Below are 57,671 nucleotides of genomic sequence, written 5' to 3' on the forward strand. Positions count from 1 at the left end.
TCCGGTTGAGGTTTGGATTAATAGTGCGATTCAAGTTTGGATTAATCGTCCGGTTGAGGTTTGGATTAATAGTGCGATTCAAGTTTGGATTAATCGTCCGGTTGAGGTTTGGATTAATAGTGCGATTCAAGTTTGGATTAATCGTCCGGTTGAGGTTTGGATTAATAGTGCGATTGATTATGGGGTTGCGACTTCGAGATACAAATGGGGTATTAGAAGTTAGAAGTCCTTTAGCTTCAAAAATAATAGCGTCATTGATGTAGTAATTACCGACTTGGCTTCTTGTAAATCTGACAGCGCCATCAGTAATATTTAGCGCACGAGTTAAGAATGTGACAAAATTATCTGTTGTCTTGATTACACTGACGCGAATGATTTCCGTTAACTCCGTGTTGTTTAGGGTAAGCTGCAAATGTTTTATCCAATAATCTACAGCCTCTCTTTGTCCCATATTATCTAACCATGGTGCGCTAATTACCACCGACCACTTTGAAATATCCTGAACGTCCTTCCAAAGCATAAACAAACTAATGGGACCTTTTTGTCTCTCGATTTGCTTTATTAGGTTTTTCAATTTATCTACCATCGTTTCTTTATCCATGAAAAAAATCCAAACTTCCCAACTTCTAAAGCAACTAGCAATTCTTCCACGTCCTTTTTACCGTATTCACCTAATGTGTATCTTCGCTCAGGTTTCCATTTTGTAAGAAGTGACCAATTCTCAAATAGTTTTTTGTTTCGTCGATTTGCAAGGCTAATACTGTTTTGTAAACCAGACAGGAGTAATAATCTATCAAAATCATGCGAAGAAAATATCTGTTTCTCTTTACCATCATCGGGATATTCCTTAACCTTGAGATTTTTACAAATTCTTGCTTTCAGTGCAGTCTCTACAACATAACCACAAATATAAGCAGCGCCGTCGTAAAGGCGACTTTTCTTCAGCGCCTTAGCTTCCTTCAGCCGTGTTTCAGCAATAAGTTTTAGATCGTCGTACTTTATCATCTATCTTTTCTTGTACCAACCATGTTTAGACACAAAATCACATTCTTGAAATTTTTCTTTGAAGGGAAAACATACATGCCATATAACGGGCCGCGCCTGATGCGACGTGCCCGGAGCCACGCTCTGCGGGGTGACGGGCATGTCCGCATAGGCGCTGTTGTGCGATGTCGCGACTAGCGACGAGCGCAAACAGCGACGGCAGGAGCGGCCCGTTGTGGCGAGGAGCGAAGCGATTTCGCCACAACGTTTGCGGATATGAGAAGTTGCTGCGGAGTGGAGGCGGTATCATTATACGCCCCGCCGGAACGGAGCAGCAATTTGGACGGAGGGGAATGTGATTTTTTGACGATTACCCCCACTATTGACATTATAGTTTAATTGCGGTATTATTGAACATCCTTATTTGGAGTTGTTCCAAGTAAGTGAACACGGAGGGACCAATGAACAGGTTTCAGAAGCTCATGCTCGCCGTTGCGGCTTTGCCCTGCGCGATCACACTCATCTTGTTGGTTGCCACCCCTATCCTGTACCAGCCGTTCTACAATGCCGGATACGAGGCCGCAAACCTGGAGCGGAGCACCGCTCATACCTACCAAGGCGCCATCGACATGAACGCCTCGCATACGCCGCCGTCGCTCGCTACCGGGATCGATCCGGCTACCTGCCCCTTCTGCGCCCACGACTGGCGCGAACGGAGTAAGCTCGCCAACTACGGTGAGCATCCACATTGCGCAAGCTAGTCGCCTTCGGGGGGCAGCCAAGACCTGGTTCGTGGAAACCCATCTCAGGGAATCCATCGCCAGGTCTTTTAACATTTTCAAAAATCACATTCCCCGGAGTCTCATATCCGCTGTTATATGATGTGGCGAATACCTTCAGCCATGTCATATAACGTTTGCGTATCATCTGCTGTGCCGCGGCAGCGCATGGCAGATATACGCTGTTAGCTGATCGTATTCTTTTTCTTTTGTTCTCTAGCAAGAGAACGTGTGTAAAAAATCTTTCAAATTTCTTTTTCCGTTTTTGGGCGACGGGCAGAGGGGAATAAAAGGGGTGAATGCCCGGCGACCAAAACACTCATTGAGATTCAGATAAAACCCTAATCATGTGTCCAAGAAGTTTGTACGTTTTTACTTTGATTGATTCTTGTGTTCCCCAGCCTGCTCTGTAGGTCAAAACATGGTTTGCTAATTGGTTTTGTAATTTACCATTAATATAATTATCAAGACACATTGTTTTTGTCGTTGGTAGACCCGGGTAAACATCAAGCCCACAGTATACCTCATTACTTAGCATTCGTTCTGTTAATGCTGATTGATCCAGAGCATTGCCGTCGCTTGTGTTAATAAAGTATGAACCAGTCTTAATTATTTGGATTTTGTCTCTCGATAGCAGATTTTTCGCCTTGTGAGCCTTTACATTCAAGGAAATAATATCTGAGTTCTTTATAAGATCATCTAAATCAAGATGCTCATATTTGTTGTTTTTGTCTGTCCCACTATAACAAACCTTCATCCCCCAAATAGCCGCAATTCTAGCGACATTATTGCCAATTCTTCCTAGCCCGATAACACCAAGAATCTTATTTTTCAACGTTTCGTTAAAATGGGATAATGATTGAAGGTCTATTGCAAGCCCCTTTTTTATTACTTTTATCTTATCAAGGGTTATGGTATCAATTTTCTTTGAATCAAATATGACTATATCGTTGAGGGATAAGAGTTTATAAAATCCAGCAAAATGCGAATCCATATTCTTATAGACAGCAACATTCACACCAAATCCGTTCTGTAGAACTTCTATAAGGTGATTTAAATTTTTTTCAGGAGCGAAAAAGCCAATATTCTTGCCCTCTAGTAATTTTGGAGGTACCACATCATCTAGTGATTTTCCAGTAAAATCTCCGTAGTGTTTAAGAGACCGGCCGATTTTGTGGAACTGATGAGAGAATTTTCCTTTCCTGGTATTTTTTTCATTGATATATGTCTTTCTGTAGTGTCGAAAAAGTTCTAACAAGACGCCGATCGTATAGTCTTCCTCTGTTTTTGCTTTTTGGTCTGTTTTCTTGTTTCGTTCAATTAATTCTAACAACATATTTAATTCTAGCTCTGCTACAGCATCGGTTCCATAATCATCAACAGAAGCAGTATAAATACCTTTTTCGTGAGCTTTAGTAACGTTGAGTCTGTGTTCGTACTCATGAGTCCAGGTAATAATCGCCTTGGGTTTTATTTTTTCCAAGACTACATCTGGAATTGCAGTCCAACATGTAATAACACAATCAGCGTCTCCAATTCTATTTAATAAATTTTGGGCGGGGATATTGTCGCGCAATCCTTCTTCGACGTAACAATATGCAGTTTTTAGCTTTTCATGAATTTCTGGCGTTATACCATCAAAACTTTCAGGAAGAGAGGATGGCCAAATAATAATCGTTGCATCTTCAGGCATTCTGTAATTTTCAGGCAATTCCCAGTTTTTCTCTTTTTGGTTGTACTCCAAAGGTACCCTTTCAATTTTGGGGTTTTTTACTAATTCTTTGAGAATAGCTTCATGCTCAGGATAGAAAATGACAGTATCCAACACGACAACTTTGTTGAATTTATTTTTTAGTGGATTGTTCACAAGCGAGTAATTATTAACGAATCTTATCATATTTCCCCTCTCCTTAATGAAAAAGAAATTTGAAAGATTTTTTACACACTCCGGGCAGCAGCCCGGAAAAAGAAAAGGAATATGTCAGCTAACGGGCCGCGCCTGATGCGACGTGTCCGGAGCCACGCTCTGCGGGGTGACGGGCATGTCCGCATAGGCGCTGTTGTGCGATGTCGCGACTAGCGACGAGCAGAACAGCGACGGCAGGAGCGGCCCGTTGTGGCGAGGAGCGAAGCGATTTCGCCACAACTAGGTCTTATACGAACTGAAAGTATAATATGCCCCAATTATTGCATATTTTTACTAATAATGCTAGTTTATGGGTGACGGGAAATCTTACCCGTTATTTTATTGTATGACTATGCAAATTCAGCTCGAACAAACGGAAAAAGAGTTAAAAATGCGCAACTTTAGCCCCAAAACGATAACGATCTACTTGTGTGGGCTAAGGAGATATTTTGAATACAAGGTAGTGGATATTAGAGCTTATGATGAAAACAGCATAAAAAGCTTTCTCGCGCATCTGGCCAGCCGGGGGTCGTCTCCCCAGACCAGGAATACGTTTCTAAGTGCGATAAAGTTCTACTACCGGGATGTTATGAAAACCACCCCCAGGTTTGAGATACGATCGGCGAAGAAAAACCGGTACCTGCCGGTCGTCCTCTCTCGATCGGAGATTGATGTTATATTGAACTCAACATCAAACACTAAACACCGTCTGCTTTTGGCTCTGGCCTATGGAGCCGGCCTGCGGGTCAGTGAGGTGGTCGCGTTGCGGATTTACGACATTGATCTCAATGAACTGACGATCCATATTAAGCAAGCCAAGGGCAACAAGGATCGGATCAGTGTATGTCCTAGTACGCTGGTGGCGGGTATGCGCGAGCTTATAGCCGATCGGGACGGCTCCGAATATGTTTTTAGAAGTGAACAGGGTGGCGGATTAACTACCAGGACAGCGCAAAAGACTTTTGATCACGCTCTAGAGAAATCAGGCGTAAGTAAGCCGGCAACGTTTCACAGTCTGCGGCATAGTTTCGCTACCCACCTGTTGGAAAACGGAGTGGACACGCGTTATGTCCAAGAATTACTCGGGCACCAAAACATTCGAACCACCCAGCTATATACCCAAGTGACTAATCCGATGTTGAAAAAAATCAAAAGCCCGCTCGGTTAACGAGCGGTCGGACACTATCTCTAAATCCCACAACGAGCTATTTGATTACGGTGTTAATGTAATTTGTATCGAGTCGCTTTCCTCGCTGGTGTCGTCGTTCAGTGTCGCCACTAAGTATAACCGGTAAGATCCGGCCGCGGCCGCGGTTGGCCAGGTGGTGGAAAATGTTCCATTGGTTACGACGATGCCGGATTGAATTAAAACCGCCTCGCTACCCGACTGCTGGGCGTAGAGTTTTAATTCTTTGATACCCTTAGGGCTGGCCGCGCTGCCGGAAATAGTTAGGGGGAAGCCACTAACCGAAACCGATTGATTGTTAGTCGGCGTTGAAAAAGAGTAGCTGGAACTATCGCTCGACAGCAGCAGATTGATAGTGGCCGTCTGATCGGTGACGGTGCCGTTTTTGTCCTTGACCGACGCGCGGATGGTGTAGAAGCCGTTCGGCTTGCCGCTAATGTCGTAATTATATGTGTAGGGCGCGGCGGTCAGGCTGGTGATCTGGGTATCGTCAATGAATATGGTGACGGTATCAACCGATACATCGGCGCCGATTTGAACCGTGATGGTGAGCGGCGAGGTAGTAACTCGGGCATTGTTGGCCGGTGCGGTCAGGGTGACGCCCAGGGGTTGCGGTGTGCCGCCTTTACGCAGGTCGCAACTTTCGTACGGCAGCGCGTGCTGGGCGGTAATATAGTCGGGTTGGCCGTTCGCCCACGCTTGCACGCCGGCTTCCCAGGTTTGAAACTGCGGATCGGCCGCCGGGTTCTTTGGCACGTCGCCGCGCGGTTTGTCCTTATCGACATAGTACAAAATTGTATGCGCTTCCTTGAATGTCCGGGTGGCAATATAATCCGCCGGATACTGCTTGAGACATGAATCAGGAACAATGCGCTTGGTGATTTTGTCGACTTTGTAAGTGGTCACCTGGTCGATCTGTCCGCCCAGCATGGTTTTTTTGATCGGATCGGCAGTAGGCGTTTTGAAAGTCTCGGCGATGGTGCCCTTGAGAACCCGTTCCATATATCCGTGCCAGATCGGGGCCGCTACTACCGAACCGTCGGCACCCTTCTTCATGACGGTGTTGTCGTTATTGCCTGCCCACACGCCCGTCACGATCGATGGCGTATAGCCCAGTGTCCAGGCGTCGCGATAGTCGTTAGTGGTGCCGGTTTTGGCGGCCACTTGCCGATCGGACAGGGTGAGCGAATTGCGACCGCCGAAGATAAATGACCGCGCCGCATTGTCAGACAACACGCTATTTAATTTACGCCCGGATTGTTCGTCGTATACCTGGTTTTCCTCGGGTTTGAATTGCTCGAGCATCTTGCCGTCTTTATCTTCTACGCTCAACACGGCCGTCATCGGGTGGCGCACGCCTTCGCGGGCGAATGTGGCATAGGCGCCAACGTGATCCAGCAGTTTCACTTCACCGCCGCCCAGCACCAGAGACAAGCCGTAGCGCTCGCGGTCATTCAGGGTGGTGTAGCCCAGCTGGTGCGCCATGTCCAGGGTATTGTTAATGCCAGCCAGATAGAGCGTCTTCACGGCGGGTATATTCAACGATCCAGCCAGCGCCTGGCGCATAGAAACCGGGCCGTGCTCCTTGCCGTCATAGTTGCTGGGGATATAAGCCGGATCGCCGCCGAAATTAGTTTTGACGTCAAACAACATAGTCTCGGGGGTATATCCGCGGGTAAAGGCAGTTAGGTAGGCCACCGGTTTAAAAGATGAACCGGGCTGGCGGTCGCGGATCGCCACATTCACATTGCCATCGTTGGCGGTGTCAAAATAATCAGCCGAACCGACCATGGCCAGTATCTGCCCGGTCTTGGTATCGGCCGAAACCAGGGCTGCGTTGGAGCCGCCGTATTTTTTGACCTTGTCCATGCCCTTGGTGATTTCTTCCTCGGCCACCTTCTGTTTGTCGATGTCTAGGGTGGTGATTACCTTGAGGCCGCCCTGTTCGACCATTTTTTCACCATACTTCTGGGTCAATAATTCTTTCACGTACATGACAAAGTGTGGCGCCGCGATCGAAGCCTGCTGGGTTCGAAACGTAATAGGGGCATTCTTGGCCTCAGCGGCTTGGTCCTGGGTGATGTAACCCAGCTCGGCCATTTGGTCAAGGATGTACTTTTGTCGGCCTATCAATTCATCAACGTGGCTGCCGTAAGGTGAATAGTAAGTAGGCGATTGCGGCAGGGCGGCCAGGACGGCTGATTCAGCCAGCGTTAGATCTCTGGCGTTTTTCCCGAAATAGGTCTGCGCGGCCGATTCGACGCCATACGCCACTGAGCCGTAAGGTATCTCATTGAAATACATTTTCAATATCTGATCTTTGGAAAACCGTTTTTCAATCTGGTAAGCCAGCACCACCTCTTTGATTTTTCGAGTATAACTTTTTTCCGATGTCAGAATCGCATTTTTAATAAATTGCTGGGTGATGGTCGAGCCGCCCTGCGACTTCTTGCCCGAGAATACGTCTCTGACAACCGACCGAATAATGCCGGTCCAGCTGATCCCGCCGTGCTTGTAAAAGTTTCGGTCCTCGGTGGTGATGGTGGCGTTCTTAAGATTATCCGGTATGTCTTCTAGGTTTATTTGGGTTCTTTTTTCATCGCCATGTATTTCGTATAGCACGGTCTGGCCGGTGCGATCGTAGATGCGTGTGCTTTGGGCGAGGTTGCGGGTCAGCAACTTGTCCGGATTGGGTAGATCGCGGCTGTACCACGCAAAGGCACCGACCGCCCCGATTAATCCGATGCCAATTAGTATTACGGCTACGACCAATAACCGCCGCAGCCAGCGTCGGCGGGTGGATTTGGGTTTGGGCGTACTCGATTCCGAAGCCGGACGTTCGGCCGGGCTGGAATGGTGGCGCCAGGACATGGCGTAGCGATGGCTAAGCTGGGGAATGGGCATGTTCGATTAGGGCGGAAAAGTTAAACAGAAAACTCACCGGCTACTTTGTCATTATACCAAATGTCGATTATAATGAAAATATGACGAAACCCAAAGACTCAGTAATTAGAGACCTGCTAAGCCGGGGCGTGGAGAACGTGATCGACGCCACCAGCCTGCGTTACAAACTCCAGTCCGGCCGCCCATTGCGTATTAAGCACGGTGTTGATCCAACCACCAAAGATCTGCACTTGGGTTACGGGGTGGTTTACCAGAAGCTGCGAGCTTTTCAAGAGCTGGGCCACACAGTGATTTTTCTGGTCGGTGATTTTACCGGTCGTTTTGGCGATCCGACCGACAAGGTACAAACCCGGCTATTGCGCGGTCAGGCTGACGTCGAAGTGGCGGCCCAGAGCTACATCAAGCAGATCGGGCGGGTGCTGGATATGTCGAAGACGGAAATCCGCCGCAACTCAGAATGGTATGACAAGATGTCGGCCGAAGAACTATTAAGACTGCAGTCAAAGTTCACCGTCGCTCGATTACTGGAGCGGGATATGTTTCAGCGCCGGATTAAAGAAAATAAGGAAATTGGCTATCACGAACCGGTCTACCCGATTTTGCAGGCCTATGATTCGGTTATGCTCCAATCTGACGTCACGGTAATCGGCACCGACCAGACTTTTAACGAATTACAGGCGCGAACGTTACAGCGGGATGCCGGCCAGGAACCCCAGGATATTATCGCCATGAAGCTGTTGGTCGGTACCGACGGGCATCGGAAAATGAGTCAGAGTTTGGGAAATTATATCGGATTAACCGAGGCGCCGGCCGAAATGTACGGCAAGGTGATGTCGATACCGGACGAGATTATCCCGCACTATTTTGAATTGGCCACCCGGATGCCATTGTCAAAAATTGAACTGATAAAAAAACAGCTCAAGGCCGGTGTCAACCCGCGCGACCTCAAAGCCAAGCTGGCGTCTGAAATTGTGGCGCTATACTATGACGCCAAAGCGGCCAAAGAAGCCGCGCTTGAATTTGACCACGTGTTCAAAGATCGACAAGCACCAACCGAAGTGCCGGCCATTACTGTGAAAGTTAAGAAGATATCCCTACCCGATTTGCTCGTCCAAGCCAAGACGGCCGCCAGCAAAGGCGAAGCGCGGCGCCTGCTGAAACAGCGCGGCGTGAAAGCTGATGGTGTAGTATTAACCGATTGGAAAAACCCCTGGCCGGTGAAGACGGGCACGGTGTTCCAGGTCGGCAAGCGGCGGTTTTTCAAGATTGGGTAGAGTAATAAGATAAACGTAGGCGAGGATGATCATCCTCGCCTACGTTGTATAATGTGGGTGTAATTATTTTCGTCGTTTCCTCGGCAATGCCCGATAGAACTTGGCCGCTTCTTCGGGTGGGACAGTGTTGACGATCAGGCGTGAGCCAAGTTCCAGGCCGGCCCAGGTATCTCGGCGCGGACAAACCCGCAGATAGAGGTGTTCGTATTTGTAATGTACCACTTGGTGCAGGTAAAAGTTGTAGGGAATATTGATGTCGTTCAGCCGTCCGAGGATTCGTTTGAGAGTATGCGCCATTGAGTGCAGTTCGGGCTTGGTTAGGCTGGTGATATTATCGACATGTCGGCGCGGGAAAACCCACGCTTCGTAATTATAACTAGAGGCGTAGGGTGTAAAAGCAGCTGTTAATGTGTCGCTGCTAATCCAGCGCGGACCTTTCATCTCCGATTTGATCAGATTGCAATAATAACAAACGCCGCGCCGGATTTCGTATTCCTCGGCTCGTTTGAGCTTGCCTAGGACGTGGGGCGGCAGAAACTCGGTGGCAAAAATCTGGGAATGAGCATGATCAATCGAGGCGCCGGCTTTACCGCCATTGTTTTTGAATACCAGGATATAGTTTATCCGCTTGTCTTTTTCCAGGACACGAACACGCTGGGCGAAGACGCCCAGGATGCCGGTGATGCGATCCACATCCAATTCGGCTAACTCGACGTCATGTTCCGGAGTCTCAATCACGACTTCCTGGCGGCCGTACACGGCCGGGTTATCAGTCGACACAATCGGGTACTTGTTGGGCAGCACCTTTATTTGCCAAGGTTTACGGCCAACCGTGACCAGTGCCTTTTGAGCGTCAATAGCCTCGGGACAGAAGGGGCAGTCTTTTTTATGAACTACGTGCGGAACGGCCGGATTGAAATTGTGCGGACGCTTGGAACGGCCCGGCGCGATAATGACCGTCTGATTATGAATGTAATTTACTCTTATTTCTGATTTTTGTTCTTTGAGCATGCTGTTACTGTACTAGTTTTCGATAGAGCTGTAAATATTCTTCCGCCGCCTTATGCCACGAGGAGTCGAAGCGCATGGCCATAATTTGCAAGTGCCGCCAGGCTGCCGGATCGTGGTGGTATAAGGTAATAGCCCGACTCACGGCAACTTCTAACGCCGCTGGCGTGTACTCGGCAAAGACGTACCCGTTGCCAGCTGATTTTGATTCCTGGCGATCGGTAACGGTGTCTTTCAGGCCGCCGGTAGCCCGGACAATTGGTATGGTACCGTAGCGCATAGCGATCAGCTGGCCTAAACCGCAGGGCTCAAACCGGGACGGCATTAAAAAGAAATCGCTGCTGGCGTAGATTTCCTGAGCCAGCTTAGCGTTGAAACCGATCGTGACCGAAGCAGACTGGGGGAAGTTTTTAGCCAGTTCGCGCAACATGGTTTCGTATTTTTCCCCGCCCTGTCCCAACGCGACAAATTGAGCGCCGGCAGCCAGGTGTTTGGGCAACACCTCTGCGATCAATTCAATGCCTTTTTGGTCGGTCAGTCTGGTAACCAAACCGAACAAAGGCGCCGTAGGATTAATCGCCAAGCCGCAGGACTTTTGCAGCGCTTGTTTGTTGACTGCCTTATCGTCCAGCGATTCGACCGTAAAGTTTTTTACAATCTCCGGATCAGTGGCCGAATTGAATCTTATTTGGTCAACGCCGTTGACGATGCCGGACAGTTCGTGGCGGCGCTTACGTAAATCGTCTTCCAGCCCGCAGCCGTATTCCGGGGTTAATATTTCTTTGGCGTAGGTGCGGCTGACCGTATTGATCAGTTGGCCGTTGATAATGCCTTGTTGCATGATGTTGACTTTGTCCGGTCTAACTTTGAATGTGGGCAGCTGATCTTCAGTAAGGCCTAACCAATTCAGTACTTCGCTCTTGATCCAGACGCCCTGATTGGCAATATTGTGGATGGTATATAGCGAAGGTGTGGTTGAGTCCGGGTTATCAATCGACATAAACGAGGGCAACATGGCGGTTTGCCAGTCCTGACAATGAATCACGTCGGGCTGCCAATTCAGCGCTTTGAATACCCGCGGAACCGAACGAACAAAGAACAGGAAGCGCTGAAACTCAACAAAACGGCTGGCAAAAGCCGAACGTTCAAAATATATATCCCCATGGCTGAGATACGCCCCATTTTCAATTAGGTATATCGGCACGTCAGTTCCGGGTATGGGCATCTCGTATACCGATACGGCCTCATCCGATTCACCTAGCGGTACGGTTATTTTTTGGGCGATTAATTTGACAGGATATTTGGCGCGATCGATGGTTTGATAGAAGGGAAGAATAACACGAATATCAACACCTAATTCTTTTAATGCCGGCGGCAATGCTCCGGTCACGTCGGCCAAACCACCGACCTTGGCGATCGGGGTGAGTTCTGAGGCGACGAAGGCAACCGAGATAGATTTAGTCATGAAATCTATTTAACAAGTTTATTAAATTGGCCGTCCAACACCAAGCTTATCGCCCGGCGATAAAACGCAATGGCCTGACGTTTGACCCGGCGCTCAGCCGGGATAGTGGTCCGGTTGAAATAATCCAAATTGTGAATACACTGCAGGACGATCTCAACTTTGAAGAGCTCTTCGAATTGCTTGGGATAGGGTGTGGCCTTGAGAAACGCCCTCCATAAAGCTTTTTGCCACTTCGGGTGCATAAAAGCCCGGTGCCAAATAACCGATACATCATGCGCCGGCGTGCCGCAATCGACATTCTCCCAATCGATCATATAGAAGTCGCTCGAGCCACGTCGAAAGAAATGACTGGCGTAGGGTTCGTAATGCGTGATTACGGTTTGGTTATTGTCGAATACCTTATGATAGGATTTGAGAAAATTTATCACGCGTTCGGCGGCGTCAGCGGTTCCAATTAGACCCGGCACCTTCCGCCAGCCGATTAACTCCAGGTTGGTCTTGAGAGTGTGTTTGGCGTAAAGCGGACGCAGTTTTGGCGGCAGACGGCGCGATAACTGCTGCAATCCTCCAAAGAACTTGACGATCCAAGCGATCGAATGGGGCGCGAAGAACTCCGGTTTGAAAATGAAGTTGCTGTGTTGGATGTTTTGGGTTTGTCCATCCAAAAATTCGCGGATGTACCAAGTGCGCCCGGTTGATTGGGAAAACAGCACGCCGGGTGTTGATTCGGCGAAAAACCTATCTTGCATGGAATGGAAATAATTTAGTGTGATAATCTCGCGCCGCAAGCCGGCATTGGTGCGCGGGTCGACCCGATCGGTGAACAGGCAGATCTTGAATACTACCACCCGGCCTTGATATCGACAGCGGGCGACATAAAAACGCGGGCCATTGCGCTCGACGCTGGCAACTTCCAATTTATAACGTTTGATGACGCGACGGATTTCCACACGGGCGGCTAGAATCCGAGCTTTTTTCAGTGCGGTAAACATGAGCAATTAACAAATATCAATTAATAAACGGGAAGCTGAGGGCGCCAAGAAACGGACTTTGGGTGGCGCAACCCCTTAATAAGTAACTGTATTATAACGTAAAATATGGTTTTTGTGAATGTGCCACTTGATATATTAGACAACGCAGCTGTTGGAGCGGTAAATGTTGTTTTCGCAAGAAACCCGCTCCCGCCTTCCTCTCACATAAAGTAAGGTTTGGCATGCCCCGTCGTTGAAAAAAGGGTGAAGACATGGGCCGTCTTTGCACAAAAACCCGCGCTGGTTTCATTGCGAAACCGGTTTTTCTTTTGTGAATCAACGTGGGCGAGGATGACCATCCTCGCCCACGGTTATTTGTGTAATGACGTGTGATAGATTAATGCTTCTTCGTCAGAATCGCTTTCTTCTCATTCAACTCGGTGACGCGATCGCGGATCTGGGCGGCACGTTCGTACTCCCGGCTCTTGGCGGCCTGGAGCATTTGCCGAGTCAGGTTGCCGACAATGGTTTCAAATTCTTTCAAAGGGATGTAGGGCATCTCGGCCGTGATGCGCTGGGTGACGTCTTCGTCGGCCTGTTTGGCCAGATTCTCCACCATGCCAGTGCGCTGCCATTCAAACGCGGTGAATACAATCGTTTGATAGAGCGATTCGGCTTTGGCGTAAGTAGATTTGGATAATCCGGGGACAAGTTTGATGGTGTCGCGCAATTCTTTGGCGCCCGCCTCCATCATTTCAATGCTCCACCAGGGTGAGGCCGACGCCCACCAGTACTGGTCGCTGTGCAGCGAGCGATCGAGGGCGGTGCGGGCTTTAGCATAAGCCTTTGACGCCGGTTTTAGGTTGTTAACCGATTTGATGGCCAGATAGGTTAGTTGCCACTGAGCGCGGTGAATCGGATTGCCGGCGTCATCCCAGCGCGAGTAAGGCGTGTTTCGTTCGATATCTTTATGCATTAAGGCCCAGCTGGAAGCGCGCGGCGTTATACTGGCCCTTTTGCTGAATAGTCCGGGCAATTCAGAGAGCTGAACGCTTTGAATCTCGGGCGCTTTATAGAGATCAAATAACAGCTGTTCCAAGCCCGGGCGATGATGACCGAAGGTCTCACCATCCATGGCAGTCACCATGTAATTTTTGGTTTTCAGGCGCGGTCCCAGCAAGTCAACCAGCATCCGCCCGGAAAAAACACTGATACCGACTTGAGCGGACAAGATCCGGAAGCTGATATCCCGTTCGCGGAAAAAGAAGAAAAGATCAGGGTCGCCCTTGAGACTATATATTGTATCGCGATTGATATCTTTATGATTTGGGTGCGCCAGCTCATCGACAATCATCCATCGGTAACCAAGTTTTTTTGCCACCCGAGTTAGCTTGGACGCATAACCCATTTCGGTAGGAAAAAGCCCCACCGGGTTATACGATTTTCCAAAATATTTCCGGTTGGTCAGATGATTGAGCTTGATCTGCCGAATTATTTCACTCTCGGGCAGTAGCGGCAGAAAGGCGTGATACTTGGCGGTATCGGTAAACTCAATTTGCCCCCTTTCGGATAGCTTGCGCAAGCCCAACACTACGTCGAAACAGCCGTCCCGCTTTAATAACTCAACCAGCACGGCGTTGATGTTCAAGGTCAGTTTGGCCTTAGGATTTTTTAATAATCCAGCCACGATTTTACGGTAGCTTTCATTGGCGATTTTTTTCACCCAAAAAGGCTTTTGGGTGGGCGGTTGATAGATGTGAAGAAAATTGGCCCAATACATAGTTTAAGTCACCTTTTGTCCGCCGAAGTATCGCGCGTACGGCTCGACGGCGAGATAGTTTTGGTGGCGCTCGCGGGCAATCCCGGATCGCTGCCAATCACGGACAATATTAATAATGTGTATAGTTAAGCGTTGAACTTCAAGGTACTGCGCGCGCGTCAGGTGTCCCGATTGAGCAAGTCTTGAAGCAAGATTGGCCGAGGTACGAGCGGCGCGAATAACTATATGCGTATCCCACCAGGGGGACGCTGATGCCCACCAGTACTGATCTGAGGCTAACACTTCGTCCAGGCGCTGTCGATGGGCATTCGTCAACCGGGGTGAGTTACCAGCCTTCAGCAGCAACTTAGTAATCCGCCACTGGTTTAGCTGGATTGGGTTGGATGGATCCCGCCACAAGAAGTAGGGTTGATGGTCGCGCAGTTCTGATTCTCGGGCTGCCCAGTTGGACGGCCGGAGACTAATCGCATTTTGGACTGGTTTATTTTTCAGCCAATCGCTGATCGCCATTGTCTCGACTCTCGAATCGCTGACCAGCTGATGCCAAGTTTTGAGCAAAGTGGGATTGTGATGTCCCAGATTTTCGCCATCGCAGGCGGTGGTCAATACCCGGCGGGTACGGGGGTCATCATCACGCCGTTGCCAGAAGGCGCGCGCGTCTTTAAGCTCGGTCATGAAGAACAGGTCGCTCAACCAGCGATTACGGAATATGGCCGTTAACTTTGAGCCAGCAATTCGATAGGGGCGCGCGGGATCAACTCGTCCAATTGGACCGGCCGTAATCTCGTCGAGTATTGTCCAGGTATATCCCAGACGCGCGACCAGCCGAGCAACCGATTGGCTATAGGCCATTTCTGGAAAATAGAATCCGCGCGGTTGATACAAATCGCCGAATACTTTTTGATTGGCGACCGTATTTAATTTTATTTGGCGTCTGGCTTCGGTGATTGGAATCAGGGGCAGGATCGGGTGGTATATGGCCGAGCCGGTCAGTTCGATTTGGCCGCGCCGTAGCAAGAGGCGTACGTTTGAAATGATTTCGCGTTCACCTAAGCGATCCAATTGCTCCGTCAACGCACCCGACAGGTTTAGTGTCAAACGAATGGCGGGATGAGATTTCAAATAGCGGAAAAAAGGCCGGTAAGACTGGTGGGCGACCAATCGAACAACCACTGGGCGCCACCGGGGCGGCTGATATAGATGAAAGAAGTTTAGCCAGCGTAGTTTGGGCATTATTTACTTTCCCGGGAATGCCGCCAGGCCAGCTTATATAGTTCGACGTATTTCTGGGCGGGGATTTCCCACGAATAACTTTGTTGCATTCCGGCCACCACCAATTTTTGCCAGGCGTCGTGATATTTGAAACTCTCAGTGGCACGGGTGATCGCTACCAGCAGGTCGCGTGAATCGTAGCGATGAAACACGAAACCATTGCCCTGCTGGGTGCGCGGATCATAATCAAACACCGTATCGGCCAATCCGCCGACCGAGCGGACAATTGGCACCGAGCCATAGCGCAAACTGATCAATTGCGTTAAACCGCAGGGCTCAAATCTTGACGGCATCAAAAACATATCTGAACCGGCATAAATCTGACTGGCTTTGGTGGTATCAAACTGCAAATGAACTGCAACCTTTTTTGGATATTCTTTGGCTATCTTGCGCCAAAAGCTTTCGTACTTCTTGGCGCCGTCTCCCACCAGAACAATCTGTAAGTTTTGGCGCAGCAGCGGTTCGATGATGTCCATGATCAGGTCAAAGCCTTTCTGCTCGGTCACGCGACCCACGCTGCCAATCATCGGCACTTCCAAAGTTTCCGGTAAGCCCATGAGTTTCTGTAGAAATAACTTATTCTTGCCCTTTCGGCTCAGATTATTAAAGTCGTAGTTGCGGTGCAATCCAGGATCGGTAGCAGGATTGAAATCAAAATAATCAATCCCGTTAACAATTCCGAATACCCGATCCTTGCGGCCTTCGAGTATTTTGTGTAAATCCTGGCCGAATTCCTTAGTTAGGATTTCCTGAGCGTATTTTTCCGATACGGTGTTAATTATATCGGCATACATAATTCCTCGTTTGGCGAAATTGATATTCTCCAGCGCCTCCTTGTCGGAAAACTTTGGCAGTCGTGAATGGCCAAAATCTTTTTTATCTGGCGGCACGTCCCACCAATTTTTACCCATCTGGAAAGTGAGATTGTGGATAGTGTATAGGCTGGCAATGTCGTGATAAAATTCGTTATCAGCGAAGCGCTTTTTTAAAAAGTACGGAATCAACCCAGTATGCCACTCGTGACAGTGGACAATATCGGGTTTGAATTGGATGATGGTTAAAAGCTTGAGGGCGGCCAGGCTGAAAAACAAAAACCGTTTGTTGTCGTACTTTGAGCCGTATATTTCTTTCCGGCTGCCAAAGTAGTGATAATGATCAACGAAATATATCGGCAGGCCGGGCATTAGTTCGCCCACCCAAAAATTCACTTTTCGGACAGTGGCGTCGTCAACCTGGATCGACACATCTTCGGCGATTTTTTTCAGGTGGTATTTTTCAATATCTACTGTGCCATAGAGTGGCATAATAGCAATCACGTCGTGCCCCAGTCGTTTCAACGCCTTAGGCAGGGAACGGGTCACGTCGGCCTGGCCGCCGACTTTGGCAAATGGGGCGACTTCCGCCGAAATGGAGGCAATTTTTAATTGTTTTGGTGTCGAGGCCATATGAGATCGATGTAATGTGAGATGATTATTTAGAATTTTTGATTTGTGGTCGCATTGATCCGAGGGCGGCACAGTAGGCACACGCTAAGCCGTCGGCGGCGTCATCTGGTTTGGGTGCGCGATTGAGTCGGAATATCAGCCGCAGCGCTTTTTGTACTTGCGGTTTAGAAGCCTGGCCATAACCGGTTAGAATTGATTTGATTTGAAGCGGAGTCAGTTCGGTGGTGGGCAGCTTGGCTTCGGCCAAGGTAAGGGTGATAACGCCGATGGCCTGACCAACACCGAAAGCGGTCGTAACATTCTTGAAAAAATACAATCGTTCGATGCCTACTTGGTCGGGACGGAATTTCTTGATTAGTTGCCGCAGTTCTTGTCGGATGGTAATCAGTCTTTGGGGAAAAGTTTCTCGGGTAGTCGTGGTGATAACACCGGCGGCATGAAACTGGATCGTATTGCCAGTTTTCTTGACCACGCCGTAGCCTAAGCGTGCAAAACCTGGGTCAAGTCCTAGAATAATCATACGTTGGCGTTGGTATAGATTGCGTCGATGTCCGATAAATCGTCGAGCTCACCCATCAAACTGAGCAGTTTGGCTTGGTCGGCTTCTGACAAAACCACTGGGGTAGTGGGGATGGGCCGAATTTCGGCTGTGCTAAGCTTGATACCACTCGAGGTAATGGCGTCGCGTACGGTTGTGAAGTTGTGATGATTTACAAATGCCTCAAATCCCAAATCGGTGGGTTCAATATCATCGGTTCCGGCTTCGATTAAAGCCAACTCAATGTCTTCGGGGCTGCGACCGATGTTTTCACTGCCCAGTATTTCAAAATATCCGCGTGTTTCAAACTGCCAGCGCACCGTATTGGGCGTACCCAGGCGGCCGCCGTGTTTGGCTAGAGTGGACCTGATTTCACTGGCGGCGCGGTTTTTATTGTCAGTCAGCGCTTCGATAATCAACGTACTACCAGCTGGGCCAAAACCCTCGTAGGTCACCGATTCAATCATAGCGCCGCCTAACTCGCCGGCGCCGCGCTTGATTGCCCGCTCGACGTTATCATTGGGCATGTTGGCTTCGCGCGCCTTATCAATGGCCAGACGCAAACGCACATTCATATCCGGATTTTTACCGCCCTCTCTGACTGCGACTACAATGGCGTTACTTAATTTTGTGAAAACGCCACTCCGTTTTTGATCAGCAGCGCCTTTCTGTCTTTTAATCTGTGACCACTTGGAGTGACCGGACATAGTGCGTGTTGAGATGTAGTGACAGCATTAATTAGCAGTGGAATTATAACAGAAATATTTATCACGGTCAATTTGCCAAACGCGCAAATAGTCGCTATTATTTAAGGATGAAACACATACTCAATTCAACAACAGCCATGCGTCAACTAGATCGTGATCGCATGATTGACTCAATCGTTCAGTTTGATCAACAGTGCCGTCAAGCATGGCAGGAAGTAAAAAAAATAGCCTGGCCGATTGCGCTAACCAACTGTGATAACATTGTGTTGAATGGCATGGGCGGGTCGGGTTTAGCGGCACACGTTATTCAATCGCTTTTTCGCGATCAGCTTAGCGTACCATTTGATGTCGTGCATGGATACGAGCTTCCCAAAACGGTAAACGCCAGGACGCTTTATATTGTCGTCAGTTATTCCGGCAATACCGAAGAGCCGCTGGCCACTATTCCTTTGGCACAAAAGAAAAAGGCACGCGTGCTGGTCATCGCATCTGGCGGTAAACTGGCCGCGACAGCCCGACGGCAAAAAATTCCAGCCTATATATTTTCAGAAAGATACAATCCTTGCGGTCAGCCGAGAATGGGTTTGGGCTATAACCTCACGGCGTTACTGGCCATCTTAGGCCGATTGGGATATATTCATGTCTCCGATCGAGAATTTGATCAATCATTGCGTACGCTGGAACGACTCAATCGCCAATTTGGCATAGACCAGCCGGTCGCCAGCAACTCAGCAAAAAAGGCGGCCCAGGAATTATCCGGTCGGATACCGATCATAGTCGGATCCGAGTTTCTTGAGGGCAATGCGCATATTATGTCCAATCAAATCAACGAAAACGGCAAGAACTTTGCCACTTATTTTGTCATTCCAGAATTGAATCACCATTTGCTGGAGGGCTTGGAAAATCCAACTAGCCGGGTTAAGGGTCTGCGCTTCTTTTTTCTCGAATCCCGTCTGTACGATGAACGCAACCGCCGCCGCATCGCGATAACGAAAAAGATCATAAAACGCCTGGGCGGATACGTGTCTTCATACCGGCTGACCGGCCCCAGCCGTTTATCTCAAGTCCTGGAATCAGTTCGGTACGGTTCATACACGAGCTACTATTTGGCCATATTGAACGGACTGAACCCATCGCCGATACCTTGGGTGGATTACTTTAAGAAACGTTTGGCTAAGCCGTAATCAGCCATGATGATTCCGTTGATTCGCAAACCTGCCACCACCAGGCGCCTGCTACTGATCGGATACGCTGCGTTAATCTTGCTATTCTGGGTGATGAGTTATCGCAGCCTGAGGTTCGATTTAATTTTTCTGATACTACTTGGCGCAGCGGCGATGATGCAGCGCGGCCGGTCATTCATAAAAGATTGGTTGCCGATTTTAATGATTCTGTTGGCGTATGAGGCTACGCGTGGCATGGTGGACGATTTGGGGTGGAGGGTACACATTACTGACCTGATCAACACAGAGCGATGGTTGTTCGGCACGATACCAACCGTTGATTTGCAGAGACTGTGGTACACGGCTGGCATTTATCATTGGTACGATTATGTTTTTGCCCTATTCTACGGATCATTTTATTTTATCCCGTTCGTCGCCGGATTTATACTATGGATAAAACAACGCAGCCACTTTCGTTTCTTTGCCAACGGGTTAGCTTTATTAACATTAGCCGGATTTGTAACCTATGCGCTATTTCCAGCTATGCCTCCCTGGATGGCCAGCGAACAGGGATATATCAGCGGGGTAACAAAGATTCTAGTCGGCTTAACTCAGTACGCTTTCAAAGTGCATTTACCGTCGCTGTATATGATGATTGGGGCTAACCAGGTAGCCGCCATGCCTTCGCTGCATTCCGCCTGGCCGTGGTACACGTTTCTTTGTCTGACGTATTTCTATCGCTGGAAAGCAGTCTGGTTTATCGTGGTGCCGACAACAATCTGGTTGGGCGTGGTATACTTAGGCGAGCATTATATTATCGATGTTATTGCCGGCGTAGTCTACGCCACGATCGCCTTTCTCATCGTTTATGCCCTCAGGAAACATATTCTTGATACCACGCCACCGAAAAATTATGATACGCCCGCCATCTCATCGTAGCCTTGTTTTTGTCGCCGCCGGCCTGGTTTGCTTCGGCTTCTTTTTTTTGATGCAGTATAATCCAACCTTCGCCGACCCGGATTCTTTTTATCACACCAAAATGGCTTTGCTGATGAAAGATCGGGGTATCATATATAACTTTCCGTGGCTGGGCAATTATACAATTTTAGGGCATGCCTATACGGATCAGCACTTGCTTTACCACGCATTCTTGATACCGTTCGTGGCCTGGCTGCATCCGGTGGTGGGGGTAAAATTAGCCACCGCCATATTAGCCACCGCCGCTATCATGACATTTGTTTGGGTGCTCCAGCGCTGGCGAGCCCGATTTGCCTACGTATTCGGTTTTCTGCTGATGATTATACCGCCATTGATCTTTCGACTCGATTTACCCAAGGCACCGGCCGTATCGATAATATTTTTATTGCTCGGCACCTATTTAGTAGTGGCCGATCGATGGCGTGCCATGTTCGTGTTGGCCTGGCTGTACGTCTGGGCTTATGGCGGCTTCTCGCTGGTAGCCGTGATTAGCGGGCTCTATGTGGCGGTGAACGTCGTTGGTGCATTAATTACCTGGCTGAAATATCGGGTGCGTCACCGGCGGGGATGGTGGCCGGCTATTTGGCGTCAAAAAAGCTGGCTAGTCTTCTTCAGCGCGCTAGCCGGGATTGGAGCCGGATTGGTAACCAGCCCGTATTTCCCAAAAAACCTGGAGTTCTATCGTTATCAATTGTTTGAGATTGGCGTAAAAAACTACCACCAATTGATAGGGGTTGGCGGAGAATGGTATCCATACGAGATCTGGGATCTGCTTTCGGCAACCGTTTTTGCCATCATTCCGGCGGTGCTGGCTCTGGCCGTATTTGTGATCAATCGGAAGGAGCGCCAGCGGCGCCATATACTGCTTCTGCTGTTGATGTTGTTCTTTTTGGCGCTAACGTTGAAATCGCGCCGGTACGTGGAGTATTTTGTGCCGTTCACAATGCTCTTTGCCGCGACGGTGCTGGGACAATGGCTGCAGCGCGTTCAATGGCGCCGATACTGGCACTCTTTTACCCGGTTATATTTTCGCAAACAGATTCTGGTTACGCTGGTATCAATTTACTTTTTAGTCACTGTGCCAACAATTATTATCCAGGGCGTCTTGAATGAACGCACCCAGCTAGCCGAAGGCACGTCCTACACCCAGTTCGCTGCCGCGGGCGCTTGGCTAGCCCAGCATTCCAATCAGGGCGATATTGTGCTCCACAGCGACTGGGACGAATTTCCAGCACTATTCTATCACGATGATGTAAATAATTATATCAATGGACTGGATTCTACGTTTATGTATCTATATGACAAGGATCTGCATAAAAAATGGGTCGACATTACAATGGGCAACCAGATTCCGGGCTTGCGTAGCGTGGTAATGAATGAATTCAAGGCACGCTACGTTTTTGCCACGCTGGATCACACCGCCATGCGCCGGAACATGGAGTCAGTCGGCTTTCCGCTGGTGTATGAAGATTCCGAGGCGGCCGTCTATGAGGTGAAATAATCTATGATGACATAAAAACAACCCCCCGAAGAGGGCTGTTTTTATATTGACTCGAGTCGATACTAGTTGGTAGCGGCCGTGTTGACGCCTTGGCCAATGAAGTACACGATCGCAGCGGCCAACAGAATGATAATCAAACCGATAATCGCGGCTGAAATAATCTGCTTGGCTTTGCTGATCCGCTCTTCGTTACCAGCGGCTGTTAACCACATGAAACCACCGTAGATTATCATGATTACCGCGATCAAACCGAGGAAAGTCAACGCCCAGCCGATAATGCTGGTGATGCTGGACTTCAGATCCTTGGTCGGAAGAGTGGTGCCGTTAACGTCGTTGGTATTGAAAGTTACCGCCAGCGCGTTGGACGGGGCGAAAACGAGAAACAGCAGGGCGAGAAGACCGATTGAAGTAAATGCCTTTGTAAGCTTTTGCATTGTTTCACCCCCTTTCGTAAAGGTTTTTATGTTCATCTTGTTACAGACTGAATTCATTATACTCAATTGCGCTCACGTTTGTCAAAGTTGAGCCGGCCTATGTGTTAGTGGCCGTGTTAACACCACCAAGCACAAACTGAACAATCGCGAATGCTAAGATAACTATAATCAAACCAATTATGGCCGCGGTGATGATTCCCTTGGCCTTGCTGATTTGTTCGTCATTGCCAGCCGCCGTCATCCATAAGAATCCGGCATAAACGACCAAGATTACACCAATCACGCCCAAGAAACCCAAAATCCATTTGATAACAGCCAGTACGGTTGGTTTTAGGCCCTTGCTGGGAAGGCCCGCGTCGGTGGCTACGTCGTTGGATAAGCCATAGTCACTGGCGGCGATTTGAACGGGTGACGAGGGGCTCACGCTGGCGGCCTGGGCGGCGTGCGGGGCAATGGTTAGCATGCCAATGCCGGTAAGCGCCACTACGGTCATTGTGCAGCAGAGAAGAATACGACGTAATGAAATCATTGTGATCATTTATTAATGGATTATTTAAATGCGGAAGTGACGAATCTAAGAATCGATAAGCTTAATATGACGATCACCATGCCGATAATCGCATAGATGATTGTATCGCGGGCTTTTTGAAGCCGCTCTGAATTACCAGCTGAATAGATATATTGAAAGCCGCCATAGACTACCATCACCAGCGCAATGATACCCAGCACGCCGACCAAATACTTTATAACCAGGATAATGACATCTTCAATCCTCATGTCGGGGTTGCCGTTACCTAGTGGATTATTGAGAACGCCACTGCCTGTGGCGGGCGTGGCTGCCAAAGTTGGAATGGCAACGGCCAACAGGCAGAGCATTAACAGTAGCGAAAGCAGACGTAGTTTCTTCATGTTAGTAGAGTATTAAAATGCACTAGAATCACAATTGATCGCGCTGAGATGGGTGTGATTGAATTCATCGGCCAAATATGAACGGAAATTCCAACAGGGTCCGCCGCTGTCCGCCGCGGCCTTGATCGCGTTGAAAAGGTCAGATTCAGTGTAAGGGGCTTTGACATTAAAATCAATTCCCATTGCACCGGTAGTGCCGTTGTGCCCGCCATAGTGGCAGGAATAGGGCATATGAGCGCATTTGGGGGTGCACGGGTTACTTTCATCACCCCGAGTGTAGTTGCATAGCGCGTTGCTCTCCGAATCGTTGCCGACTTCGTAGGTGTAAATCTGACTCATGTCGATCATGTCGTTGTCGACATTAGCCAGGATGCACGTTTTTAACTGGGCTACTTCTGGCGAATCGCCTGCCGGTACTTTGGGATTGCCATATCTCGAATCACTGGCTAAGGTGGCTGGATCGCAATTCCCAGTTCCAAATCCGGTGGGAGGAGTCGACGTGGGGGGATTCATATCGTCCAGCGCTTTGAGCTCGAACCACTTGGCGCCAAACACAGTATTCGAGCCGGTGAATACGTAATAGACGGTGTTCATAATCGCCCAAGCGGCGATGACGATAACGAGCCCGATGACGGCGTTGATCATCTTCGAGCGTCCCGAGGTCACTTTTTCAGAGCTGCCACCCGAGGTGATCCAATCAAACCCACCGGCCACGAAGTACAAGAGCGCCAGCAATCCTACCAGGCTCATGAGCAGCTGGGCGATATTTATAAACATGATAATAAAATCATTGACCGAACAGTCGCCAGTACAGGCGCAGGCGGGCAATATCCGGCCGGTGTTACAGCTGGCCGCTTGTACGGGCAATGCCACGACGCCCAGCCAGAGCAGGGAAATTATACCGGCGATGATAGTTCTGCGTCGGCTGATCATTTCTTTAGGTTCTCGTTTTGATTGATAGTCTTTTCCGCGGCGCTGACGGCCTGCTCGGCCGTGGCCCGATTATTCGTGACATCCTCAATCATGTTCTTGAAGACTTCCTCAACCTTGGCGTAGTCGCGGCCGTGATACCATGACGTGCTATCCAGCGCCTGATCGGTAAACACCTTGATGGCCTCGTCTTGTTCGGATTGCAGCAGGATTACTTCGCGCAGCGCCGATGGCCGCATCACCTGGTTCAGATAACCAACTACCTGTTCTTTCTTGGTCGCATAGGTAATGAAGTCCCAGGCCCAATCGCTGTTATCAGATTTGGTATAGACAGATTCTACCCAGTAGTTGGCAAAATTAACGCTCTGATCCAGACTAACCTGTGGCAGCGGTGCGATATCAAAATCGAGGGTCGGCGCCGCGGTTTTAATTAAGGGCGCCTGGTAGGAATAACCGATGAAGTAGGCCAATTGACCCTGGATAAACGCCTCATAGGCGTCTGGCAGATCGGTATTCCACGAATAAGCCTGCTTGGCCGGATTGGCAAAATCAGTAAAAAACTGCAAAGCGTGCGGTCCGGGTTTAAAATTACTTTCCGTGTCAGTCTTGGCAGACGCGGCAAAGTTAGCCTGAAAGGTGGCGCTTTTATCGCCCTGGTTCATGGTGGCTCCATCCTGCATCATCAGCGTGGACAGTATGTCGACATAACGCGGTACATTGTCGGCCGCTCCCAGCGCAATCGCCGACTGAACAAGCTCGCCCGAGGAACTCTCTTTGACCAGCTTGGGAACCTGGTTAAGTAATTCGCGCCAGGTGGCCGGAGGCAAGGGAATCCCAGCCTTGTTAAGAATACCCCGATTGTAATATAACGCTAAGCTGTCGATCGCCAGCGGCAACCCATAGACGCGTTCTTTGGCGTCGGCATCGTTGAATACCACGTCTTCATAGACGGTCGGCACAAACTTAGACTTAATATCGTTGATGGAATATGTCTTAGTCTTTTCGTTGACGTATGACGTTTCTTCTTTGACGCCCAGCACCTTCTTGGTGACGCGTCGAGGAATGGTTAACGATTCGGGCAGCGGTTTCATGAAATCTCTGAATTCGCCCACCTGGTAGTTTGGTATTGAGAAGATGTCTGGACCCTCACCGCGCGACCAGGCGGATAGCAGTTCATCCCGGAATTCTTCAAAACGCAGCTTCTTGTACTCAATGGTCACATTGGGATGGGTGGCTTGGTAGCCGCTGATTATCTGGCTGAAAGTATCTTCTTCATCAAAAACCCGCCAGATCTTCAGAGTGATCGGTTTGGCGGTAACGGGCGGCTTGGAAGTACAGCTTGCTCCGGTTAGAACAACCGCCAGCAAGAGTAGTGATATGATGGAAAACCGAACGCGCAAAGATTTGAACAACTGTATAATCATACGATAGTTCTTAAATATTTCCTCAGTGCTGGCCCCAGGTTGGGGTGCCGTAAGCCATCGTAGATATTAGCCTGTAGCCAACCCAGTTTTGAACCCAGGTCGTAGACCTTGCCCGAAAATTCGCAGGCGAATACGGAACGCTTCTTGTTGAGTACTGAAACGGCATCAGGCAACCAAATTTCGCCTCCTTTGCCGCGCCGAGTTCGCCGTAAAACCGGGAAGATGTCGGATGTCAGTACGTAACCCTTGAGTGAGGCCAGGTTTGACGGTGCTTTGTCGAGCGATGGCTTCTCAATGATGCCCAGCACCTCGTGGACATTACCCTTGATGTGCTTGTTTTTGATAATGCCGTATTTTGTAATATCCTGGCGCGGTACGGCCAAGACGCCCATGACCGGTGATTGGTATTCTTGGTATACTTCCACCATCTGAGCGATGCAATTTTTCTTGGAAATTATGTAATCATCGGGCCAAAGTACCACAAAAGGTTCATTACCGATGACATTCTCGGCGCACAAAACAGCATGGCCGTTACCTAGAGCCTGTTTTTGCCGAATATACACAAAATTTGCCAGCTCGGAGACTTCAATAATCTCGGCTAGCTCCTTGGACTTTTTGGCTTGGCGGAGGCGAAGCTCTAGGTCAGTGTTGCGATCAAAGTGGTCTTCGATTGCCCGCTTGCTTTGTCCGGTGATTAGAATGATGTCGGTGATGCCAGCCTTGACCGCTTCTTCGACGGAAATCTGCACGGCTGGTTTATCTATGACCGGCAACATTTCTTTCGGCTGTGCCTTTGTCGCCGGTAAAAAACGCGTGCCATACCCAGCCACGGGAATAATGGCTTTGGTAACTTTGGCAAAAGTGTGGTTTGTTTTCATATGTTTGTGCATAAACCATACCACAAAAGACACGAAAAGTAAACCAACAAACGTTCATAGTACAACAAAAAGCGAGGACCAGAGTCCCCGCATTTTGTGTTACGTAGGATTTGGGTCTATTTTATACCGCAGCCGAGGTTAATCGTTCGCCGGCTGTTACCCAATTGATGGCTTTGAAGAAGGCGGTGATATAGTCGGCTCGCTTGATGCCGTAGTCCAGCATGAAAGCGTGCTCAAATACGTCCAGAATCAGAATCGGAACACAACCGGCCAGGTGGTTGGCGTTATGCTCGTTGATCCAGACGTTTATCAGGCGGTCATTGGCTTGGTCGTAGTACAGGACCGCCCAGCCGATGCCGCGCAAGGCCGCGATACCTTTGAATTCTTTGGTCCAATTCTCAAAGGATCCGAAGCTCTGGTTGATCATCTGGGCTAGGGTTGATTCGCCGGACAATTGTGTGGGTGATTTGGTGAGATTGCCAAAATACAATTCATGCAAGCGCATGCCATTCCACTCCCAACCCAGTCGACGGCTGATCTCGGCAAATTCTGGCGTGACAACTTTATCGGCTTTGACCAGTTCGCTGGTCAGGTCGATCAGTTTGTTGGTGTTGGTGACATAACCCTGGTACAGAGTGAAATGATTGCGCAGCATGTCGTCACTGAAGCCGCCCAGGCCGATTAAGTGATCAAATGATTTAGGTTCGTAAGTCATATGTGAGTGATTAGTTAAATCTTGCCAACTAAGTCCATGCCGGGTCGGAGAGTTTTGGCGCCCGGCCGCCACTTGGCCGGACAAACTTCGCCGCCGTGTTCACGCACGAATTGAGCCGCTTGGACTTTACGGAGCAATTCTTCGCCACTGCGGCCAATGTCGTTGTGATGGACTTCGTACGCTTTGATCAAGCCATCGGGGTCGATCACAAAGCTGGCACGCAACGCCATGCCGGCATCCTCAAGATAACATCCCAACGCTCGAGCTAGTTTGGCAGCTGGGTCAGCCAACATGGGAAAGGTGATTTTCTTGATCGCGGGTGATTGATCGTGCCAGGCTTTGTGGGTGTAGACCGTGTCGCAACTAACGCTCATTACTTCGGCGCCGATCTCCTGAAACATGGGATAAAGTATGGCGGCCTCTTCCAACTCTGTCGGGCAGATGAATGTGAAATCGGCCGGGTAGAATATTAAAGCGAGCCATTTGCCTTTGTAGTCGGCCAAACGGACAAGCTTTTCTTTCTCCTCGTGATAAGCTTTTAATTCGATATCGGGCAATGTCAGCCCAATTAAGGGGGTTGGAAAGTTGTTTGGTGTGGGTTCGTTCATATGGTTAAGACGATTTATTAGTGCTTAATATCAAAATCTACCAATAACTGAAAAGTATATCAACAAAACCGACAACGGTCAATTGAAGAAATGTAAAATTGATAATTCCCACCTACGCGCAGACGCTTCGGTGGGCGGGCAAAATGCAAAATGTAGGAAGATTCTTAGACAGAAGCCGATCAAATCGGGGATTGAAAAACATACTGTTCCTTAGCCCCCATTTTGATATTGACAGAAAGCTGATCATTTGCTAATATGCGGAATCGTGTCACTGGTGCGTCGGCTCTCTTCAATAAAGGAAAGCAGTACGATGCCGAACATGGATCCGATCATGATCGAGGTTTGCCCAAGGAGCTCCGGTGGTTATCATGCCAGCCTCCGGGGTGATCGTAACCGCTGGGGTGGGGGAACCACCATTGAACAAGCGGTAGTCGGGCTGGTGAGCGTTTTCCCGGAAATGGTTGGTACGGCGCCGGGCCAGGTTACTGCCGTCATGGTCGCGAGACGACCCAGGCTAACACTGAGGAACCCGTTCAACGCAATGGGAGAACCGAAACCGGAAAGCATGTTTCTACCCTGCGAACTTCGATAGTACGAGACTGGTTCGGGTGTTTTGTCACGCTGGGAGTATGACCAGCACAGGCACGAAGCCAATGGAGGGCGGTATGTCAGTAAGTCTGGTTCTGAAGTCGTACTGTCCGGGGGAGTGTATTCCCTGCACCTGTAGTCTGATGGCTTGGTTGAGGATTCGGGTCCCGGCGCTTACCGGCGTGCCCGATGTCACTATTGCCTGCCAGAGGCGGTCATCGCCCGACGACGGCATAACAGCCGTATTCACAGGCATGGGCACAGCGAACGATCGGCGTCGTATCGCTGACGAACTGAACAGGGAGCTCACCACCTGTTTTGTTGGGCAGGCAGTGTACATCTGCTTCTGCGAATGAAACAGGCATGTCTACACAGACAAGTTGGCTACGATAGGCTCGCGAGCGGTAACGCCCGGGAGCCCTTTTTTATTCTGTCATTGCGACCCCGCTGTTCGCGAACGGCGGGGTTGGCAATCCCCTTATCCGCTGGTACTAACCGGGTGATTGCTTCGTCGCTCGCTTTGCTCGCTCCTCGCAATGACATGAAGGGAAAAGGGGCTCGCAATGACGAATCATTAAAGTTTATCAACGATACTTATAACCTCGTTGGCTGATTTGACGTTCATTAATTTCACTCGTAATGCTTTCGCCTCGGGCCACCCGGACACGTATGCCTTGTAGTGTTTTTTCATAATGTCAAAATGTTTATTCTCGCCAAACATTTTTTCGAATAGGCGGGTATGCTCCAACAAAGCCTTTAGCTTCTCTTTGGGCGTAATAGATTCCGGTGGCCGCTCGGCATCAAAAAACCACGGATTACCAAACGCTCCCCGTCCCACCATAATCCCATCGGCGCCGGTTTGTTTAGCTAACTCTTGGCCTTGTGCCAGGCTGGCCACGTCGCCGTTGCCAATGATTAAAGTTTTTGATTTAATTGCGTCACGTAATTCGATGGCGCGCTTGATTCGATCCCAATGCGCCGGACCTTTGGACATTTCTTTTCTAGTGCGCGCGTGGATTGTAATCGCGGCCAAATCGACATCGAGTAATACCGGCAGCCATTCATCCAAAATGTCATTCGAATAACCCAGGCGTGTTTTTACCGACACGGGCAGGGTACCGGCGCCGCGAATTGTTTCGGCGATAATACGTTGGGCCAGCTTAGGGTCTTTCATTAGTTTGGCGCCGGCGTTTTGTCTTTCTACGGCGCGATCGGGACAACCCATGTTGATATCGATACCATCGAATTTCCACTCTTGAGCCATTTGGGCGCAGCGATAAAAATTGTCCGGCTTAGAACCAAAAAGCTGCAGCACCAACGGCCGTTCGTTCTCGGTATATTTAAGATCAACCTTCAATCGTTCGAGCCCCTCGGAGCACAACCCATCGCAGGAAATAAACTCGGTGAAAAAAACGTCCGGCGGCCCATACTTCGCGAACATCCGGCGAAAGGCCGAGTCGGTCACATTGGCCATTGGCGCCAGGATGAAGAACGGTTTACGCAGTTTTCTCCAAAAGCCTGATTTCATGTGTTTTTTAACCTATGTTGTTTCATTGGTAAATTGACTCTAACATGATTTTCTGATACAACCAAGGCAGGTTATCATGGGAATCACAAAAGGAGGCCGCGGATGTCAGTTCGACGGTTGTCGCGTTCATTAGAGGAGGGCCACACCTATTCGGGGGCGGCATTTGCCGAGCAACTTGAGGTGTTTATCGACAGACTACAGGATAGCGCTGTATTTCAAAAAGCGGTACTCCGCGAGGCGCATGAGGCGTTGCTTCACGTGCGTGACGCCATTATTGGCCGACCTCCGGTTGATGCGGCCAAAAGCGCAGCCTACTATGCGATGTTTGCCAGGATGTATCGCCGGGTCGTGAGTTCTGGCCATTCGCGAGAGCAGATGAACTACTGGTTCTTACTGGCCGAGGGGTTCGTGGAAAGACTGTCCCGAGCCGCCCGGTACTCATTCTCTGGTTTAGATGTTGAACTACTCGGAAATCTCGCCAAAATGTTCCGGCTCATTGCCGAAGAGGGCGAACACCGAGCATACAGCAGGGGCATGTCTGACGACGATGACGAATAGTTCCCATCTCGTTTCGTTGGACGCTCACCACCACCTTGATCAAGGGGTGGTTTTCTTATAGCCAAGTTGCCCCATCGAAGGCGGGCAAACGTTTGCCCGCCTACGTTTGGTGTGATTATTCAAAGTTAATACCCTTGATAGTATACAGCGGCAATACGGCGCATTTTACCCGCGAGGGTGAAAGATCGACGGCCAGTTTTTTTAGTAATACGGCGGTCTTCATGGCTTGAGCCTGTTTTAAGGTCTTGCCTTTTATCATATTGGAGAGAATTGATGACGCGGCTTGGGAGATGGCACAGCCCGAGCCTTCCCAACGGACATCGGTAATTATATTCTTGGAATTTAATTTTACGTAAAACCTGACTTCATCGCCGCAGGAAACATTTTGCCCGGGAAATATTTTCGTAGGATGAGTCAACTTACCCTTGTTACTGGGCGTAGTGGCGTGACGATAAACTAGCGTGTTGTAAAGGTCGGCCATTGTTTGATGATCTCGGTTAATGCGGACGCCAGCGCGTCAACTTCGATTTTAGAATTATAAACCGACAGACCGATCCGGGCGGTAGCCGGCACGTTTAGTTTTTGATGCAACGGTTGGGCGCAATGATGCCCGGCGCGCACGCAAAAGCCGCGCTCATCCAGCCAGCTGGCCAGGTCGTGGGCATGCAGTCCGGTAATGGTAAATGCAATCACGCCTCCGCGCTCGCTAGGTGATGGTCCGTAGATCTTCAAGCCCGGTATTTGTGAAAGTTTTTTGTAAGCATATGCGGTTAGGTCTTTCTCGTGCCGGATTAACGCCGGCCAGCCGAGTTTCTGAAGATAAGCTACGGCGGCTCCCAGGCCAGCTACCTGAGCCAGGGGCGGCGTACCGGCTTCCAGCAGGCCCGGCATGGGCTTGAAATCACTATGCTGCCAATCAACCCGGCTGATCATATCTCCGCCGGTCTGGTAGGGTTGTAATTCATCCCAGTGCTCGGGTGCGACATAGGCGACGCCGATACCGGTGGGGCCGTACATTTTGTGTCCTGAGAAGACCAAGAAGTCCGGCTTAAGTTTTTTGATATCAATTGGTAAATGGGCGATACTTTGGGCGGCGTCGACGACCACGACCACGCCAATTTTTTGCGCCGCACGAATAATATTTTCAATTGGGTTAATCGTACCAAGTACATTTGATACATGAGTCAACGAAAGCAGTTTTACGCCGGCCAGTGTTTTTGTTAGATTGGTTAAAACCAATTTACCAGCCGCATCGATCGGCCAGTAGCGCAGAATTAGACTTTTTTCCTTGGCTAGTTGTTGCCACGGCACGATATTGGCGTGGTGTTCCATCTCGGTCACTAGAATCACGTCACCGCGCTTGAGATTTGGCCTTGCCCAAGCCTGGGTGATCAGGTTAATTCCTTCGGTGGTGCCTTTTGTGAAAACTATCGATCGTGCATCGGACGCGTTTAGAAATTCGGCTACCTGGCTACGCACGCGCTCATAGGCCACGGTCGCTTCTTCGGCCAGGGCGTAGACGCCCCTGTGAATGTTGGCGTTGGTGGTTTCGTACCAGTTGGTTTCGGCGTCGATAACCGATCGCGGTCTTTGGCTGGTGGCTACGGAATCAAAGTAAATAAACGGCCGGTGGCGCGCCGCCATGGATTTAAATATTGGGAAATCCTGTTTGATGTTTTTTGGTATCATTTAGGTGGCTAGATAACGGTCGAATAATCGTTTAATGTTTTCATTGGGAGCGTGCCGGACAACCTGATGGACAAACGCTTTGATCAGAAGCCGGTCGGCTTGTGGGCTCGACAATCCGCGAGTGGTCAGGTAAAAGCGTTCCAACTCTGATAGGCGTCCGACGGTAGCCCCATGATAGGCTTTTACGTCATGATTGAGGATTTCAAGATTGGGTACGGTTTTGATGCGGCTCTGCTCTGATAATAATAGCGCATTCTGAAATAAAACTGAATTCGTGCCCCGTCCTTTCGGTCCAATTCGCACTTTTCCATCAACTGATGTGTCCGAATGATCACGCCCCAAGCCAGCCCAGTGAATAGCGCCGCGGCCTCGTTGTTTTTGGTGGTCATTAGTCAAACACATTGAAACATTGGCAGTTTGTCGGGCATCAATAATTGTGTTTATCTCACCGGTAGCGTTCCATCCGATATGCCGGATGGTTTGGTTGATCACGTGCCGATGATTTAACCGTCCGTACCAATTTAGCGATGCTCGGCCGTGCGTATCTACCAACGTCAAAGTATTTAAATCAAACGATTGATTGTTTATGCTCTCACCAAAGTAATCAGCTTGAGCTCCTTTTTGACAAAGAATAACCGTGGAGCTTCCGGCCGGTACTTTGCCGGAATATATAAGATGCTCAATAATCGTTAAGTGGGCTCGTGGGCTCGCGATAAAATACAACGTCGGCCAGCTGGCTAATAATTTGTTAGTGAATTCAATGGTTAGCTTAGTGTTGCAGGGTACGATCGTGGCAAAACGGTTAGGCTGGCTTAAACCCGACGTCTTGTCCAAAATAGCGCGCAACGTGGCGGGTAATTTGGCGTATGGTAAAATTGGCGCTTTAAAAGCGCTTTGAATGGCATTGATAGACAGTTTTGTGGGATGGTGAGACTTGGTTAGGGTCATCCGATTGAGTCCTTCATTTCCATGGCGATCAGGCGGTTAAGCTCGATGGCATATTCCAGCGGCAGTTCTTTGGCAAAGACTTCCATGAATCCCACCACCACCATACGCTCGGCCGCGGCGCGGGAAAGGCCGCGCGATTGCAGGTAGTAAAGCTGTTCATCGCTAATTTTTGATACCGACGCTTCGTGTTCAACTATCGTCCGGTCGTTTTCAATATCCATCGTTGGATAGGTGTCCGATCGCGAAAGTTCGTCAACCAGAAGGGCGTCACAGCGCACATTCACCCGGCAGTTGGCGGCCCAGGGTACAACTCTTACCAGCCCGCGGTAAGAAGCGCGGCCGCCGTCCTTGGATATGGATTTGGAAACAATTTTCGATGATGTGTCGGATGCCAGATGCCAGACCTTGGCGCCGGTATCCTGGTGCTGACCCTTACCGGCGAACGCTACCGACAGCACGTCGGCACGGGCACCGCGGCCCTTGAGCAATACGGCCGGATACTTCATGGTCACCTTTGACCCCAGATTACCATCGACCCACTCGACCAGCGCGTTTTCATGTGCTACCGCTCGCTTAGTCACCAGATTATAAACATTCGAGGACCAGTTTTGAATGGTGGTGTAACGGATTTTTGCCCGGGGCAGGGCGATTATTTCCACCACGGCGGCGTGCAAAGAGTCTTTGGAATAGGTCGGGGCGGTACAGCCCTCGATGTAGTGAACCGAGGCATCTTCGTCAACAATAATTAATGTGCGCTCAAACTGGCCCATCGATGGCGCGTTGATGCGGAAATAGGCCTGGAGCGGCAGATCGACTTTCACGCCCTTGGGCACATAGATGAACGACCCGCCCGACCAAACCGCCGTATTGAGCGCGGCAAATTCATTATCGCGGGTGGGAATCACCGAACCAAAATATTTCTGCACCAATTCCGGGTGCTTCAACGGCGCTTCCGACATATCGCAGAAGACTACGCCCAGTTTAGTCCATTGCTCTTTAAGATTATGATAAATCACCTCCGATTCGTATTGCGCGCCGACACCGGCCAGGAACTTACGCTCGGCTTTGGGAATGCCCAGCTTTTCAAAAGTATTTTTTATATAAGCCGGTACGTCTTTCCAGGTGGTGGTAGGTTGGTTGGATGGTTTCCAGTAATAGGTAATGTCATCGAAATCAATATCAGATAAATCGGCTCCCCAAGTCGGCATTGGTTTCGAAGCGAATACCTTCAGCGCTTCCAGCCGCTTGGCTAGCAGCCAGGCCGGTTCTTTCTTATGGGCCGAGATCGATTTAACCACACTCGCGTTGAGCCCCTTGGGAGTGCGAAAAGAGTATTTCAGCGGGTCGTGAAAGGTTGACTGTGAAGTATTAAAATTAATCGCTCGACTCATTGGTTATTTCTTTTCCAACAACCAGGCATAGCCTTGGCGGTCTAGTTTATGAAGCAAGCCTTGCGCCCCCGAAACCGCAATCGCACCATCGGACATAACATGAACCGCGTCCGGTTTTAAGGCATGCAGAAGTTTTTGATAATGGGTAATTACCAGAACTACTCGCTGGGGAGCCTTAAGCTTTTTTACGGTCTGGGCGACCAGCTTGAGGGCGTCAATATCCAGTCCCGAATCGGTTTCGTCCAGTATAATCAGTTTGGGTTGAAGCATGAGCAGCTGAACCAATTCGGCCTTCTTTTTTTCACCACCCGAGAAGCCCTCATTGATTGAACGCTCCAGAAACTTCGGTGCTAACTTTAATTCACGCAATGCGTTACGCAGTCGCTGGTCAAATTTTTTCGAGCTAGCCTTTTCCCCGGTGACAGCCTGATACGCCGTCCAGAGAAATTCGCGGTAACCCACGCCCGAAATTTCGATTGGGTATTGGAACGCCAAAAACACACCTAGCCGGGCACGTTCGGAAGCGGAAAGCTTCAAAATATTTACGCCTTGCCACATGACCCGCCCACTTTTCACCTGATAACCCGGGTGACCCATCAGGATGTTAGCCAGCGTTGACTTGCCCGAACCATTCGGACCCATCAAAGCGGTAATGGTGCCCGGTTTGGCGAGCAGATTCAAATCATGAAGAATAATCTTGCCTTTGGGGCCGGCGGTCAGCCGATCGATATGCAATGTGAACTTTGATATTTTGGACATGTTAGGTTAATAATTTAGCTAATGAAATACCGGCCATAGTTTGATCCAACGCGGTTTGAACCTTGGACCAGGCTTTTTTAGACGGACAATGGTTTGATAACGCGCAAGCTCGGCCTTGATTATGGGTGGCACAGTCGATCAGTTGAAGGCGTCCCTCTATCAGTGAAACTATGGCTTTCAACGAAACTAATTTTGGATTCTTAACCATAACATAACCGCCATTGCGACCGCGGCGGCTTTTTATCCAACCGGCTTTTTTGAATGGTAGAATCAATTGCTCAAGATACTTGAGTGAGATGTTTTCGTGACGGCTGATTTCAGACAGTGTTACCGATTGTTGGGTGGAGTATGATTTGGCCAGCCAGAGCGCCAGGCGCAGGGCGTAGTGCTCTTTGGCCGAAATGGCACCGAAATATGGCATCGATTTATAATCCTAGTAAGATAGTAGGATTATACGATAATAAGATTGTTGCGTCAATAGTCATCCCCCCTTTTATTTAAAGGGCGCCAGATGGTTTGTGATAACCGTTTCTATCATATCTCGTTATTGCGACCCCGCTGTTCACGAACGGCGGGGTCGCAATGACGGGTACTATAATGTGTGGGCGATTAAGAGCATAAAACAAGTTTTCTCAATGGGTGGTTTACGGAAGAAAAATCAACTATAGCAATTATTGTACGACTTCAAACATTAGCATTATAATAACGGCACATTATTAAATATCATTATATGAAGCACATCGCCAATTTCTTCTATGAACTAGGTATGCTGAAACGTCAATTACACGTGGGGCCCACGTTGGCTGGTGCGCTGCCGGTGGAATTAGACAGCTTAAGCGATCACACGGCGCGCGCGGCATTGATTGGGTATATATTGGCCGATCTGGAAGGAGTCAATCCGGAAAAGGTAGCGTGTATGCTCTTAGTGCATGATGTCCCGGAAGTTAGGATTGGTGATCAGCACAAAGTGGCGGCTGGATATCTCAATACCGACGCGGCCGAACAGGCGGCGTTCGAAGAACAGTTGGAGTTATTGCCTGATGCGGTCGCGGCCAGCTGGAAAAAGTATCAAGCGGAATTTAACCAACGCGATACCAAAGAAGGAACAGTGGCCAAAGATGCCGATTGGCTGGAGACGGCCATTACCGCTCGTGAATTGGTCGGGCGCGGTTATTCGGCTATGCAAAACTGGATAGACAATGTGCGCTCCGCGCTGGAAACAGCTAGCGCTAAAAAGATCCTCGAGGAAATAGAAAAAACAGAACCGACCGACTGGTGGAAAGATCTCAAGAAGATGACGTATACAAAACTGGGATAATAGTATCCCTCTGCATATTCAAATGGCTTAATGAGGCGCCGTGCTTGACACGGTCGTTTAAGTTTAGTATACTCATTAATACAATATTTCTTAGGAAATCCATGAACAACTGCCAACTATTTCATTCTCTGTGGACGACCCCTGTGCGTGATGCGCGGATTGGGTCGATTCTGGTTGCACTTGATATGCAGCCGGAGTCCCGGACGGCAGAATTGAGCATGGAAGAGTCGTTGGCGAATACACTTTTGTAACAATAGACACACTTCTCCTATGTTGAGTTCTGCCGAGATCCGGCAGAGCTTTTTTGGTTCGCGGCCAGGTTTGAGTCAATGAGGAATTGACCGTACACCGACCGCAGGGTTCATTGAAAACATAGGAGGAACACCGTGCTCAGATCGCATTGGCGCAAACTCAAGACTACTGTCGAGCCGCTGGTCGTCAGCGGCCGCCGCCTGATCGTACCCACCTGCCTGTTGATTGCGGCGGTCCAGGCCATGCAGTTTGCCGGCCCGTATCTGTTCAAGTACGTGATCGACGGGTTAGCCACCGGCGTTGCCGGCCGGCCGGTTCGGCTAATCTGGATCTCGTTCGGGGTCTGGATGCTGCTGGGAGTGGTCAAGAAGTACCGCGATGAACATATCTTCACCTACCTGTTGCTGCTCCAGAAACACCTGCCGCTCCAGGCGGCCGCCAAATTGGTGTCGCTGCCGCTGGGGTACCACGAGCAAAACAACACTGGCAGTACGATCAACAAGATCCGCCGCGGAGCCGACATGTTCGAGTACCTCAATGGCACGTTCTTGTTCGAATTTCTGCCGACGGTTATTCAGACAGTCGCCACGTTCGTTATCTTGTTGGTGCTCAACTGGCGGATCGCTCTGCTCTTCTCGGCGGTCATACCGCCGTACGCGGTTGTGACATACTGGCTGAACCGGCGGGTGCAGCCATTGCGCCGCAGCCGGTTCGATGGCTACGAAGTGAGCGCTTCCACGCTGACGCAGACGATCATGAATGTGGGCACGGTGCAGTCGTACGCCCAAGAAGAAGCGGAGGTGCGGCGGTTGACCGACATCCAACATAGTATCTTTACCACGGAACTGCAGGAGTGGCGGACTGTCATTCGGGTGAATTTGCTGCGCGACCTGATCATTAATCTGGGCAGGCTGGCTGTCCTGTTGGTCAGCACGACGTTCATCATGCGGCATGAAATCAGCTTGGGCAGCCTGGTGTTGTTTCTGTCGCTGTCGGAGCAGGCGTACTTTTCGCTGTTCCGGCTGTCGCGCATCTTCGACATCTCGGCTGAGGGAGCGGAGGCGATTACCCGGCTATCCACTCTGGTGAAGGAGCGGCCGGCTATTGTCTCGCCGCCCGACGCTGTACCGGTAACGCGGCTGAATGGAGGCATACACTTCGAACATGTCACATTCGCCTATACGGCTAACGGCGATGAGGCGCTAAATGACATCTCATTTGCCGTCCAGCCGGGCGAAACAGTGGCATTGGTCGGGACGAGTGGTAGCGGTAAGACAACGATCGTCAAGCTGTTGTACCGGCATTATGACGTGACCGGAGGGCGGGTGGCTATCGACGGACAGGACGTGCGCCAATTGCCGCTGTCGGAGGTCAGAGGGCAAATGGCAATCGTACCGCAGGAAGTCGATCTCTTCGACCGGACGATTCGTGACAACATCGCGTTTGCCCATCCGGGTGCGACTGATGAGCAAGTCATTCAGGCGGCCAAGCTGGCGCACGCGCATGAGTTTATTGTCCGGCTGCCTGATGGCTACAACACGCTGGTGGGAGAGCGCGGTTATCGCTTATCCGGCGGCCAACGCCAGCGGGTGGGCATTGCGCGGGCGATCCTGACTGATCCGCGGATCCTGATCTTCGACGAGGCGACCAGCCAGCTGGACAGCCAGTCCGAGCGGCTGATCCAAACGGCGCTGGACCACCTCCGGCGCGGCCGCACCACCATCCTCATCGCCCACCGGCTGAGCACGATCCAGCGGGCCGACCGGATCCTGGTCTTCGACCGGGGCCGGCTGATCGAACAGGGCGATCACGCTCGTCTGGTCTCCCGCAACGGCCTGTATGCCAGTCTGCATCGGCTGCAAGTGGAGGGAGCAGTCGTGTGATGTTCGTAAGGCGTTTCCGAATTCGGGGACGCCTTTATCTATATCGACAAACTTACCCGATTACAGTTATAATTATTAAAGACGCCTTTTGATTTCTAACCACTAACTTTGTGAGCGACTATACCATCCTGCCACTATCACAGCTGACGCCACACGATCGGCCGGTGGCTGCGGCTATCCAGGCTGAATTGGAACGGCAGCGCCATGGGCTGGAAATGATCCCATCCGAAAACTTCCCATCGCTGAATGTGCTGGCTGCGCTGGGTTCGGTATTGAATAATAAATACGCCGAGGGCTATCCGGGCAAGCGGTATTATGGCGGCACGGAATTTGTCGACACGATCGAACAGCTGGCCATTGATCGAGCGAAGCAATTATTCGGTGCCGAGCATGTTAATGTGCAACCGCTATCCGGCGCGCCGGCCAATATCGCGGTCTACTCGGCCTTGCTCGAACCGGGCGACACCGTATTAGGCATGGACCTTTCGCACGGTGGACACCTGACGCATGGCCACCCGGTCACCTGGATGTCGAAGCTGTTCAAATTCATACGTTACAAGACCACACCGACCGGTGAGATCGACTACGAACAGGTACGAGACCTGGCGCTCGAACATCACCCAAAGCTGATTCTTTGCGGCTACTCGGCTTATTCGCGCGAGATCGATTATCAAAAATTCAAGGATATTGCCGAAGAAATCGGCGCCTACACTATGGCCGATATCGCCCACCCAGCCGGCCTAGTCGCTGCCGGAGTAATGAAGAACCCGGTGCCGTTGTTTGACGTTGTCACGACGACCACCCACAAGACACTGCGCGGACCGCGTGGGGGAATGATTATGTGTCGAAACGATCTAGCCAAGAAAATCGATGCGGCGGTATTTCCCGGATTTCAGGGCGGACCGCACGAACATCAGATTGCCGCCAAGGCAATTGCCTTTGGTGAGGCGCTACAACCAGAATTCGAAGACTATGGAGCCCAGGTGCTGCGTAATGCCCGGGCGCTGGCCGAATCACTGGCGGCGGGCGGATTGCCGATTATGTTCGGTCGTACCGAAAATCATCTGGTCCTGGTTGATGTCACTTCGTTTGGTATCGGAGGCAAACAAGCTCAAGCCATATTGGACAACGTACGTATTACGGTGAATAAGAACATGATTCCAGACGACATCCGTCCGCCGATGGATCCGTCGGGTATCAGACTGGGTTCGCCGGCGCTCACCACGCGCGGTTTTACGGAATCAGATATGCGCCGGATCGGCACCGCTATTGTTGAACGACTGCGCTACCCCGACAGCGAGGAAGTGCGTGAACGCACCCTTGGCTTGGTAAAAGAATTAGCCGATATGCATCCGCTATATCCGGAGCTAAACTGATGAAATCTATCGATGGTCGAGCGCTGGCCCAACATCTCAGGAATGATATTAAAAACGAAATCACTCAATCGGGAATCAAACCCGGACTGGCTATTGTTTTAGTCGGTGATGATCCGGCCTCACAGCTATACGTCAGCCTGAAGGAACGTGCCTGCCAAGAGGTGGGCATTGTCTTCGAAAAACACCTGCTGCCGACTGATGCGCTAGCCGAGCAGGTGATTGGCTTGATTGAAGAATTAAACGAGCGCGCCGATATCCATGGCATAGTGGTTCAATTGCCACTGCCGCATCACTTGAACGAGGACAATATTATTTCCGCGATCAATCCGCTAAAAGACGCCGATGGTTTTCATCCAGACAATCTGGCCAGCTTAGCGGCCGAGAAGCCCAAGCTAATGCCGGCGCTGACTTTGAGCATTTTGGATTTGATTCATAGCACGGGTGTCAACGTGCAAGACCGGCTGGTTGTGGTACTTGCCAACAGCCGCGTTTTTTATAAACCCCAGGCTCAGGTATTGCAGCAAGCCGGTGCTCGGACAGAGTTTGTCGGCACGGACGTAACCAGTCCGTTCGTACTCGAGGCGGATATTGTTATCATTGCTCTTGGTAAGCCGGGGGTGCTGAAGGCCGAACACGTAAAAGATGGGGTAGTGATAATCGACGTGGGAATAACCAAGACAGCTCAGGGCGTGGTTGGAGATGCCGATCCGGAATCATTGGCAGCAAAATCCGGATGGCTAACCCCGGTGCCGGGTGGAGTCGGGCCAATGACAGTGGCGCACTTATTGGGCAATACTGTGCAAGCGGCGCGGATGCTGCAGGCTCACCAACCACCCCCTACTTCAAAATAAAATCTTAAGACAAGGTTCAAAGATACTACAAACTGCCCCCTCCTTTGTAAGGAGGGGGCAGTTTAAAGAATTGTGCTGCTAAGTTGGTTTGGGTTTAACCGGGGCCGAGCGGGTTGTGGTTGCTCATGACTTCGGTATAATCGTCAAAGCCATCGCCATCTGTATCACGATTGAATGGATCCGTGCCAATCGTCCGTTCGGAAGCATCGGTCAAGCCATCCTGGTCGGAGTCGACGTTAGCGTTGACGTTTGAGTTGCTATTGGTGTTGCTATTGAGGTTACTGTTAGCATTGGCATTAATATTGCTATTCAAGTTGGAAGAATTAACGTTCGAATTCCGGTCCGCGTTTGTGTTGGCGTTTCCGTTCAGATTCGTGTTGGCGTTAACGTTTTCATTCGAGTTGCCGTTAGTGTTGCTGGTATTCGTATTATCATTTAAGTTCTGATTGAGATTGCCGTTTAAGTTGCTGTTCAAATTGGAATTCAGGTTGGCATTGCTATTCCGATTGAAATTTATATTGCCAGTCGTATTGGTATTGAGATTTGAGTTATTAACAGTGGAATTCGTGTTGGAATTATCATTTTTAGCGGTCAGGTTTTGAAATAAGAAAATGGCTCCGATGACCACTCCAGCCAGGATGAGCAGAATTATTACACCAATAATAATGTACTTCTTGCGGCCGGAATTGTCCGAATATTGGGGTTCGGGCGGGCCGCCGGCAGGAGTTGTCGGCGGAACGTTTACATTCGGCATGGTGGGTGACATTGGCGGCTGCCCAATAGGAGGGGGCGTATTGCCCGGTGGGGTGATATTGGCGGGATCGTCGAACATGCTATTGTTGTTTATTTGATAACTACTAATACTATACCACAAACGCACCATTGAAACAAAATCCACGGTTGACTAAGCGGGCAGAAAACGCTAGATTTAAGAGACTCTTATTACCCAGAACCATAACATGTCCTTCTCAGTCGGCATTGTACGAACACAACCCAACATTTAGAAAGAGCAACAAACCCCAAGTTGATACCCTTTTTCTTCGAAATCAAGCTTCCCGCCACACGTAGTGCTGTGGTGCACAAAGAAACTATACATTCATAGACCATAAATAAAATCTCCCTTAGCTGGGAGTTTTTTGGTTGTAATGATACTCTTAATTGCCGACTGTTAATGAAATAGCTAACTGGATGGCAGAAAACAGCCTCTACTCCCAACCTCGTTACACTATTTCTTTACCCACCTTACGCTTACCCCAATGGTATATGGTTGCTCGAAGCTTTATAAGCGGTCATCAAGATCGTATATGGTATTTATTTTTCCAGACAATACGCTTATGAATCTAGGTTTAGTCGATAACTGACGAATAACTGTCGGTCTAGAATCATCAATTTCAGAAGCTAATAGTATTGGCTTGATCGCAAACATCGACCCCTGATAGTCAAGATTGATATTTGACACCAAATATTTTTTCGACAAACTTACCATATTCTCCCAGGCTGTAGGCGGTTTTGCGATACACGTGTTGCAATTGCCTAATTGCCGCGAAGAGCAAGTACCGTGCGATTTGGGCTGGCAAGGGAAGGACGGCTGTTCATCATATGACGCCTGTTGGGGTGTGTGCATAACCGAGGTCAACGTGTGTAATGGTTGTAAACCAAAAGGCATGATGGAAAAATATAAACCATCAGCAACAGTAAGGCCAGCGCCTTTCATTTTGCTTGATGCTTTACATAAACATACCTCGCACAACTCATATTTTATTTTGTATTTCTCAAGACCAAACCTAGCGTTTATTTGGTTCACGCTAGCATACGTGGCGTTTACAACATAAGAAGTCCTGATACTGTGCGTATTATCAAATTCTATTACGTAGTCCGTGTCATCTTTAACGATGTTGGTTAGCTCTTTATTTAGCTCAATGCTAATGTTGCTCTTGCGTGAGATTCTTTTTCGTAATTCGTTTTTCACTTTAAAAAAATCAAAGCTACACTCCTTCGTTTCGAACGCGGCCAGAGTGGAGCCTGGCACAAAGTATCTATCAGTATCACATGCGCGAATCGGAATGCCAACTTTTAGACAAAATTGGATATATTCATCAGGGCTAGTTTTCGACCTGTTTGATGAAATCGCATATATTTGTTTAAACGACGCGTTAATTGATGATTCAAAATCTCTAGCAAATCTATTGTAGTAATACGCCGTTTTTTCCGCTGTTTCTATACTACGAGGATAATGATACCCATTATGTAGTCTGGCTTGATTCACCATACTGGCCCTACCGAAAATATTGGAATCAATATCGACCACGATAATGTGTTTGTGCTTTTTGGCCAATACTAACGCAGCGTAAAGACCATATATACCAGCCCCCAATATTATTACATCACATTGTTTACGGTTCTTGATGCTTACTCGCTTGTGCATACCAGTGCTTTGCGGCATTTATTGATTCAGTTAAATCATCCGATAGATTATCGGGCTTTGGCACCATTTCTACTGAGTAATAACCGGCATATGATTTATTCATTGTTAGCGTCACTACTTCCTGGTATATTGCATTATCTACTTGAACACGTCCCAGACCTGGACTGCTAAAATGAACATGTCCGATCATCCCCACAGCGTTGGCAACCACGGTTTGTGGATCCTCCTGATTACTTATCATAGTGCCGGTATCTAAATTTATAGCTAAACCGGGTTGATGAACGTGGTTTAGAAACTCGATTACCTCCGATGAGGTAGTGAATATATCATTCTCTTGTTGACGTGGTATTGGTTCGATACAAAAAGACATGTTGTGTTTGTGAGCAAATCCTCCAATATTAACGAAGAATGCTGCAACCAAGTCATTTGTATCTTGATTTAAGTTGGGATTTAATGCGCGGTGGCGTGGAGACCCAAACACAATAGCCCGTATGCCCAGTTGTGCGCCGATTGATATAAGATGTTTGATATATCGGAGCGCGAAGTTATAGTCATCTTTATTTTGAAATATCCTGAGATCAGGATAGTTATATAGAAGCGATTGCATTGCTACTGGCCGTAAATTATTCCGTTGTAGCGTTCTTAAATAGCTTTCAATGTCTGCTCTGCTTACACTCTCGGGTTTATCCCATATGCGCGTTGGACAGATTTCCAAATAAGAAACATCCAATTGGGTGAGCAATGAGTAAATTTGATCATTAACTGATTTATCCCAAGCAATATTGGATACTGCCAAGTGAATTGTGTCAGCATTATTGTTAGTCATTTGTATAATTGTAGTACCGTGTGGACAAAAAAGCAAAAAAAAGACGGGGAACATTGCCATTCCCCGACTAACCTTCGGATTACCGCTGATGTCCCCTATGCAACTTCGGGGCAATGTTCGGCGATCATCGCATCCGCCGCGCGATAGAGATCGTCGATCGTTCCCGAGTTGTCGATCAGCACATCGGCTACCGGCTCGATGTCGGGCACGTGCCAAGCGACTTTCCGCTCATCACGTGGCAGCAGATAGGCCTTGGCCTCCTCGATGCTGGCCAAGTTCTCGCGAATGACCTGCCGTTCGAGGCGGATCTCCTGAGACATGTTCACCCAGACGATGACGGCCCGGCTGCCAATCTGCTCGCGCATATAGAGACCGAGGTCTGGCCCATAGAGACTCTCCAGGCAGCAGCATTCGATACCGTTCTCGTTCACCCACCGTAGGAACTGCTTCGTGAACTCCTCGTGAAGCCAACGGGGGCGCTCAAACGCGGCTCGCTCGTTCCACTCCACGAAGTCACCGGAGTGTCCCTCGTTTTCCATCACCATCCTCATGAATGTGACGATCTTGAGCCTCGTGATGCCCTTCGAATCGAGGTAGCGGCCGAACGTGCTCTTTCCAGATTCGCTCATGCCGCCGATCAGGAACACCTTCTTCATGATCCCTCCTCCATCAATAGTCGGGTCTGTTCTTCAGATTCCGCCGGCGTGTGAGGCCCGTGTGCCACGTTTCTGATAATGCTTTCAGCCCATAGCATGCGGATACCGGAAGCCGGCTCCCTCTTGCCGATGATTTCTCGCACTTTGCGAATGGCGTCTTCACCCTCCACGATGAAGATGTGTAAGGGTGCCGAAGCCATGAACTCGACCAGCTCAGGAAAGTAGTCACGGTGAGAAAATTCTCGATACAGTTCGGTGGCAGTTGCGACCGTGATCGTCTTCCTTCTCTCCTCGACGACTCTTAACTGAGCAGCCACTATCAATTCCCGGATCCTGTCAACCAGCCCCTTAGCTACCCCGTCGGGTTTCACTAGGAGCATCGACCTTTCCACGGCGCACATTACTCCCTCCCTTGGGGTAACCACTGGCTTGGCCAGTCTATGTCTACTGAGACCAGTCGGCCATCAGGAAGCAAAGCAAACTCCCATGTCGGCATCGGTGCGATACGCGCGAGTTGTGCGAACGCATACGAATGAGACTGAAGCGTGTGGCATATGCTCCGGATAACCGTCGCAGGCAATATGTTGGCATATCCGACCTCGCGTAGTCGATATGAAGCCTCGATGTAGTCTGAGTAGTCGAGTGTGAATTGCTGTAATTCTCCCGTATACGCGGGCAATTGCCGATCGAACAGAATCTTGTTCGGCAAAACACCCCGCTGCATCTCAAGCACCTGACGATCACCATCGAGATACAGCACATGTCCCGCGATGGATTCCGGTCCCCAAATCACCGGGGTAAACTCGACCCAGGTAGCTGGTCGCAGTTTTAGAATCTCTTGGAGCGCCCGACCTTGATCGATAATGCGTTTACGACCCTGGTCGTCTCTCCACTCCACCGTATGATCGCTTTGAATCTGGAACAGAGGCGGAACCGCAGTCAACATCGGTTTCTCGGAAACGATTACCAGGAATGCCTCACCGTGGGCGAGGTGGTCATGGTAAATCCGAGACACTTGATCCTGATCACTTACGGATACAGCACATGGTTCACCATCAGATGGTAGACCAAGACCTCTCATCAATGCTCGTTTCTGGAGACGTATCGGGAGAGCTAGGTCAATCCCAAACTCTCGGGAATGGCTGACCAGAAAATCGTCTTTCATGACGGTCATTAGCCCCTCCTTTGAGGTTTGAGGTTTTTTGTCACGACTATCCGGCAGTTTTCACCGGTAGCGATTGTCTACTATGTCAAAGGTCATAAAGAGCGAATAGACCACTGTATGGCTTTTTTGTAATTTTGTCAAGGTCCTTCTGGTTATGCAGGCTCCACCAATTACCACGATAACGATAGACCTGTAGTGATTTAGGATCACTAGAAAATAGGTCTTCGTTCACTTCATCGAGATCGCTGGGAATGTTTTGTGCTGTGTACTGTCTCAATAACTGTGGTCGAATAATCATGCAGCCGGGTGACCACATATGTTGTAGCTTCGTCCGTCTAGATGATTTAATTTGATTCACTCCTTTAGCTGTGCCTACGCTGATTACCTTTCCTTGGCTAAACATAAGTTGTAAATGCGTGTCCGCTTCCTTATGTCTGTTGGTTACAAGTAATACGCTTTTGTCTGATGGTAATCCATGTATAATCAACTTCGTAAAAAGATCCGGCGATAAGAGTACGTTGCCATCGCAATACAAGAATGGCTTTGTCCATTTCATTGTTGCCGCGCGTAGACGAGCAGGAAGGCTCATGTTCGGCGTATATTTTCCAAAGTGTATGCTGACCCCCCGTGATTTCCAATACGCCCGCGTCCTTGCAGCACTGCGATTGTGTTCTGGCCAGCCAAGAAGTACTACTGACCGTACGTTAGCTTGTTTTGCCATGGCAATGAGGTAATACAATAGCGGCTGGTTGGCGATTGGATAAAGCACTTTTGGGCCACGGTATTTTATTTTCTTAAAATAGTCGGAAATGCGTTGCCCGCGTCCCCCGACCGCAATTACCATTTTCATAGTATGTATCTAAAGTAATATATAACTGTTGATTATCTATTTGCTATTGGGGGTATTCTGGTTTCCATCCAATAGCATTCTTTACGCTGTGTATTCGTCCGGGATTATTGGAAACGGCATAAAATGTCGTAAAACGTCCCGGTATCTTTTTTATCTGCACAGCTTTTAAGATCACACTCACACAATCCTGATGATATAATATCACGCGATCATATAAGGGATCTTCGTTGTATCGAATCTCGTTTGTCGTATTCACACCCCCGAAACGAATACAAACAACTTCGAGGTTGTGATGTACCGCATAATAATTTCCCAAGCGTTCACCATACACCTTACTGGCTCCGTAGGGTGTATCAGGAATTGGGATCGTACTTGTTGTTTTCTCACCTTCACGCATTAAATGGTATGTATCTGCGTGAACAGAGCTGGCAAGAATAACTCGTCGTACACCCGCTGCTACTGCAGCTCGGAAAATATTTTCCAGCATTACTTTGTTGTCGGCTACACTGTGCTCGTTTGGATAATCTTCAGCAACGTTCCAGGCTAAATGGATGAGCACATCGTGGCCTTTAACGAGCGTATACAGCTTATGATATTCCCGGGCGATGTTAACACGTTTAACCGATTTGTTACTCTTCTGATTTATATCAATGCAGGTAACGGGGTATTTACGCAGTAAAACAGGGCAGATAATTGTGCCAATATTACCCAAGGCTCCGGTTACCACTACTCGGGGATGCGAACGATATAATCTCATCGATTTATTTCTGCAAATGCTCTCAGTACTGCAGATATTGTGGCATCAAGATCCTCCCTATCTAACCCGGGGTTTACATAGAGATTAAATAGCCGCTTGGTGACCTCTTGGGATACCGGACAATCATTTACGTGTGAGCTTTTTAACAACTCCACTTCGGGCAGAGACAGCGGGTAAAGCTTTTTTATCGGGATTCCTAATTGCATTACCCGATTAAGAAACATATCACGCTTCTCTATCAGGCCTGCTGGCAGTAATCCAGTCAGGTAAAAATAGGCGTGTTCAGAATTTGGATCTGTTTTCTGAAAAGTGATTCCACTTCCCGCTATCTTTTTCTGCAGATAATTTGCATTATTTCGGCGTATTTGATTATTGACATCAAGCCGTTTATTTTGCTCAATAGCAATCGCGGCCTGAATATCTGTAAGTTGGTAATTAAAACCCAGGCGATTATAGTCATACGCATCCAGATCTTCTTGATTGATGCCATTATTTGCGTCCGAACGTATATGGCTGTAGTACTTTTCATTATTTGTGGCTATTAAGCCACCCTCCCCGCAAACTATATGTTTCGTTTGATAAAGACTTGTGCAGATGATGTCACCATACGAACCAACGTACTTTCCATTATATCTCGCGCCCGTAGCTTGGGCGCAATCCTCTATCAGCACTAACTTATGTTTATCGCAGATTATCCTCAGCGCGTTCAAATTGACTGGCTGACCATACATATGGACAACGATAACTGCCTTAGTGTGCTTGGTGATTTTCTTTATAACGTCTTTGGGATCAATATTAAAAGTTTCAGCCTCAATGTCAGCGAATATCGGTTTCGCTCCAACTTGTAATACCGTTGAGCAATCCGCAATATTGGCCAGTGCGGGGACGATCACTTCATCGTTGGATTGAAGATCTAAAGCAGAAAGAGCAAGATGTAGCGCGGATGTACCAGAATTGACGGCATTGACAAAACGCTGTGATAACATACGAGATATCACATCTTGAAATTCGCGGACTACTGGACCTCCTTCCGGTCTCGATAATATTCCGGAATGTAGCACTCGTACAACAGCCTCGGTTTCTTCGTCGCCGATCAGATGCGCATTTATTTTTTGCATCATTTGAGCAATATGCGCTTTGGCATCGTTGTTATCCGGTTGTTTACTACTATAGTGTTCATGAATCATATCTCGGACTGCGTTTGGCCGAAGTTCATAGTTTCTGATATCGACAACATCAATCCAGACTAACTCATAGGTACCCACATAATGAGTTCCGTATTGATACTCGGGTCCGAAAGCATTTCCCAGAATGCCACCCGTTATTTCGCAAAGAAAAAATAATTCAGTCTGACCCAGTGTGTCTGGATGTCCCGACGATTGCTTAGTAAATAGCTCTTTTACTCTTATGTCCACACCAAGCTCTTCGTGGCACTCTCTCTGAACGGCTTGTTCTGGTGTTTCATTATTGTCGACTCCTCCGCCAGGAAATACCCAGTATGCCTCTTGTCCGGGTTTGGTTCTTTTTATAACTAACACGTGGTTTTGATGGATTATCACCGCTCGCGCTCTTAATTTATCCTTCGTTTTTTGATTCGTCATGGTGGTGTTTTTATAAAGAGTGGTTATTTATATTGAATTCCCCGTTTTTACAAAAGATTCATACACATCGTATAGACTGATGATTTGCTGTACATATAGAAATTATTACTAAACAACATATATTATATAGGTTATTCGACTAATTGGACAGTGGTAAACAAAAGCTGATTCCACAATAAATCTGGTGGTATTACGATATTCAAAAGATGGCAAATACTAGCTCCCAGTCTGATTCACACCGAAAAAGCGAGGCTTTAATATGCCCAGTATGTATGGAATTATTCCGTATCATTGTTCTGTTCTGTATGAAAACGCCAAAAATGTGTTATAATGCAGACAACACATAAACATATTGACAAAATTACACTATTTCTGCTAAGGTTTCGGTCATTAAGCAAGAAACTATGACCCCAGTAGCGGGAACAAAACAACAAGAGAAGGTCACCTATCAGGACGTAGCTGATTACTTCTTGGCATTGGGAAATGAAACAGGTGAGCCAATATCCAATCTTAAGCTCCAGAAGCTTGTCTACTATGCACAAGCTTGGCATCTAGCAAATACATCGGAGCCTCTATTTAATGCTAACTTTCAAGCTTGGGTACATGGTCCCGTTATACCTGAGTTGTACCACAAGTTAAAGACGTATGGATCAGCGCCTATTCAGAGTAACGCCGTCTTAAATGAAGTAAAAAACAGATTTGATTCCAATACACTAACTTTCTTAGAACAGGTTGCAGATGTGTATATGCCTAGAAGTGCTTATGAATTGGAGTTGATGACACATATGGAGGATCCGTGGATTCTCGCGAGAGTTGGGCTTGAGCCAAACCAAGGAAGCGAAAATACTATCTCTGAGGAAATCATGGCTAGATTCTATGGGGCAAAAATACACAGTAGAACCAAGTAGCATCCCTCAGAGAACTGAATTAGTTAATCCAACGACTGTTAATCCAAATCAGAACGTTTCTTTTAATTTTCGTCCTTTATGTACTAAAGGCGGTAAGTTTGAGTACAACAATAGGGAGCGAGGATATTTTGTTAAACTCCTCGAACGACTGCGCGATCTTTCGACAATGAGTAGGGGGCAACTTATAGCACCAGGCGGAAAAGGATTACGGTGTCATCCTATACGGTTCACCGACCAAGGAGTGAGTGAATCGTCATTTGGTATACCTGGGCAAGACATTGATGAAGATGCGTGGCAATTTGAAATCTCTTCTAATAAGCACGGTCGTGTTCATGGATACTTTGTAGGTAGCGTATTTTATATAGTGTGGCTTGACCCTGATCATGCACTTTATCCTAGGCAGCGATAAATGGGTACACACAATTTAGTATTGTTAACCGGTGCTGGCTTCTCCAAAAACTTTGGAGGTTTTTTGGCTGCAGAAATGTGGTCGCATATATTTAATCACCCATTAACTAAAAGACACGCTGAATTGCGTAAGTTGCTAATGGCTGATCAGGATTATGAATCAGTATACACACTGGTTATGACTGGTAATGGTTTTTCTCCTGAGTGCCGAAACGATTTCAACATTGTTGTTGAGCAAGCCTATAAAGCGTTAGACGATACATTGAGAAAATGGCAATTCACGGGCGAGCTAAATCAAGTAAATACTTATGGTATCGGCAAGCTGTTAAGCCTTTTTAATTCCCCCCATGATCGCTGCTATTTCTTTACATTAAACCAAGATCTATTCATGGAAAGATGGTGGGGATACAGGGCACCGAGTGTTCGTTGGTTTCCTGAACAATTTTACTCTCTTCATGGCGCTGAATTGGAACATAAGGATTTCATAAAACTACCGTCATCTATGGATGAAAAAACTGTGAATGAAGCGATAGCACTACATAGCGGCTTAACGTATATTAAAATACACGGTTCTTACGGATGGCTATCTTCTGATGGTAAAAACTTAATGGTGATTGGAAAGGATAAAACGATCGCCATTTCAGCAGAGCCAGTATTGCGGAGATATTTTGATATATTCAAAAAGGTAATGAGCGAGGGACAAAAAAAGCTGCTAATAATTGGATATGGATTTGGGGATTCTCACATTAACCAAGTTATTGCCGATGCAGTCCGGAATAGAGGATTAAAGGTATGTATTGTTTCAACAAGTCCATATAAGGACTTATATTCTCGTATAGAACAAAACTATCCAGATGCCTTAGACATCCTTGATATCGGATTGGATGGCTATTTCCCTTACAGTCTTGCGCAAGTCTTTCCTGGTGATCAATCTGAAACCGTATACTTCGAGGAGATCAAACGTAATCTTTCCGGCATCTAAATTTTACGCCATTTTTCTTCCCGGTCACGTTGCTCATATAGTTCAAAAAGTCCTTGTAAAATACTATAAAAATCAGAGACCAACATACCCCACCCAATTTCAATGTGTTTTACGTCAAAGTGGAACTCGGGTTTCTCCTGACCCCACACGACGTCCACAGGTTGGAGGCTTTTAATGATACTCAAGTTTCCTCCGATAATTGAGTCAAGCATTTTTTGTAAACCAGATAGCCTCGTTTCAAAATCATCTATGGAGTCGCCATATCGTTTCTGCAATTCAAGTTTATCCGAAAGTCCTTGCTTTATTATGTTTACTATATGAAATACTGCATTTTTATATAGTTCTTTATTGCCTGAGTGATCAGTGTCTGCATTGAGTGAGTAGCTCAATCTCCGAAAGTCTAGGACTTGCTCTCGATCTTTGAGCTGCTCGACATTAAAATTAAGGAGTCTTTCTATTCGATGCTTGTTACTTCCGAGATAATGCTCGATCGGCTTCCAAAGTAGTACCTCAAACGGAGTCTCATCCGGCCATAGCTTCATTAGATGAAGCTTTGTTTTTAAGCAATAGTCAAAAACTATTTGAGCAAGTGTTATATGTGAAGATTGCGGAAATGAATAATCTAAAGAAATAACTTTCTCACCGTGTATTATTTTACTTCTGAGTTGGTAAAAAGAGTCTGACCAGTTCGCGATTTCTTTCTTCTGTCCCAGAAGAAGTTGTATGCGGTCGCCCATTTCCTGTCCTTTACGACTATACTGTTGAATATTCAAGAGGGTTTCTAATGCGACTCCTAGGGAAATAATCATGTCTTCAGAAGTGACTAGTGGATCGGCAACATGGGAACGATTATACCAATATACTGATCTAAGAATCCTTTCTGCCTCAAGTTTTTCATCTTTCGTTCCGTTTGCTCTCCTTTCATTAAGTGTGCAAAGTGCTGAAAATATATCTTTTGATACCTCTCGGCTTACGTTTGTTACATTGATATAAAACGGGGTTTGTATTTTTGTTTCATCAATCATTAGTATATGGATACCGCGTCTTGAGTGCAATGAAAGGCCGCCACTTGTTTTATCTAGATTGAGTTCATAGGAATCCGATTTGAAATTCTCATAGGAGGACGGAAAAAACCTTTTCTGATGGCTTAAGTTTGCATAAGCTACAATGTTTGTTGCTGTAATTAACTCATCGTCGACTTTTTTATCGTATTGAGCAAAATTGTCTTTGCCGTCGCTAAGCCTTGATGCAATAACAGGATTTGCTAGCTGACTGTTATCGATAAAACCTCGATAAATTTTTACCAACTGATCAACACGTTGAGCGGCGTTTGAGATTTTCCCAAAACGCTTTTGTTTTTCTTTTAGATATGGCCAAAAGCAAATATCACCAATAGTAACAGACTCGTCGAGTTCTAGATAGGGGAATATTGTAAATGCTATTTTAGTCATTATAAGTTAGCGATTATTGTCTTCTTGGATCATCTGCTGAATAAGTTTTACCGTTCTGCCAATCAAACATAAAACCAAAATTGGTTTGTAGCCATTTGCCAAGATCTGTAATATACTCCCACACTTTATCTCGGTCACCGCCTGTACTAAGTTTGATATATACTTCTTTTACCTCCCTCTGTATCGCTTCCCGATATTTGCTTTGAGAAAGTTTGTTCTTTATCCAATCAGGTATTCCTTCCCCCATGAACTCGACCACTTTTTGTTTATCTGAATGGGCGGCAGCTAGCGCTCCCACTGAAACCATAAGCTGGATCGTGTCGCCAGCAAGTTTATCTAAACCAGCTAATTCGTATTCTTTGTATAGTTCATGTAGGCGCATTACGGCAAGTGATGCACCACGGCTATTACCTATAGGTATTGCGCTTTCAGCAAAGCTACTATAAACCCACGCTAAATCATACAACCAATGCGATAAATCGGCACTTATACCTTCACGTTTAGACAGCTCTTTCTTTTTTTGTATGAGTGGTTTTGCTACTACGCTAATTGCATCAAAGTACACCAAGGGATACCAATCAGGCTTATTGTTTCGATAAGCGCTATCAAACGAAAGAAGTGTATTATAATAGGCACCAAAAAAACTTGTATAATCATAGTTGGGCATTATCGGCTGGTTTGTAAAATCATAACTTGGAATCAGCCTTTCGCCTAACCAACCAAGATCCCGAAAAACGCCATCCAAATCATTTTCTGAATGATCTGTAAATAACATTTCCCCAATTTTTCTATACCCATACATAATGTTCACAAATAGAGGATTGTGCGACTCTATGCAGGAATCCGCAAGGTTTTTCCAAAATACTAATAGTTCAGCAAGATCGTTGTAATGTTTATTCTCAACAAATAATTCTGCTATACGTTGAGAGGCTTCATAAATTATCGATGCTGCGTTTTTCGAGTGATTATTAACAGCCAGCTCAACTAACAATTCGAGAGATTGTACAAAGAACGCTTGATAATAACCGCAAAGGTTTGAATCTGGATCCCAGCTATCATTTTTGTATTTTCTTCCCACTGTGTAGTTTTCTAGAAATGAAGTTGTCAATACCTCTACGGAGTCGCGAAAATTTCTTAAGGTTGCGTAGTCTCCGCTTCGCACGGACTTTTCCGCAATGCTGAGCAATAACTCAAATGGATTTGGTGAATTAGATACTTGCTTAGTTAATGAGGTATAAGCCGATCTTTGTCGTTCTTGTGTTATTGCTTTCTTTACATTTTCGTTCTCGATTTCTTTTATTTCTTCCGGAGTAAGGTCACCTTTGTTTGTAATATATCTATCATATTTTTCTATCTTATCTTGTGAAAGTATGCTTACAGCCTGAAACCATGGTGTGGTAGGATCCGGCACTCCATAACGATCAAGCAGGAAGCAGCGAATATCCCCATAGTTCATATTCTTTTGAATCGATTGTAAAAAGGTAGTTGGCCTAAGATAACGTGAAAAATAAAATGAGAGAATTATGAATAATAAAAGCGACAATAATACAAATGCCAACGAAATTATACCAAGGTACCCGGATGAAAATAGATCCGTAAGATTAAAATCGAGTTGCGGAATTATATCATGGTGGGTATACGAGATTGCGTATGAGGCAACGCTGGTAAATATAATACCTGCCAAACTGAAAGATATATAAGCAAGTAGTATTCGAGTTCGAAATATAAAGGAGATTGAACGATATGAGTAACTTCCATAGACAAGCTGTAGGTATACAAAAACAGCCGCAACGGATATACCAAATACCGTGACCTGTAAACTCAGTAATGTATTATAATAGCTACTTAACATTTCTATTATTTTTTAGAGTTGAGAATCTCATGAATCGGTCAATAATTGGTTGTCGTTCAGCAATCAACAGATCAAGCTCTTCATCCGAAAGATCGGCAAAGGGGTCGCTTATGGCGACCTTAGTTGCTTTGTAGGACCCTTTTAGCTTATAGGCCTTATCCAACCCAGCTTCACGGGCCCGCCAATCGTGATTCTTAAGCAGCCCTTTATGGACGTTTAAGAGTGTTTCGTCGGGTAGGTGCTTATCCATTAACTCCTGCCATCCCTTGCTTCTGGTGAGCTCCTGGGGCTTCTCAGCTGAACGTGAACTGTACCCCGCCTCGCGCATGGCAGAGCTGACCGATTTTCGGGGTTTTTCGGAGATTATTCGAGCGACGCGTAGTTGTTTTTGGGTAGCCATATAGAGTCATTATACACCCAAAACAACGGCTTGTTTTAACCATTATCTAATCTGGGAGCGTAAGCCAAAAACCATAGTAAGCGTTCCCACAAGACAATAACAACCCAACTAAATATAGTAGCCTATACCATTGGGGGGCGGCTTTTTCCGCAACGAAGTTAATTGTGAGAGAATATATTAGAAAACCTAGTGGCGGAAACAGCCACGCGATAAGATTTAGAAAACCGATCACCCTAACTACGACTACTTTTTTGTTTTTCTTATTCGCATACCATTTCCCGATGTAATGCCCGATAGTGATGGCAGCGATTGCCGAACCTACAATAATGTAAAATGGCCGCTGCACACTGAGATCATGTGAACTCAGAACCAATTGAAGGGCAATGTACGCAATAAACATAATAGCAAAATATATGACTACCTCAATCACTCTGGCAATTTTCACTCCTATTGATACTAGCTCATCATTACTATCCCTGTCATTATCTTGCTTCTTTTCTTTGGCTAATTCAGCCCCGCAGCTTCCACAAAATTTGTCTTTCAGTGTCGTTTCCTTCCCGCAATTTTGACAGTACATAGACGTGTTATTAGTTATTTAGAGTTGGTTACATTTATCACGATAAACAACCAGCAGATATTGCTGGCGCCGGTAAATCACAAAGCCCGCCGCCAGCGATGACCTTTCGGCCACCTGCACCCCTTTCGGGATACAACCACTGCTGGTGCTCTGACGACGAGCCCAATATCCAGCAGTGGTTTTTGTACCATGCCACGGTTTGCGCCGTGGTTTAGGCACCAAATTGTAAGTAATTCCCTAATATCGGAATTACCTATATAATTGTACTATATTTTGTCGACATTTTCAATAATATGAAGGTATATTTCGATAGCAAAACGTTTGACTCTTATATTAAGGCAAACAAAAAGCTGGTACTGTCGACCAAGAAGTGTCTGCCAAGAAAACGACGATATTTAATCGACCTTGGAATCATTTCGGCCGGCATACATGGAACAGACAATTTGATACGTAAGCAGTTTATCATTGGAAAAGTAGATAGCGAATCAAGATATGGATTATATTCAGATCGTAGTAAAGAATATGACAAATTAGCAATAGAAAAAGAACTGTTGATAAAAAAGCTGATCCCCTCCAGGTTGATGATCAGAAGTGCTATTATTGATCAGGCTTATGTTGAAATTATGGATATTGCGAATCGCGGCGTACAAGCTAATCCTGATGAAATAAGTACCGTTAGCTTCTTAGAAAACTGTGTAGAAATATATTTTCCATATTTGTTAAATGATCTAATTGGTTATTCCAAAATATCTAAATTAAAGATGTTTAGAGTTAAATCGGGGCGGCGATTTAATACTGTCTGCCAAAGATGTGGGGCGCCATTAAAGCGAACAAACACAAAAACAAAACTAATGCCGGTCGTCAATGATAATATTTGGTACGTATATACGCCCAGTCATTGCTATAGATCAGAAAACAGATCTTGCTCAGAAAGTAGAAATAAAAGGCAGAGTCCAAAATTAAAACCACCTTATGTTGCTGTGGGCAATTGCGTATTTTGTCATGTAATTACCACATCGGTAATAACAAAGAAAATACATGGAGCGGTATATAACTTTTGTAGCCAATCACACTACCAAAGCATGCGAAGGGCTCTAGTAAGGCGAAAACAAAGGGAGTAATTGAGTCTGTCTCACTTTCTGTGTGGCATTATAGGCAGCTGAAAAAACAGCTGTTTTATAATTGGCTCATTCGTGAAGGGGCATACCCGTAGTGCTGCTAGAACGATATAAAACAAATCTAGCAAAGGTTACGGGCTTGTACGTGAAGGACTGCTGACGGTGATGATAGAGGGCGCGCTCTGCAGAATCTAACGGCTCAATCTAACTATCAAATATGGTTGATAAAAAAGCCAGTTAGAACAAACAGGGCTGTCAGGTCAGGACTATAAATATATATCACCAGAAGCAGGGAGCAGAGCGGGAAGGTCTAAATCTTAATATCCGGAGTCGCAATGTCGACAAAGCAACAAAAAAGAGAAACCAGACAAGCGAGAATTCATCTTAAGTATCACAAAATTCTTAAAGTCACGGCATTTAATCGAGGTATGACAATATCGCGCTTACTTGATGAAGTAATAGAGGATTATTTTGGAATTAAAGGAGAGAAGGAATAGTGTGACCGGCAAAGATAGTCTGATAATAGAGCAGGATATTATTTGAATGATGGTTGGGGAGTGTATTCAAATAGCCATAAAATCTTCGAAGGAATGATTTCTAGTAATGCATACAAACAAGATCAGCCCCAAGTCAGTTATCAATACGCGGGCCGGGTAACTGACGATAGCGACTATTTGAATTATGCATTTGATATGCTATTTGAAGAAATTATGAAGCAAAACAACTTATTGACAACTAATGACAATTAGGATTATACTGTAATCATGGAATTTCTTACTAGAGATGAGGTAGCCA

The 57,671-nt window shown here is 47.7% G+C and carries 57 protein-coding genes; 17 read left to right on the forward strand and 40 right to left on the reverse strand.

Translation table 11 applies throughout. The annotated features are described in order from the left end of the window. Positions 1-601, reverse strand: a 601-nt coding sequence (locus WC734_03540; protein MFA6198195.1) for a hypothetical protein, incomplete at its 3' end; no start/stop codon positions are given. Continuing rightward, positions 580-1,005: a HEPN domain-containing protein gene (locus WC734_03545; protein ID MFA6198196.1), complete on the reverse strand. Its 426-nt coding sequence runs from the start codon at positions 1,003-1,005 to the stop codon at positions 580-582. The genes WC734_03545 and WC734_03540, both read right to left, overlap by 22 nt. A gap of 440 nt (positions 1,006-1,445) precedes the next feature. On the opposite strand from WC734_03545, the gene WC734_03550 reads away from it, so the two are divergent. Continuing rightward, complete coding sequence (locus WC734_03550; GenBank protein MFA6198197.1) at positions 1,446-1,745, forward strand: hypothetical protein; 300 nt, start codon at positions 1,446-1,448, stop codon at positions 1,743-1,745. Positions 1,746-2,082: 337 nt separating this feature from the next. Here the strand turns inward: WC734_03550 and WC734_03555 are convergent, their stop codons facing one another. Beyond that, positions 2,083-3,630: an NAD(P)-dependent oxidoreductase gene (locus tag WC734_03555; GenBank protein ID MFA6198198.1), complete on the reverse strand. Its 1,548-nt coding sequence runs from the start codon at positions 3,628-3,630 to the stop codon at positions 2,083-2,085. A 391-nt stretch (positions 3,631-4,021) separates the two neighbouring features. On the opposite strand from WC734_03555, the gene WC734_03560 reads away from it, so the two are divergent. Continuing rightward, positions 4,022-4,837, forward strand: coding sequence for a tyrosine-type recombinase/integrase (locus WC734_03560; protein ID MFA6198199.1), 816 nt, complete (start codon positions 4,022-4,024; stop codon positions 4,835-4,837). Between the two features lie 45 nt (positions 4,838-4,882). Here WC734_03560 and WC734_03565 read toward each other — a convergent pair whose 3' ends face one another. Then, the gene (locus WC734_03565) at positions 4,883-7,759 is read right to left on the reverse strand and encodes a PBP1A family penicillin-binding protein (GenBank protein ID MFA6198200.1); all 2,877 of its coding nucleotides are present in this window, start codon (positions 7,757-7,759) and stop codon (positions 4,883-4,885) included. An 80-nt stretch (positions 7,760-7,839) separates the two neighbouring features. Here WC734_03565 and tyrS point away from each other — a divergent pair, with 80 nt between their 5' ends. Next, entirely contained in the window at positions 7,840-9,033 is a 1,194-nt protein-coding gene (tyrS, locus tag WC734_03570; protein ID MFA6198201.1) for a tyrosine--tRNA ligase, read from the forward strand. Between the two features lie 63 nt (positions 9,034-9,096). Here the strand turns inward: tyrS and WC734_03575 are convergent, their stop codons facing one another. The 8 genes from WC734_03575 to WC734_03610 all read right to left on the reverse strand — a co-directional run bounded on the left by WC734_03575 (position 9,097) and on the right by WC734_03610 (position 18,219). Beyond that, positions 9,097-10,044, reverse strand: coding sequence for a DUF4931 domain-containing protein (locus WC734_03575; GenBank protein MFA6198202.1), 948 nt, complete (start codon positions 10,042-10,044; stop codon positions 9,097-9,099). A gap of 4 nt (positions 10,045-10,048) precedes the next feature. Next, entirely contained in the window at positions 10,049-11,506 is a 1,458-nt protein-coding gene (locus WC734_03580; protein MFA6198203.1) for a glycogen synthase, read from the reverse strand. 5 nt (positions 11,507-11,511) lie between these two features. Beyond that, complete coding sequence (locus WC734_03585; GenBank protein MFA6198204.1) at positions 11,512-12,498, reverse strand: phosphotransferase; 987 nt, start codon at positions 12,496-12,498, stop codon at positions 11,512-11,514. Positions 12,499-12,874: 376 nt separating this feature from the next. Then, on the reverse strand, positions 12,875-14,200 hold the full coding sequence (locus WC734_03590) for a UvrB/UvrC motif-containing protein (GenBank protein ID MFA6198205.1): 1,326 nt from the start codon (positions 14,198-14,200) through the stop codon (positions 12,875-12,877). A gap of 60 nt (positions 14,201-14,260) precedes the next feature. After that, on the reverse strand, positions 14,261-15,490 hold the full coding sequence (locus WC734_03595) for a hypothetical protein (protein ID MFA6198206.1): 1,230 nt from the start codon (positions 15,488-15,490) through the stop codon (positions 14,261-14,263). Then, complete coding sequence (locus WC734_03600) at positions 15,490-16,974, reverse strand: glycogen/starch synthase (protein ID MFA6198207.1); 1,485 nt, start codon at positions 16,972-16,974, stop codon at positions 15,490-15,492. The genes WC734_03595 and WC734_03600 overlap by 1 nt, the downstream gene beginning before the upstream one ends. Before the next feature lie 25 nt (positions 16,975-16,999). After that, positions 17,000-17,494 carry a crossover junction endodeoxyribonuclease RuvC gene (gene ruvC, locus WC734_03605; protein ID MFA6198208.1) on the reverse strand — a complete coding sequence of 165 codons (495 nt, stop codon included), beginning with the start codon at positions 17,492-17,494 and terminating at the stop codon, positions 17,000-17,002. Then, the gene (locus WC734_03610) at positions 17,491-18,219 is read right to left on the reverse strand and encodes a YebC/PmpR family DNA-binding transcriptional regulator (GenBank protein ID MFA6198209.1); all 729 of its coding nucleotides are present in this window, start codon (positions 18,217-18,219) and stop codon (positions 17,491-17,493) included. Before WC734_03610 ends, ruvC begins: the two co-directional genes overlap by 4 nt. Positions 18,220-18,326: 107 nt before the next feature. Here WC734_03610 and WC734_03615 point away from each other — a divergent pair, with 107 nt between their 5' ends. Genes WC734_03615 through WC734_03625 form a run of 3 tightly spaced genes read left to right on the forward strand, consistent with a single transcriptional unit; the run spans position 18,327 to position 21,861 of the window. Next, positions 18,327-19,403, forward strand: a complete 1,077-nt coding sequence (locus WC734_03615; protein ID MFA6198210.1) for a bifunctional phosphoglucose/phosphomannose isomerase — start codon at positions 18,327-18,329, stop codon at positions 19,401-19,403. A gap of 6 nt (positions 19,404-19,409) precedes the next feature. Further along, entirely contained in the window at positions 19,410-20,321 is a 912-nt protein-coding gene (locus WC734_03620; GenBank protein ID MFA6198211.1) for a phosphatase PAP2 family protein, read from the forward strand. Continuing rightward, on the forward strand, positions 20,296-21,861 hold the full coding sequence (locus tag WC734_03625) for a hypothetical protein (protein MFA6198212.1): 1,566 nt from the start codon (positions 20,296-20,298) through the stop codon (positions 21,859-21,861). The genes WC734_03620 and WC734_03625 overlap by 26 nt, the downstream gene beginning before the upstream one ends. Positions 21,862-21,923: 62 nt before the next feature. On the opposite strand, the gene WC734_03630 is transcribed toward WC734_03625, so the two are convergent. From WC734_03630 to WC734_03665, 8 genes are all read right to left on the reverse strand, one after another. Next, positions 21,924-22,295: a hypothetical protein gene (locus WC734_03630; protein ID MFA6198213.1), complete on the reverse strand. Its 372-nt coding sequence runs from the start codon at positions 22,293-22,295 to the stop codon at positions 21,924-21,926. Positions 22,296-22,392: 97 nt separating this feature from the next. Next, on the reverse strand, positions 22,393-22,824 hold the full coding sequence (locus WC734_03635) for a hypothetical protein (GenBank protein MFA6198214.1): 432 nt from the start codon (positions 22,822-22,824) through the stop codon (positions 22,393-22,395). A 20-nt stretch (positions 22,825-22,844) separates the two neighbouring features. Then, complete coding sequence (locus WC734_03640; protein MFA6198215.1) at positions 22,845-23,204, reverse strand: hypothetical protein; 360 nt, start codon at positions 23,202-23,204, stop codon at positions 22,845-22,847. Between the two features lie 12 nt (positions 23,205-23,216). Beyond that, entirely contained in the window at positions 23,217-24,137 is a 921-nt protein-coding gene (locus WC734_03645) for a pilin (GenBank protein MFA6198216.1), read from the reverse strand. Continuing rightward, positions 24,134-25,558 (reverse strand): extracellular solute-binding protein, encoded by a 1,425-nt coding sequence (locus tag WC734_03650; protein ID MFA6198217.1) that lies wholly within the window; start codon positions 25,556-25,558, stop codon positions 24,134-24,136. The genes WC734_03645 and WC734_03650 overlap by 4 nt, the downstream gene beginning before the upstream one ends. Then, a complete protein-coding gene (gene galU, locus WC734_03655) occupies positions 25,555-26,436 on the reverse strand; it encodes a UTP--glucose-1-phosphate uridylyltransferase GalU (protein ID MFA6198218.1) in 882 nt (293 codons plus the stop codon). Before galU ends, WC734_03650 begins: the two co-directional genes overlap by 4 nt. Before the next feature lie 121 nt (positions 26,437-26,557). Continuing rightward, positions 26,558-27,151, reverse strand: a complete 594-nt coding sequence (locus WC734_03660; GenBank protein ID MFA6198219.1) for a Fe-Mn family superoxide dismutase — start codon at positions 27,149-27,151, stop codon at positions 26,558-26,560. Between the two features lie 14 nt (positions 27,152-27,165). Then, entirely contained in the window at positions 27,166-27,759 is a 594-nt protein-coding gene (locus tag WC734_03665; protein MFA6198220.1) for a redoxin domain-containing protein, read from the reverse strand. 265 nt (positions 27,760-28,024) lie between these two features. Here WC734_03665 and WC734_03670 point away from each other — a divergent pair, with 265 nt between their 5' ends. Both WC734_03670 and WC734_03675 read left to right on the forward strand, forming a co-directional pair. Further along, positions 28,025-28,351, forward strand: coding sequence for a hypothetical protein (locus tag WC734_03670; protein MFA6198221.1), 327 nt, complete (start codon positions 28,025-28,027; stop codon positions 28,349-28,351). Between the two features lie 37 nt (positions 28,352-28,388). Then, on the forward strand, positions 28,389-28,703 hold the full coding sequence (locus WC734_03675; protein MFA6198222.1) for a hypothetical protein: 315 nt from the start codon (positions 28,389-28,391) through the stop codon (positions 28,701-28,703). A 218-nt stretch (positions 28,704-28,921) separates the two neighbouring features. On the opposite strand, the gene WC734_03680 is transcribed toward WC734_03675, so the two are convergent. Beyond that, positions 28,922-29,875 carry a tRNA-dihydrouridine synthase gene (locus WC734_03680; protein ID MFA6198223.1) on the reverse strand — a complete coding sequence of 318 codons (954 nt, stop codon included), beginning with the start codon at positions 29,873-29,875 and terminating at the stop codon, positions 28,922-28,924. A 102-nt stretch (positions 29,876-29,977) separates the two neighbouring features. Here WC734_03680 and WC734_03685 point away from each other — a divergent pair, with 102 nt between their 5' ends. Continuing rightward, positions 29,978-30,433, forward strand: coding sequence for a hypothetical protein (locus WC734_03685; protein ID MFA6198224.1), 456 nt, complete (start codon positions 29,978-29,980; stop codon positions 30,431-30,433). Between the two features lie 115 nt (positions 30,434-30,548). Here WC734_03685 and WC734_03690 read toward each other — a convergent pair whose 3' ends face one another. From WC734_03690 to WC734_03715, 6 genes are read right to left on the reverse strand one after another with little or no spacing between them, the layout of a single operon-like run. Continuing rightward, the gene (locus tag WC734_03690; protein ID MFA6198225.1) at positions 30,549-30,914 is read right to left on the reverse strand and encodes an iron-sulfur cluster assembly scaffold protein; all 366 of its coding nucleotides are present in this window, start codon (positions 30,912-30,914) and stop codon (positions 30,549-30,551) included. Continuing rightward, a complete protein-coding gene (locus WC734_03695; GenBank protein ID MFA6198226.1) occupies positions 30,890-32,122 on the reverse strand; it encodes a SufS family cysteine desulfurase in 1,233 nt (410 codons plus the stop codon). The genes WC734_03690 and WC734_03695 overlap by 25 nt, the downstream gene beginning before the upstream one ends. Then, on the reverse strand, positions 32,123-33,070 hold the full coding sequence (locus WC734_03700; GenBank protein ID MFA6198227.1) for a SufD family Fe-S cluster assembly protein: 948 nt from the start codon (positions 33,068-33,070) through the stop codon (positions 32,123-32,125). It abuts the gene before it with no gap. Then, complete coding sequence (sufB, locus tag WC734_03705; GenBank protein MFA6198228.1) at positions 33,067-34,461, reverse strand: Fe-S cluster assembly protein SufB; 1,395 nt, start codon at positions 34,459-34,461, stop codon at positions 33,067-33,069. The genes WC734_03700 and sufB overlap by 4 nt, the downstream gene beginning before the upstream one ends. A gap of 3 nt (positions 34,462-34,464) precedes the next feature. Beyond that, positions 34,465-35,220, reverse strand: a complete 756-nt coding sequence (sufC, locus tag WC734_03710) for a Fe-S cluster assembly ATPase SufC (protein MFA6198229.1) — start codon at positions 35,218-35,220, stop codon at positions 34,465-34,467. A 1-nt stretch (position 35,221) separates the two neighbouring features. Further along, positions 35,222-35,641 (reverse strand): Rrf2 family transcriptional regulator, encoded by a 420-nt coding sequence (locus WC734_03715; protein MFA6198230.1) that lies wholly within the window; start codon positions 35,639-35,641, stop codon positions 35,222-35,224. A 309-nt stretch (positions 35,642-35,950) separates the two neighbouring features. Here WC734_03715 and WC734_03720 point away from each other — a divergent pair, with 309 nt between their 5' ends. From WC734_03720 to WC734_03735, 4 genes are all read left to right on the forward strand, one after another. Further along, positions 35,951-36,538, forward strand: coding sequence for an HD domain-containing protein (locus tag WC734_03720; protein ID MFA6198231.1), 588 nt, complete (start codon positions 35,951-35,953; stop codon positions 36,536-36,538). A 386-nt stretch (positions 36,539-36,924) separates the two neighbouring features. Continuing rightward, complete coding sequence (locus WC734_03725) at positions 36,925-38,673, forward strand: ABC transporter ATP-binding protein (protein MFA6198232.1); 1,749 nt, start codon at positions 36,925-36,927, stop codon at positions 38,671-38,673. 125 nt (positions 38,674-38,798) lie between these two features. Then, the gene (gene glyA, locus WC734_03730) at positions 38,799-40,049 is read left to right on the forward strand and encodes a serine hydroxymethyltransferase (protein ID MFA6198233.1); all 1,251 of its coding nucleotides are present in this window, start codon (positions 38,799-38,801) and stop codon (positions 40,047-40,049) included. After that, the gene (locus WC734_03735; GenBank protein MFA6198234.1) at positions 40,049-40,900 is read left to right on the forward strand and encodes a bifunctional 5,10-methylenetetrahydrofolate dehydrogenase/5,10-methenyltetrahydrofolate cyclohydrolase; all 852 of its coding nucleotides are present in this window, start codon (positions 40,049-40,051) and stop codon (positions 40,898-40,900) included. Before glyA ends, WC734_03735 begins: the two co-directional genes overlap by 1 nt. 94 nt (positions 40,901-40,994) lie before the next feature. Here WC734_03735 and WC734_03740 read toward each other — a convergent pair whose 3' ends face one another. The 9 genes from WC734_03740 to WC734_03780 all read right to left on the reverse strand — a co-directional run bounded on the left by WC734_03740 (position 40,995) and on the right by WC734_03780 (position 49,180). Beyond that, complete coding sequence (locus WC734_03740) at positions 40,995-41,732, reverse strand: hypothetical protein (GenBank protein MFA6198235.1); 738 nt, start codon at positions 41,730-41,732, stop codon at positions 40,995-40,997. 447 nt (positions 41,733-42,179) lie between these two features. Further along, entirely contained in the window at positions 42,180-43,343 is a 1,164-nt protein-coding gene (locus WC734_03745; protein MFA6198236.1) for an FAD-dependent oxidoreductase, read from the reverse strand. Continuing rightward, entirely contained in the window at positions 43,294-44,151 is an 858-nt protein-coding gene (locus WC734_03750; protein ID MFA6198237.1) for a TIM barrel protein, read from the reverse strand. The genes WC734_03745 and WC734_03750 overlap by 50 nt, the downstream gene beginning before the upstream one ends. A gap of 95 nt (positions 44,152-44,246) precedes the next feature. After that, positions 44,247-44,807 (reverse strand): hypothetical protein, encoded by a 561-nt coding sequence (locus WC734_03755; protein ID MFA6198238.1) that lies wholly within the window; start codon positions 44,805-44,807, stop codon positions 44,247-44,249. Further along, complete coding sequence (locus WC734_03760; protein ID MFA6198239.1) at positions 44,804-45,208, reverse strand: nucleoside-diphosphate kinase; 405 nt, start codon at positions 45,206-45,208, stop codon at positions 44,804-44,806. The genes WC734_03755 and WC734_03760 overlap by 4 nt, the downstream gene beginning before the upstream one ends. Then, positions 45,208-45,972 (reverse strand): hypothetical protein, encoded by a 765-nt coding sequence (locus tag WC734_03765; protein MFA6198240.1) that lies wholly within the window; start codon positions 45,970-45,972, stop codon positions 45,208-45,210. Before WC734_03765 ends, WC734_03760 begins: the two co-directional genes overlap by 1 nt. 85 nt (positions 45,973-46,057) lie before the next feature. Then, the gene (locus tag WC734_03770; protein ID MFA6198241.1) at positions 46,058-46,822 is read right to left on the reverse strand and encodes a hypothetical protein; all 765 of its coding nucleotides are present in this window, start codon (positions 46,820-46,822) and stop codon (positions 46,058-46,060) included. Positions 46,823-46,865: 43 nt separating this feature from the next. Further along, positions 46,866-47,579, reverse strand: coding sequence for an NAD(P)-dependent oxidoreductase (locus WC734_03775; GenBank protein ID MFA6198242.1), 714 nt, complete (start codon positions 47,577-47,579; stop codon positions 46,866-46,868). After that, positions 47,576-49,180, reverse strand: a complete 1,605-nt coding sequence (locus WC734_03780; protein MFA6198243.1) for a DegT/DnrJ/EryC1/StrS family aminotransferase — start codon at positions 49,178-49,180, stop codon at positions 47,576-47,578. Before WC734_03780 ends, WC734_03775 begins: the two co-directional genes overlap by 4 nt. 404 nt (positions 49,181-49,584) lie before the next feature. Between WC734_03780 and WC734_03785 the strand changes: the two genes are divergently transcribed. Both WC734_03785 and WC734_03790 read left to right on the forward strand, forming a co-directional pair. Beyond that, positions 49,585-50,088 carry a type II toxin-antitoxin system antitoxin SocA domain-containing protein gene (locus tag WC734_03785; GenBank protein MFA6198244.1) on the forward strand — a complete coding sequence of 168 codons (504 nt, stop codon included), beginning with the start codon at positions 49,585-49,587 and terminating at the stop codon, positions 50,086-50,088. A 409-nt stretch (positions 50,089-50,497) separates the two neighbouring features. After that, positions 50,498-51,478 (forward strand): SIR2 family protein, encoded by a 981-nt coding sequence (locus tag WC734_03790; protein ID MFA6198245.1) that lies wholly within the window; start codon positions 50,498-50,500, stop codon positions 51,476-51,478. On the opposite strand, the gene WC734_03795 is transcribed toward WC734_03790, so the two are convergent. The 4 genes from WC734_03795 to WC734_03810 all read right to left on the reverse strand — a co-directional run bounded on the left by WC734_03795 (position 51,475) and on the right by WC734_03810 (position 55,758). Further along, entirely contained in the window at positions 51,475-52,929 is a 1,455-nt protein-coding gene (locus WC734_03795) for a hypothetical protein (GenBank protein MFA6198246.1), read from the reverse strand. The two genes, WC734_03790 and WC734_03795, sit on opposite strands and share 4 nt — an antisense overlap. 13 nt (positions 52,930-52,942) lie before the next feature. Next, entirely contained in the window at positions 52,943-54,385 is a 1,443-nt protein-coding gene (locus tag WC734_03800) for a hypothetical protein (GenBank protein ID MFA6198247.1), read from the reverse strand. A 385-nt stretch (positions 54,386-54,770) separates the two neighbouring features. Further along, positions 54,771-55,181, reverse strand: coding sequence for a hypothetical protein (locus WC734_03805; GenBank protein MFA6198248.1), 411 nt, complete (start codon positions 55,179-55,181; stop codon positions 54,771-54,773). A gap of 46 nt (positions 55,182-55,227) precedes the next feature. Further along, complete coding sequence (locus WC734_03810; GenBank protein ID MFA6198249.1) at positions 55,228-55,758, reverse strand: zinc-ribbon domain-containing protein; 531 nt, start codon at positions 55,756-55,758, stop codon at positions 55,228-55,230. Between the two features lie 293 nt (positions 55,759-56,051). On the opposite strand from WC734_03810, the gene WC734_03815 reads away from it, so the two are divergent. Continuing rightward, on the forward strand, positions 56,052-56,879 hold the full coding sequence (locus WC734_03815; GenBank protein ID MFA6198250.1) for a hypothetical protein: 828 nt from the start codon (positions 56,052-56,054) through the stop codon (positions 56,877-56,879). 587 nt (positions 56,880-57,466) lie between these two features. After that, positions 57,467-57,625 (forward strand): hypothetical protein, encoded by a 159-nt coding sequence (locus WC734_03820; GenBank protein MFA6198251.1) that lies wholly within the window; start codon positions 57,467-57,469, stop codon positions 57,623-57,625. The last annotated feature ends 46 nt before the right edge of the window (positions 57,626-57,671 follow it).

This window comes from Patescibacteria group bacterium (genome assembly GCA_041661625.1).
GTDB lineage: Bacteria > Patescibacteriota > Patescibacteriia > JAHIZJ01 > JAHIZJ01 > JBAZUB01.

What these genes read in the sequence shown, in the direction of transcription:
- WC734_03635 (MFA6198214.1), bottom strand. Translation starts at nt 22,824, where the DNA reads ATGATTTCATTACGTCGTATTCTTCTCTGCTGCACAATGACCGTAGTG.
- WC734_03660 (MFA6198219.1), bottom strand. Translation starts at nt 27,151, where the DNA reads ATGACTTACGAACCTAAATCATTTGATCACTTAATCGGCCTGGGCGGC.
- WC734_03735 (MFA6198234.1), top strand. Translation starts at nt 40,049, where the DNA reads ATGAAATCTATCGATGGTCGAGCGCTGGCCCAACATCTCAGGAATGAT.
- WC734_03560 (MFA6198199.1), top strand. Translation starts at nt 4,022, where the DNA reads ATGCAAATTCAGCTCGAACAAACGGAAAAAGAGTTAAAAATGCGCAAC.
- WC734_03610 (MFA6198209.1), bottom strand. Translation starts at nt 18,219, where the DNA reads ATGTCCGGTCACTCCAAGTGGTCACAGATTAAAAGACAGAAAGGCGCT.
- WC734_03745 (MFA6198236.1), bottom strand. Translation starts at nt 43,343, where the DNA reads ATGCCGCAAAGCACTGGTATGCACAAGCGAGTAAGCATCAAGAACCGT.
- WC734_03785 (MFA6198244.1), top strand. Translation starts at nt 49,585, where the DNA reads ATGACCCCAGTAGCGGGAACAAAACAACAAGAGAAGGTCACCTATCAG.
- WC734_03625 (MFA6198212.1), top strand. Translation starts at nt 20,296, where the DNA reads ATGATACGCCCGCCATCTCATCGTAGCCTTGTTTTTGTCGCCGCCGGC.
- WC734_03795 (MFA6198246.1), bottom strand. Translation starts at nt 52,929, where the DNA reads ATGACTAAAATAGCATTTACAATATTCCCCTATCTAGAACTCGACGAG.
- WC734_03640 (MFA6198215.1), bottom strand. Translation starts at nt 23,204, where the DNA reads ATGAAGAAACTACGTCTGCTTTCGCTACTGTTAATGCTCTGCCTGTTG.
- WC734_03755 (MFA6198238.1), bottom strand. Translation starts at nt 44,807, where the DNA reads ATGAAGAAGGTGTTCCTGATCGGCGGCATGAGCGAATCTGGAAAGAGC.
- WC734_03820 (MFA6198251.1), top strand. Translation starts at nt 57,467, where the DNA reads ATGATTTCTAGTAATGCATACAAACAAGATCAGCCCCAAGTCAGTTAT.
- WC734_03815 (MFA6198250.1), top strand. Translation starts at nt 56,052, where the DNA reads ATGAAGGTATATTTCGATAGCAAAACGTTTGACTCTTATATTAAGGCA.
- WC734_03700 (MFA6198227.1), bottom strand. Translation starts at nt 33,070, where the DNA reads ATGACCCTAACCAAGTCTCACCATCCCACAAAACTGTCTATCAATGCC.
- WC734_03685 (MFA6198224.1), top strand. Translation starts at nt 29,978, where the DNA reads ATGTCAGTTCGACGGTTGTCGCGTTCATTAGAGGAGGGCCACACCTAT.
- WC734_03665 (MFA6198220.1), bottom strand. Translation starts at nt 27,759, where the DNA reads ATGAACGAACCCACACCAAACAACTTTCCAACCCCCTTAATTGGGCTG.
- WC734_03765 (MFA6198240.1), bottom strand. Translation starts at nt 45,972, where the DNA reads ATGAAAGACGATTTTCTGGTCAGCCATTCCCGAGAGTTTGGGATTGAC.
- WC734_03630 (MFA6198213.1), bottom strand. Translation starts at nt 22,295, where the DNA reads ATGCAAAAGCTTACAAAGGCATTTACTTCAATCGGTCTTCTCGCCCTG.
- WC734_03615 (MFA6198210.1), top strand. Translation starts at nt 18,327, where the DNA reads ATGAAACACATACTCAATTCAACAACAGCCATGCGTCAACTAGATCGT.
- WC734_03715 (MFA6198230.1), bottom strand. Translation starts at nt 35,641, where the DNA reads ATGCCATATTTCGGTGCCATTTCGGCCAAAGAGCACTACGCCCTGCGC.
- WC734_03750 (MFA6198237.1), bottom strand. Translation starts at nt 44,151, where the DNA reads ATGACTAACAATAATGCTGACACAATTCACTTGGCAGTATCCAATATT.
- ruvC (MFA6198208.1), bottom strand. Translation starts at nt 17,494, where the DNA reads ATGATTATTCTAGGACTTGACCCAGGTTTTGCACGCTTAGGCTACGGC.
- sufC (MFA6198229.1), bottom strand. Translation starts at nt 35,220, where the DNA reads ATGTCCAAAATATCAAAGTTCACATTGCATATCGATCGGCTGACCGCC.
- WC734_03585 (MFA6198204.1), bottom strand. Translation starts at nt 12,498, where the DNA reads ATGTTTACCGCACTGAAAAAAGCTCGGATTCTAGCCGCCCGTGTGGAA.
- WC734_03650 (MFA6198217.1), bottom strand. Translation starts at nt 25,558, where the DNA reads ATGATTATACAGTTGTTCAAATCTTTGCGCGTTCGGTTTTCCATCATA.
- WC734_03675 (MFA6198222.1), top strand. Translation starts at nt 28,389, where the DNA reads ATGACCAGCACAGGCACGAAGCCAATGGAGGGCGGTATGTCAGTAAGT.
- WC734_03595 (MFA6198206.1), bottom strand. Translation starts at nt 15,490, where the DNA reads ATGCCCAAACTACGCTGGCTAAACTTCTTTCATCTATATCAGCCGCCC.
- WC734_03800 (MFA6198247.1), bottom strand. Translation starts at nt 54,385, where the DNA reads ATGAACTATGGGGATATTCGCTGCTTCCTGCTTGATCGTTATGGAGTG.
- WC734_03680 (MFA6198223.1), bottom strand. Translation starts at nt 29,875, where the DNA reads ATGAAATCAGGCTTTTGGAGAAAACTGCGTAAACCGTTCTTCATCCTG.
- WC734_03740 (MFA6198235.1), bottom strand. Translation starts at nt 41,732, where the DNA reads ATGTTCGACGATCCCGCCAATATCACCCCACCGGGCAATACGCCCCCT.
- WC734_03775 (MFA6198242.1), bottom strand. Translation starts at nt 47,579, where the DNA reads ATGAGATTATATCGTTCGCATCCCCGAGTAGTGGTAACCGGAGCCTTG.
- galU (MFA6198218.1), bottom strand. Translation starts at nt 26,436, where the DNA reads ATGAAAACAAACCACACTTTTGCCAAAGTTACCAAAGCCATTATTCCC.
- WC734_03805 (MFA6198248.1), bottom strand. Translation starts at nt 55,181, where the DNA reads ATGGCTACCCAAAAACAACTACGCGTCGCTCGAATAATCTCCGAAAAA.
- WC734_03580 (MFA6198203.1), bottom strand. Translation starts at nt 11,506, where the DNA reads ATGACTAAATCTATCTCGGTTGCCTTCGTCGCCTCAGAACTCACCCCG.
- WC734_03690 (MFA6198225.1), bottom strand. Translation starts at nt 30,914, where the DNA reads ATGGCCGACCTTTACAACACGCTAGTTTATCGTCACGCCACTACGCCC.
- WC734_03695 (MFA6198226.1), bottom strand. Translation starts at nt 32,122, where the DNA reads ATGATACCAAAAAACATCAAACAGGATTTCCCAATATTTAAATCCATG.
- WC734_03770 (MFA6198241.1), bottom strand. Translation starts at nt 46,822, where the DNA reads ATGAAAATGGTAATTGCGGTCGGGGGACGCGGGCAACGCATTTCCGAC.
- WC734_03645 (MFA6198216.1), bottom strand. Translation starts at nt 24,137, where the DNA reads ATGATCAGCCGACGCAGAACTATCATCGCCGGTATAATTTCCCTGCTC.
- WC734_03760 (MFA6198239.1), bottom strand. Translation starts at nt 45,208, where the DNA reads ATGTGCGCCGTGGAAAGGTCGATGCTCCTAGTGAAACCCGACGGGGTA.
- tyrS (MFA6198201.1), top strand. Translation starts at nt 7,840, where the DNA reads ATGACGAAACCCAAAGACTCAGTAATTAGAGACCTGCTAAGCCGGGGC.
- WC734_03810 (MFA6198249.1), bottom strand. Translation starts at nt 55,758, where the DNA reads ATGTACTGTCAAAATTGCGGGAAGGAAACGACACTGAAAGACAAATTT.
- WC734_03720 (MFA6198231.1), top strand. Translation starts at nt 35,951, where the DNA reads ATGAAGCACATCGCCAATTTCTTCTATGAACTAGGTATGCTGAAACGT.
- WC734_03780 (MFA6198243.1), bottom strand. Translation starts at nt 49,180, where the DNA reads ATGACGAATCAAAAAACGAAGGATAAATTAAGAGCGCGAGCGGTGATA.
- WC734_03790 (MFA6198245.1), top strand. Translation starts at nt 50,498, where the DNA reads ATGGGTACACACAATTTAGTATTGTTAACCGGTGCTGGCTTCTCCAAA.
- WC734_03600 (MFA6198207.1), bottom strand. Translation starts at nt 16,974, where the DNA reads ATGGCCTCGACACCAAAACAATTAAAAATTGCCTCCATTTCGGCGGAA.
- WC734_03565 (MFA6198200.1), bottom strand. Translation starts at nt 7,759, where the DNA reads ATGCCCATTCCCCAGCTTAGCCATCGCTACGCCATGTCCTGGCGCCAC.
- WC734_03620 (MFA6198211.1), top strand. Translation starts at nt 19,410, where the DNA reads ATGATGATTCCGTTGATTCGCAAACCTGCCACCACCAGGCGCCTGCTA.
- WC734_03550 (MFA6198197.1), top strand. Translation starts at nt 1,446, where the DNA reads ATGAACAGGTTTCAGAAGCTCATGCTCGCCGTTGCGGCTTTGCCCTGC.
- WC734_03575 (MFA6198202.1), bottom strand. Translation starts at nt 10,044, where the DNA reads ATGCTCAAAGAACAAAAATCAGAAATAAGAGTAAATTACATTCATAAT.
- sufB (MFA6198228.1), bottom strand. Translation starts at nt 34,461, where the DNA reads ATGAGTCGAGCGATTAATTTTAATACTTCACAGTCAACCTTTCACGAC.
- WC734_03545 (MFA6198196.1), bottom strand. Translation starts at nt 1,005, where the DNA reads ATGATAAAGTACGACGATCTAAAACTTATTGCTGAAACACGGCTGAAG.